This is a genomic window from Streptomyces sp. UC4497 (assembly GCF_054871485.1).
Genome location: NZ_JBTYHB010000005.1, coordinates 56,449 through 113,153, shown reverse-complemented (window position 1 = coordinate 113,153; position 56,705 = coordinate 56,449). Strand labels below are relative to the sequence as shown.

At 70.3% G+C, this 56,705-nt stretch carries 48 protein-coding genes (2 of these 48 only partly in view); 28 read left to right on the top strand and 20 right to left on the bottom strand.

What is annotated here, in order from left to right; translation table 11 throughout:
• Together ACYSUO_RS09370 and ACYSUO_RS09365 are read right to left on the bottom strand one after the other, a co-directional pair.
• A protein-coding gene (locus ACYSUO_RS09370) for a right-handed parallel beta-helix repeat-containing protein (protein ID WP_461775592.1) crosses the window boundary here: on the bottom strand, positions 1–158 show its start. 2,899 nt of this gene lie to the left of the window's left edge; 158 of the gene's 3,057 nt are visible here — the first part of the coding sequence; its start codon is at positions 156–158; its stop codon lies off the left edge, out of view.
• A 242-nt stretch (positions 159–400) separates the two neighbouring features.
• A complete protein-coding gene (locus tag ACYSUO_RS09365; RefSeq protein WP_461775591.1) occupies positions 401–1,336 on the bottom strand; it encodes a LysR family transcriptional regulator in 936 nt (311 codons plus the stop codon).
• Between the two features lie 57 nt (positions 1,337–1,393).
• On the opposite strand from ACYSUO_RS09365, the gene ACYSUO_RS09360 reads away from it, so the two are divergent.
• Positions 1,394–2,365, top strand: coding sequence for a DMT family transporter (locus ACYSUO_RS09360; RefSeq protein ID WP_461775590.1), 972 nt, complete (start codon positions 1,394–1,396; stop codon positions 2,363–2,365).
• A gap of 198 nt (positions 2,366–2,563) precedes the next feature.
• Here the strand turns inward: ACYSUO_RS09360 and ACYSUO_RS09355 are convergent, their stop codons facing one another.
• Positions 2,564–2,920, bottom strand: coding sequence for a hypothetical protein (locus ACYSUO_RS09355; protein WP_461775589.1), 357 nt, complete (start codon positions 2,918–2,920; stop codon positions 2,564–2,566).
• A 1,426-nt stretch (positions 2,921–4,346) separates the two neighbouring features.
• Between ACYSUO_RS09355 and ACYSUO_RS09350 the strand changes: the two genes are divergently transcribed.
• The 3 genes from ACYSUO_RS09350 (at position 4,347) to ACYSUO_RS09340 (ending at position 6,490) form a co-directional block, all read left to right on the top strand.
• Positions 4,347–5,273, top strand: coding sequence for a TIGR03619 family F420-dependent LLM class oxidoreductase (locus tag ACYSUO_RS09350; protein ID WP_461775588.1), 927 nt, complete (start codon positions 4,347–4,349; stop codon positions 5,271–5,273).
• Between the two features lie 78 nt (positions 5,274–5,351).
• Positions 5,352–5,954, top strand: a complete 603-nt coding sequence (locus ACYSUO_RS09345) for a hypothetical protein (RefSeq protein WP_461775587.1) — start codon at positions 5,352–5,354, stop codon at positions 5,952–5,954.
• A gap of 233 nt (positions 5,955–6,187) precedes the next feature.
• Positions 6,188–6,490 (top strand): hypothetical protein, encoded by a 303-nt coding sequence (locus tag ACYSUO_RS09340; RefSeq protein WP_461775586.1) that lies wholly within the window; start codon positions 6,188–6,190, stop codon positions 6,488–6,490.
• Between the two features lie 3 nt (positions 6,491–6,493).
• Here the strand turns inward: ACYSUO_RS09340 and ACYSUO_RS09335 are convergent, their stop codons facing one another.
• Complete coding sequence (locus ACYSUO_RS09335) at positions 6,494–7,138, bottom strand: class I SAM-dependent methyltransferase (RefSeq protein ID WP_461775585.1); 645 nt, start codon at positions 7,136–7,138, stop codon at positions 6,494–6,496.
• Between the two features lie 61 nt (positions 7,139–7,199).
• On the opposite strand from ACYSUO_RS09335, the gene ACYSUO_RS09330 reads away from it, so the two are divergent.
• Positions 7,200–7,910, top strand: coding sequence for a TetR/AcrR family transcriptional regulator (locus ACYSUO_RS09330; protein WP_461775584.1), 711 nt, complete (start codon positions 7,200–7,202; stop codon positions 7,908–7,910).
• 46 nt (positions 7,911–7,956) lie between these two features.
• Here ACYSUO_RS09330 and ACYSUO_RS09325 read toward each other — a convergent pair whose 3' ends face one another.
• Positions 7,957–8,943: a helix-turn-helix transcriptional regulator gene (locus ACYSUO_RS09325; protein ID WP_461775583.1), complete on the bottom strand. Its 987-nt coding sequence runs from the start codon at positions 8,941–8,943 to the stop codon at positions 7,957–7,959.
• A gap of 252 nt (positions 8,944–9,195) precedes the next feature.
• Here ACYSUO_RS09325 and ACYSUO_RS09320 point away from each other — a divergent pair, with 252 nt between their 5' ends.
• Both ACYSUO_RS09320 and ACYSUO_RS09315 read left to right on the top strand, forming a co-directional pair.
• Positions 9,196–10,620, top strand: coding sequence for an aminopeptidase P family protein (locus ACYSUO_RS09320; protein WP_461775582.1), 1,425 nt, complete (start codon positions 9,196–9,198; stop codon positions 10,618–10,620).
• Between the two features lie 128 nt (positions 10,621–10,748).
• A complete protein-coding gene (locus ACYSUO_RS09315) occupies positions 10,749–11,030 on the top strand; it encodes a DUF6332 family protein (protein ID WP_461775581.1) in 282 nt (93 codons plus the stop codon).
• Between the two features lie 320 nt (positions 11,031–11,350).
• On the opposite strand, the gene ACYSUO_RS09310 is transcribed toward ACYSUO_RS09315, so the two are convergent.
• Complete coding sequence (locus ACYSUO_RS09310; protein ID WP_461775580.1) at positions 11,351–11,842, bottom strand: MarR family winged helix-turn-helix transcriptional regulator; 492 nt, start codon at positions 11,840–11,842, stop codon at positions 11,351–11,353.
• A gap of 119 nt (positions 11,843–11,961) precedes the next feature.
• Here ACYSUO_RS09310 and ACYSUO_RS09305 point away from each other — a divergent pair, with 119 nt between their 5' ends.
• Positions 11,962–13,446: an MFS transporter gene (locus tag ACYSUO_RS09305; protein WP_461775579.1), complete on the top strand. Its 1,485-nt coding sequence runs from the start codon at positions 11,962–11,964 to the stop codon at positions 13,444–13,446.
• Between the two features lie 111 nt (positions 13,447–13,557).
• Here ACYSUO_RS09305 and ACYSUO_RS09300 read toward each other — a convergent pair whose 3' ends face one another.
• From ACYSUO_RS09300 to ACYSUO_RS09290, 3 genes are all read right to left on the bottom strand, one after another.
• On the bottom strand, positions 13,558–15,207 hold the full coding sequence (locus ACYSUO_RS09300) for an AMP-binding protein (protein ID WP_461775578.1): 1,650 nt from the start codon (positions 15,205–15,207) through the stop codon (positions 13,558–13,560).
• Between the two features lie 277 nt (positions 15,208–15,484).
• Entirely contained in the window at positions 15,485–16,705 is a 1,221-nt protein-coding gene (locus ACYSUO_RS09295) for a metallophosphoesterase (protein WP_461775577.1), read from the bottom strand.
• A gap of 171 nt (positions 16,706–16,876) precedes the next feature.
• The gene (locus ACYSUO_RS09290) at positions 16,877–18,106 is read right to left on the bottom strand and encodes a helix-turn-helix domain-containing protein (protein WP_461775576.1); all 1,230 of its coding nucleotides are present in this window, start codon (positions 18,104–18,106) and stop codon (positions 16,877–16,879) included.
• 296 nt (positions 18,107–18,402) lie between these two features.
• Here ACYSUO_RS09290 and ACYSUO_RS09285 point away from each other — a divergent pair, with 296 nt between their 5' ends.
• Together ACYSUO_RS09285 and ACYSUO_RS09280 are read left to right on the top strand one after the other, a co-directional pair.
• Positions 18,403–19,524 (top strand): serine hydrolase domain-containing protein, encoded by a 1,122-nt coding sequence (locus ACYSUO_RS09285; protein WP_461775575.1) that lies wholly within the window; start codon positions 18,403–18,405, stop codon positions 19,522–19,524.
• A gap of 110 nt (positions 19,525–19,634) precedes the next feature.
• Positions 19,635–20,960: a deoxyguanosinetriphosphate triphosphohydrolase family protein gene (locus ACYSUO_RS09280; RefSeq protein ID WP_461775574.1), complete on the top strand. Its 1,326-nt coding sequence runs from the start codon at positions 19,635–19,637 to the stop codon at positions 20,958–20,960.
• Positions 20,961–21,009: 49 nt separating this feature from the next.
• Here ACYSUO_RS09280 and ACYSUO_RS09275 read toward each other — a convergent pair whose 3' ends face one another.
• Positions 21,010–21,636 carry a TetR/AcrR family transcriptional regulator gene (locus ACYSUO_RS09275; RefSeq protein ID WP_461775573.1) on the bottom strand — a complete coding sequence of 209 codons (627 nt, stop codon included), beginning with the start codon at positions 21,634–21,636 and terminating at the stop codon, positions 21,010–21,012.
• A 135-nt stretch (positions 21,637–21,771) separates the two neighbouring features.
• Between ACYSUO_RS09275 and ACYSUO_RS09270 the strand changes: the two genes are divergently transcribed.
• The 5 genes from ACYSUO_RS09270 to ACYSUO_RS09250 all read left to right on the top strand — a co-directional run bounded on the left by ACYSUO_RS09270 (position 21,772) and on the right by ACYSUO_RS09250 (position 26,585).
• Complete coding sequence (locus ACYSUO_RS09270; protein WP_461775572.1) at positions 21,772–22,314, top strand: MaoC family dehydratase; 543 nt, start codon at positions 21,772–21,774, stop codon at positions 22,312–22,314.
• Positions 22,315–22,383: 69 nt separating this feature from the next.
• Entirely contained in the window at positions 22,384–22,638 is a 255-nt protein-coding gene (locus ACYSUO_RS09265) for a hypothetical protein (protein WP_461775571.1), read from the top strand.
• A complete protein-coding gene (locus tag ACYSUO_RS09260; protein ID WP_461775570.1) occupies positions 22,635–23,492 on the top strand; it encodes an alpha/beta fold hydrolase in 858 nt (285 codons plus the stop codon). Before ACYSUO_RS09265 ends, ACYSUO_RS09260 begins: the two co-directional genes overlap by 4 nt.
• A 76-nt stretch (positions 23,493–23,568) precedes the next feature.
• On the top strand, positions 23,569–25,236 hold the full coding sequence (locus tag ACYSUO_RS09255) for an AMP-binding protein (protein ID WP_461775569.1): 1,668 nt from the start codon (positions 23,569–23,571) through the stop codon (positions 25,234–25,236).
• A complete protein-coding gene (locus tag ACYSUO_RS09250; protein WP_461775568.1) occupies positions 25,233–26,585 on the top strand; it encodes an MFS transporter in 1,353 nt (450 codons plus the stop codon). The genes ACYSUO_RS09255 and ACYSUO_RS09250 overlap by 4 nt, the downstream gene beginning before the upstream one ends.
• 73 nt (positions 26,586–26,658) lie before the next feature.
• Here the strand turns inward: ACYSUO_RS09250 and ACYSUO_RS09245 are convergent, their stop codons facing one another.
• Complete coding sequence (locus ACYSUO_RS09245) at positions 26,659–27,492, bottom strand: PIG-L family deacetylase (RefSeq protein WP_461775567.1); 834 nt, start codon at positions 27,490–27,492, stop codon at positions 26,659–26,661.
• A 687-nt stretch (positions 27,493–28,179) separates the two neighbouring features.
• The gene (gene aac(6') / locus ACYSUO_RS09240; RefSeq protein WP_461775566.1) at positions 28,180–28,653 is read right to left on the bottom strand and encodes an aminoglycoside 6'-N-acetyltransferase; all 474 of its coding nucleotides are present in this window, start codon (positions 28,651–28,653) and stop codon (positions 28,180–28,182) included.
• Between the two features lie 57 nt (positions 28,654–28,710).
• Between aac(6') and ACYSUO_RS09235 the strand changes: the two genes are divergently transcribed.
• Complete coding sequence (locus ACYSUO_RS09235) at positions 28,711–29,934, top strand: macrolide family glycosyltransferase (protein WP_461775565.1); 1,224 nt, start codon at positions 28,711–28,713, stop codon at positions 29,932–29,934.
• Positions 29,935–29,951: 17 nt separating this feature from the next.
• Here the strand turns inward: ACYSUO_RS09235 and ACYSUO_RS09230 are convergent, their stop codons facing one another.
• From ACYSUO_RS09230 to ACYSUO_RS09220, 3 genes are all read right to left on the bottom strand, one after another.
• Positions 29,952–31,097 carry an Ig-like domain-containing protein gene (locus ACYSUO_RS09230; RefSeq protein ID WP_461775564.1) on the bottom strand — a complete coding sequence of 382 codons (1,146 nt, stop codon included), beginning with the start codon at positions 31,095–31,097 and terminating at the stop codon, positions 29,952–29,954.
• 27 nt (positions 31,098–31,124) lie between these two features.
• A complete protein-coding gene (locus tag ACYSUO_RS09225) occupies positions 31,125–34,793 on the bottom strand; it encodes a bifunctional glycosyltransferase/CDP-glycerol:glycerophosphate glycerophosphotransferase (RefSeq protein WP_461775563.1) in 3,669 nt (1,222 codons plus the stop codon).
• 171 nt (positions 34,794–34,964) lie between these two features.
• Positions 34,965–35,702 (bottom strand): response regulator transcription factor, encoded by a 738-nt coding sequence (locus ACYSUO_RS09220; RefSeq protein WP_461775562.1) that lies wholly within the window; start codon positions 35,700–35,702, stop codon positions 34,965–34,967.
• A gap of 188 nt (positions 35,703–35,890) precedes the next feature.
• Between ACYSUO_RS09220 and ACYSUO_RS09215 the strand changes: the two genes are divergently transcribed.
• Positions 35,891–36,148, top strand: a complete 258-nt coding sequence (locus tag ACYSUO_RS09215) for a hypothetical protein (RefSeq protein ID WP_461775561.1) — start codon at positions 35,891–35,893, stop codon at positions 36,146–36,148.
• Positions 36,135–37,361, top strand: a complete 1,227-nt coding sequence (locus ACYSUO_RS09210) for a glycosyltransferase family 2 protein (RefSeq protein ID WP_461775560.1) — start codon at positions 36,135–36,137, stop codon at positions 37,359–37,361. Before ACYSUO_RS09215 ends, ACYSUO_RS09210 begins: the two co-directional genes overlap by 14 nt.
• A 33-nt stretch (positions 37,362–37,394) precedes the next feature.
• Here the strand turns inward: ACYSUO_RS09210 and ACYSUO_RS09205 are convergent, their stop codons facing one another.
• Positions 37,395–39,704, bottom strand: coding sequence for a penicillin acylase family protein (locus ACYSUO_RS09205; RefSeq protein ID WP_461775559.1), 2,310 nt, complete (start codon positions 39,702–39,704; stop codon positions 37,395–37,397).
• A 239-nt stretch (positions 39,705–39,943) separates the two neighbouring features.
• Here ACYSUO_RS09205 and ACYSUO_RS09200 point away from each other — a divergent pair, with 239 nt between their 5' ends.
• The 3 genes from ACYSUO_RS09200 to ACYSUO_RS09190 all read left to right on the top strand — a co-directional run bounded on the left by ACYSUO_RS09200 (position 39,944) and on the right by ACYSUO_RS09190 (position 41,494).
• Positions 39,944–40,258, top strand: coding sequence for an STAS domain-containing protein (locus tag ACYSUO_RS09200; protein ID WP_461775558.1), 315 nt, complete (start codon positions 39,944–39,946; stop codon positions 40,256–40,258).
• A gap of 100 nt (positions 40,259–40,358) precedes the next feature.
• The gene (locus tag ACYSUO_RS09195) at positions 40,359–41,042 is read left to right on the top strand and encodes a hypothetical protein (RefSeq protein ID WP_461775557.1); all 684 of its coding nucleotides are present in this window, start codon (positions 40,359–40,361) and stop codon (positions 41,040–41,042) included.
• Positions 41,039–41,494, top strand: coding sequence for an RDD family protein (locus ACYSUO_RS09190; RefSeq protein WP_461775556.1), 456 nt, complete (start codon positions 41,039–41,041; stop codon positions 41,492–41,494). The genes ACYSUO_RS09195 and ACYSUO_RS09190 overlap by 4 nt, the downstream gene beginning before the upstream one ends.
• Here ACYSUO_RS09190 and ACYSUO_RS09185 read toward each other — a convergent pair.
• Complete coding sequence (locus tag ACYSUO_RS09185; RefSeq protein ID WP_461775792.1) at positions 41,485–42,855, bottom strand: MFS transporter; 1,371 nt, start codon at positions 42,853–42,855, stop codon at positions 41,485–41,487. The two genes, ACYSUO_RS09190 and ACYSUO_RS09185, sit on opposite strands and share 10 nt — an antisense overlap.
• Before the next feature lie 250 nt (positions 42,856–43,105).
• On the opposite strand from ACYSUO_RS09185, the gene ACYSUO_RS09180 reads away from it, so the two are divergent.
• The 4 genes from ACYSUO_RS09180 to ACYSUO_RS09165 are packed head-to-tail and all read left to right on the top strand — an operon-like array spanning position 43,106 to position 48,977.
• Positions 43,106–43,525, top strand: a complete 420-nt coding sequence (locus tag ACYSUO_RS09180; protein WP_327654669.1) for a DUF7144 family membrane protein — start codon at positions 43,106–43,108, stop codon at positions 43,523–43,525.
• Between the two features lie 46 nt (positions 43,526–43,571).
• Complete coding sequence (locus ACYSUO_RS09175) at positions 43,572–44,543, top strand: polyphosphate kinase 2 family protein (RefSeq protein ID WP_461775555.1); 972 nt, start codon at positions 43,572–43,574, stop codon at positions 44,541–44,543.
• A 38-nt stretch (positions 44,544–44,581) separates the two neighbouring features.
• On the top strand, positions 44,582–47,242 hold the full coding sequence (locus ACYSUO_RS09170; protein ID WP_461775791.1) for a cation-translocating P-type ATPase: 2,661 nt from the start codon (positions 44,582–44,584) through the stop codon (positions 47,240–47,242).
• 25 nt (positions 47,243–47,267) lie between these two features.
• The gene (locus tag ACYSUO_RS09165) at positions 47,268–48,977 is read left to right on the top strand and encodes a SulP family inorganic anion transporter (protein WP_461775790.1); all 1,710 of its coding nucleotides are present in this window, start codon (positions 47,268–47,270) and stop codon (positions 48,975–48,977) included.
• A 62-nt stretch (positions 48,978–49,039) separates the two neighbouring features.
• Here the strand turns inward: ACYSUO_RS09165 and ACYSUO_RS09160 are convergent, their stop codons facing one another.
• Genes ACYSUO_RS09160 through ACYSUO_RS09150 form a run of 3 tightly spaced genes read right to left on the bottom strand, consistent with a single transcriptional unit; the run spans position 49,040 to position 54,681 of the window.
• Complete coding sequence (locus ACYSUO_RS09160) at positions 49,040–50,515, bottom strand: alpha-amylase (protein WP_461775554.1); 1,476 nt, start codon at positions 50,513–50,515, stop codon at positions 49,040–49,042.
• Positions 50,516–50,520: 5 nt separating this feature from the next.
• Positions 50,521–53,202 (bottom strand): MGH1-like glycoside hydrolase domain-containing protein, encoded by a 2,682-nt coding sequence (locus ACYSUO_RS09155; RefSeq protein WP_461775553.1) that lies wholly within the window; start codon positions 53,200–53,202, stop codon positions 50,521–50,523.
• A gap of 24 nt (positions 53,203–53,226) precedes the next feature.
• Positions 53,227–54,681 (bottom strand): hypothetical protein, encoded by a 1,455-nt coding sequence (locus ACYSUO_RS09150; protein ID WP_461775552.1) that lies wholly within the window; start codon positions 54,679–54,681, stop codon positions 53,227–53,229.
• A gap of 132 nt (positions 54,682–54,813) precedes the next feature.
• On the opposite strand from ACYSUO_RS09150, the gene ACYSUO_RS09145 reads away from it, so the two are divergent.
• The 3 genes from ACYSUO_RS09145 to ACYSUO_RS09135 all read left to right on the top strand — a co-directional run.
• Complete coding sequence (locus ACYSUO_RS09145) at positions 54,814–55,368, top strand: DUF1269 domain-containing protein (RefSeq protein ID WP_461775551.1); 555 nt, start codon at positions 54,814–54,816, stop codon at positions 55,366–55,368.
• The gene (locus ACYSUO_RS09140) at positions 55,368–55,853 is read left to right on the top strand and encodes a DUF1269 domain-containing protein (RefSeq protein ID WP_461775550.1); all 486 of its coding nucleotides are present in this window, start codon (positions 55,368–55,370) and stop codon (positions 55,851–55,853) included. Before ACYSUO_RS09145 ends, ACYSUO_RS09140 begins: the two co-directional genes overlap by 1 nt.
• Before the next feature lie 161 nt (positions 55,854–56,014).
• On the top strand, positions 56,015–56,705 hold the start of the coding sequence (locus tag ACYSUO_RS09135; protein ID WP_461775549.1) for a LuxR C-terminal-related transcriptional regulator. It continues 1,592 nt past the right edge of the window; only the first 691 of its 2,283 coding nucleotides appear in the window; it begins with the start codon at positions 56,015–56,017; its stop codon lies off the right edge, out of view.

Here is a 56,705-nt window from a genome sequence, read left to right as displayed (position 1 = left end):
GCGTTGAGTGCGGCCTGGAGCGTGAGCAGCCCGGAGTCGGCCGGCCGCGCGTCGGGCGTCCCCACCCACGCCATGCGCACGGTGTCGGCGTTGTCCACCACCGCCACGGCGGAGGCCCGCCCGGCGGCGAGCGGCGAGGCGGGCCACGCCGTCCCCATCGAGCACACGATGCCTGCGACGACCAGGGCAGCCGCCCCTCGCGCCCGTCGGCCCCGCCTTCCCGCTCGCCTCTCGCCGCCCACGATGGTCCCCATCCTGCCCTCGCACGTCCACGGGCACGGATGCCCTCACCATGAAGCGGCGGCGCACGTTCCCGCCCTTCCCATGGGCGTAGCTTTGTCGTAATTTCAGACAAAATGCGGCTGCCACGCCGCATGGGGCCCGGTATCAGCGGGAGGGCTCACGCCGATGTGTCGAGGGGCCTGGATGCCGCGTCGGCCAGGAGGTCGAGGACGGAGCGAATGTCGGGACGGCTCCCCGTCCCCGTGCGGTAGACGGCCTGGACGCTGCGATGGACCGGGCTCGTCAGACGGAAGACGCTGAGGTCCTGCGTGGGTGAGGGCAGGGCCATGCGGGGGATGAGGGCGACTCCGGCGCGGCGGGCGGCCAGGGCGGTCAGGACGGCGAAGTCGCCCGCCAGGGCCACGGCCCGGGGGACGAAGCCCGCGGCACCGCAGGCCCGCTGCGTCATTTCGTGGCAGGCGGTCTCCGGCCCCGGCATCAGCCAGGAGGCGTCGGCGAGGCGGCGCAGATCCGCTTTCGAGCCGGGCAGCAGACCGTGCGCCGCGGCGTCGTCGGGGTGGAGGACGAGATGGACCGGCTCGTCGAGCAGGTGCCGCTGTTCGCAGCCCGGTGGCAGGGGGCGGGGAAACAGGCTGTAGGAGTGGGTGACGGCGATGTCGGCCCGGTGCCGGCGCAACGCGGTCTCGGCGGCCTCGGGTTCGGCCTCCTCCAGGTGGAGCGCTGGGCCGTCGGCGTGCGGGGCGGGCCAGAGCCCGGCGACGAGGGTGCGGGCGGCGGTGGGGAAGGCCGCGATGCGTACCGTTCCGTGGGCGCCCTGCCGTAGCGAAGCGAGATCCGCCTCGGCCGCCGCGAGATCGCCGAGCAGGACACGGGCGTGGTCGACGAGCCGCTGCCCCGCGCTCGTGAGGTGCAGCGTGCGCCCCCGCTTCTCCAGCAGGCGCACCCCGGCCTCCTTCTCCAGCGCGGCCAGTTGCTGGGAGACCGCGGGGCCTGTCAGGTGGAGCGCCTCAGCGGTGGCGGCCACGGTGCCCTGGTCGGCGAACTCGGCGAGCAGGCGCAGCCGACGCACATCCAACACAAAGTCACCCTTCATGATTGCGAAAGAAACAGTAAATGGACCTTATGTATCTTAGCGGGCAGAGTCTGTGGGGTGAGACCCGATAAAACCCTTCTTGCCCTGGCGGCGACCGTGCTGCTGTGGGCCTCCGCGTTCCCCGCCATACGTGTCGCCCTCGACGGCTACAGCCCCGCGGCCCTGTCCTTCCTGCGGCTGGCGGCGGCTTCGGCCGCCCTCGCGGCCGTGGCCCCGCTGCTCAAAGTGCGCCTCCCCGCCGTCCGCGACCTCCCGCGCATCCTGGTGGTCGGAGCAGCCGGAATGAGCAGTTATCAGCTCCTGCTGAACTGGGGAGAGGTCCATGTACCGGCAGGCACGGCCGCGCTGATCGTTGCCGTGGTCCCTGCCATCAGCACCCTCCTGGCCGCCCTCTTCCTCGGTGAGCGCCTCGGGCTCTTCCGGATTCTCGGCTCGCTCGTCGCCCTCGCGGGCACGGCCCTCATCGCCGTCGCCGGGGGAGAGTTGGGCTACACCGCGGCAGCCTGGGCCGTCTTCGCCGCGGCCGTGGCCCAGGCCCTCTACCACTTCGCCATCAAACCGCTGCTCCGCCACTACACCGGGCTCGAAGTCGCCTCGTACGCCATGTGGGCCGGAACCTTCCTGCTCCTCCCGCTCGCCCCCACCGCCGCCCGCGCCGTCGTGCACGCCCCCGCGGAAGCCACCGTGGCCGCGCTGCTGCTGGGCCTGCTGCCCTCGGCCGCGGGATTCGTCCTGTGGGGCTACGCCGTCGCCAGGCTCACCGTCACCGCTGCCACCGCCAGCCTCTACCTCGTCTCTCCTGTCACCCTCGCCGTCGCGTACGTCTGGCTCGGTGAAAGGCCACATCCGATCGAGTTGCTGGGCGGAGCCGTCACGCTGGCCGGCGTTGCGCTGCTGGGCCGGAAGGACGCTCAACCGGGGCGAGTTGAGGTCGCGTCACCAGTGCTGCGTGTCGACCCCGCGACGAAGGCGGCACACGCATACCCCACCTACCGGCCGGAAGCGGCCGGTAGGGCCTGGAGGCGTTGACACGCCGAGGTGCGTGATTTGAACCCGCGACCTCTTCGTCCCGAAGCAACTCGGATGAGGCCCCGCGCTGGTGTTGGGGAACCTCTCACCTGCGTTGATGGTCCACTGGCGTCCGTGCTCGTCCGCTGTTGTTCGTCGGCGTTGTCACGCAGTTAGACACTCAGCCGGGCCCGCGGCTGACCACCCTTGCGTCATCGGTCAACTCGCCTCGGTGGGCGATGACATCCAGGCGAAGGCGTCTGCTGTTCGGGGAGCCAGCGACCCGATCTGCCAAGAATCGGTGATGTCGGTCCAGCCTTCGAGGTAGGCGCTGCGCGCGCCGTGCTCTGCTGCCTGGTCATAGTAGAGAGTGAACCTGTAGACCCTGCGGTCTGCGGCGATGACTTGTCCGTCCTCGTGATCGGGACCCTCCTGCAAGAGGTCCACGACGATTGTCCGGTCCGGATCGAGTCCCTGGTCCTTCAGGAGCACCCGCAACCGGCTCCACAGGTCGTAGTCGCTGGTCCGCAGGAGATCGGTGTACTGAACGACAATGCTTGACACCATGAACCCCATGATCGGTCCTGCACGGGGCCCAGGGAAGAAGCAATCAGCAACGATGTAGAAGGACGTTGCCGGTAACCGGCTGACGCTCCCATTCAGTTGGAATGCGAGCCCTCAGCTTGGGAAGCTCGGGTGATCTAGGGGGAGTTGGGCCCCTGGCCTGCGAGGGAGTGCCTTAACGCCCTCTCGATGCGGCCGACTTCATACCTGCCGTTCCCCGTGGTTCCCCGGCGACCTGGCACGGATGTGGCACGAGCTCCGTAGCCACTGTGGGTTCAGCGGTCGTGATCAAGCCTGCTGAATGCTGGGTTCCCCCTGTACACATGCACTGCGGTGCAGCTCATGCTTCGTACATTACCTCCGCAGTGCAGGCGGCATTGCGGATCTACTGGCGAGTTGGACGTGCTGGCGTCCATACACAGGGGGACTTTCATGCGTATTCGTACGGCCGTAGCCTCTGCTGCTCTGGTCCTGTGTGCTGTGCTGGGCGCGACAGCCTGCTCGGCTTCCTCCGACAGCACCCCATCGTCGGGAAGCTCGACGTCGACCGAGAAGAAGTCGAGTCAACACCAGTCAGGCAAGGCCAAGGCAGAGAAGGCTGACCCTTCCCGGTGCGCTACCTCCGCCGACAAGATGCCCAAGGGGTGCGAGGTCGACGTTGATGTCTCGGAGATCTCTGAGGCCACGCCTGCTACGGAGGCACCGTCGACCAAGTGACCGGCCGTGAGTGGCCCGACGTGACGTTCGCGCCCGCTCAGCCCACCACCCAACCCCAGCTCCCATCCCGTCCGCCGTCGACCCACACGCCATGAACCACGTCTGCTCGGCTTTGCCTGGGTCGACGGTGGACGGGATGGGAGCTCCTCGCAACCACCCGCGGACCCGCACTCGGCAGCGCTACCCCCGGCCCCCGGTGCCGGCCGACCCCCCGCCGGAGGCATCGTCTTTGACCATGGCTGGAGTGGATCGGTGCTCAATTCATGATCCCGGGCTAACCACTTGTGGGCGCGCGTCGGCGCAGCGCCCGTAGCGCGGGCCGCAGGCATGAGCGCGAAGGGCAGCGGAGCCGGGAAGCGCGTCCGGCGGAGCGGAGCGCAGTTGGGGCTTGATGAGGTAGAGAAACCTGTAACAGCCCCGGTCGTGCACAGTTCGCGGCTACGCTGACAGTTGTCTTAACGGAGTTTCGCGGACACGAACGTCGACAACCCCAACCGAAAGGTCCGGTTGAGCTTCTTTGGTGGGTGAGTTCGCGGGTCACGGGCGCGGGCAGTTCGCGGCCTTGTGGCTCTGACGAACTCGTGCTGACCGAGGCGCTGCTCCCCGGCCCCCGCTTCGTGGCGCACCTCGGCTGGTGGTTAGCCTGGCGTTTCCGACCAGCAGTTACGGCGTGCGCTCGCCACCCGGCGATGCCGTGCGCCCGTCGAGAGGAGATCCGTCGGTGAAGTTCGGGATCAATGTGCTCAATTACGGGCCGGGCACCACCCCCGCGTCCATGGAGGACTGGGTTCTCCGCGCCGAGGGGTTGGGGTTCCACCTGGCGATGATCTCGGACCACGTGACGCTCCCACAGGAGGCGCTGCCGGTCTTCCCGCCGCCGTTCTACGACCCGTTCACCACCCTCGCCTACCTGGCCGGCCGCACCACGACCATCGAGCTGGGCACCACGGTCATCGTCCTCCCGTACCGGCACCCGCTGCAGACGGCCCGGGTCGCGGCCAACATCGACCAGATGTGCAACGGCCGGTTCGTGTTCGGCGTGGGCGTCGGCTGGTCCGAGCAGGAATTCCAGGCGCTGGGCATCGACTTCGCCGCCCGCGGCAGGATCAGCGACGAGTACCTGACGTCCATCAAGGACCACTGGACCAAGCCGCTGATCTCCTTCCATGGCGAGCACCTGGACTACACCGACATCACCACCGGCCCCGCCCCGGTCCGTGACCCGCACCCGCCGGTGTGGGTCGGCGGCCTCAACGGCCCCGCCATACGGCGGGCCGCGCGTTTCGGCGACGCGTGGCACCCCTTCGGTCTCGGCCCGGCCGAACTCCGGGAGCGGCTGCCCAAGCTCAAGGCTGCCGCCGAGGAGGCCGGGCGCCCCACGCCCGCCTTCGCGCCGCGCATCCCGCTGCACATCACTGAGCAGCCGGTTCCGGAGGAGGGGCGGCTCACCGGGCACGGCACCGTAGCTCAGGTGCGGCGCGACCTGGAGGAGCTGGCCGAGCTCGAGCCCGACTGGATCGTGCTGGACACCTTCCTCACCTTCTACCTCGGCGCCGTCTCCGCGGAGGAGGTCCCCCGCCACGACCCGGCCCAGCTGGAGATCGCGGCGGCGGAGCTGCTCGACCTCAAGGGCGAGACCCTGCGCTGACGGCCCGTCACGCCCGGACCGGGCGGCGGGGCCGGCTACCGCTCCGCAGCTCAGGAGCTTGCGGGGGAGGAACCGTCCATGGAGATGACCGTGATGAAGACGGCCTATGAAGACCCGGCGACCCGGCAGGGTTGGCGCCGCACGGCCGTGTTCCGGTTGTGTGCCTTCCTGTTGTCGCTGGCGTCCTTCCCTGTCTGGCTGTTCTTGGTGATCATGACGTCAGTCTGGGCTCTGGTGGTGTTCCTCCCGGTCCTGTTGGTCCTGCTCTACGTGGCCATGCTGAACGTCGTACGACTCTGGGAGGTCATGAGTCTGCGTCGGATTCTGCGGGTCTATCCGTGGCAGTCCTGCCGTGGGGCCGCCGGCCTGGCGAACAATGGCACCACGCGGTTCTCGCTGCCCGATCCGGAGCGCCCCGCGAGGGACATCTCGGTCGGCCATGGCGACTGGCTGGGCAGCGGATTCACGTTCTGGGTGCGCGCGGTCAAGGCAGAAGCCGTGCACGAGGTGTGGTTCGCGGGTGATCCGCGTTTTCTCGGCGTCGTCGCGGTGCCCGGGCCACGGCGGCTGGTGAGGGTGGCTCAGCGAGAGGCCCTCGACGGCCGGATGTCGGCCCGCAAGCGGGGGATCAGCCCCGAGGCGCGGGAGCGGGCCAAGGCTGCGGGCGCGCGCGTCGGTTGACGATCTCACCGTCGCCATGGGAAGGGGAGGACGCGGCGCTGGTCGGCGCGGGGTCGGTAGCTTGGTGTTGTCTTAATGGAGTTTCGTGGACGCCCACGTCGACAACCCCAACCGAAAGGTCCGGTTGAGCTTCTTCGGAGGGGGAGTCGATCTGGCCGCAATGGACAGATGTAGATCGCCACCGAGGTCAAGGGCTTCAACTACGTCGAGGTCGCCCAGGAGTACGTGGACTGATGACGGACATCGACCCGCGTTCCCCGGCGCCCCGACGGCGGCGCGCCGCCACCGGACTCACCGCGCTGGCCGGGGCGCTGCTCGTCTGCGGCGCCGGGGTCCAGACAACAGGAAACCTCCTCGGCCCTCCGGAGAAGAAGAGCGGAAACACTCCACGCCCGACGACGACAGTCCAGCCGCACCCCACCCGTTCCCGCGCCCCCGAACTGCCGTCGCCGGAGCGCCCGCCCCAGACCTCACCCTCCGTTCCGCCCAGAGTCACGCCCACTGGTACCGGTGGTGGTGCGTTGAGCGGGCGGTAGCGGTCAAGGACGGGGACAACCCGCAGCCTCGTCCCGCTGCAACGTGAACCAGAACGTCGGGAACGGGTTCGTGCCCGGTGTCACGTCGGTCAGGTGCCACCCCGTGAACCTGGAACGGAGTTCGTCCGCTGTGGCCCCGGAGAACTCGTTGTCCAGCACCCCGGGGCCGTAGCCGAACATCAGCAGTCGCGCTCCCGGTGCGGCCCGTGCCGTGAGGCCGGATGCGTAGGCGTCGCGGCGGTGTGTCGGGATGCCGCAGTAGCAGCTCAGGTCGAAGAACAGGTCGTATGGGCCGGGCACGCCCACCTCGTCGAGGCGCGTGGCGTCGCCGCACAGCACCGTGACGTCCACCCCCGCCGCGGCCGCCTTCTCGCGAGCCTGCCGGACCGCGCGGTCGACCAGGTCCACGGCTGCTACCTGCCAGCCGTGCCGGGCCAGGTACACGGAGTTGGTTCCGGTGCCGCAGCCGAGTTCGAGGGCGCGGCCGGGTGGCAGCGCGGCGGGTCCCTCCATCACGTCCACCAGCTCGGGCGGTGTGACGCCGCTGTCCCACGGCGGCTTGCCGTCCCGGTAGTAGTCCTCCAACGCGCGGCGCACCGCCGCCTCTTGGTCGAGCTCCGCGGCCGTCCATGTCCTGGTCTCGCGCATCGTTGCCCCCAAGTACTTAGAGTTGAACTCTAGTGTCTGACTCTAGAGATAGACTCCGGGCATGGCGGCGGTCAAGGGATCCGGCACAGGTACCGGCAAACACATCGACAAGCGCATCGACAAGCGCATCGAGGAGCGCGTCGACAAGCGGCCGGACAAGAGGGCCGAGCGTTCGCGGCGTACCCGCGAGAAGGTCGTCGCGGCCGCGCGGGAGCTGTTCGTCGCGCAGGGGTATGGGGCGACGAGTCTCCAGGAGGTCGCGGACCGCGCGGGCGTGGCCGTGCAGACGGTGTACTTCGTGTTCCGCAACAAGCGCGCGCTGTTCAAGGACGTCGTCGACACGTCCATCGCCGGTGACGCCGAACCGGTCGCGACGATGGAGCGGGACTGGTTCCGTGACGCGTGCGCCGAGCCCACCGCGGCCGGCCAACTCCGCGCCCACGTACGGGGAGTGCGCGAGATTCTCGGCCGGGTCGCCCCGATCATGCCGCTCATCGCGGCCGCCGCAGCCACGGATCCGGAGATCGCCGCGCAGTGGCCCGCGAGTCCGGACCCGCGCTACACCGTCCAGTACGCCGCGGCCGAAGCGCTGGTCACCAAGCCCGACGCCCGCGCCGACGTCGATGTCACCCGCGCCGCCGATCTGCTCTACGGGCTGCTCAGCCCCGAGCTGTACCTGGTCTTCGTCCGTGACCGCGGCTGGTCCCCGGACGCCTGGGAGGAATGGGCCCGCGCGGCCCTGACCGCCGACCTCTGTGACGACCACGGGTAGGGCGGTTCTGCCGCCATGACCCGTCCGTCGTACGTACGCGGATCCGTCACAGCCACCCGTTGCGCTGCGCGTGCAGCGCCAGCTGGAAGCGGTTCGCGGCGCCGAGTCGGGCCATCAGGATCTGCAGGCGGCGGAAGAGGGTGCGTCGGCTGATGCCCAGTTCGCGGGCGATGGTTTCGTCGCTCGCGCCTCCCGCGAGGAGCCACAGCAGACGGCGGTCGGCGGGCGGCAGGCCGCCGGGGGACGTGGTGCGGCCGTGGAACGGCAGGGCCTGGCGCCAGCACTGCTCGAACAGGGCCACCAGCGCGGTCAGCAGCCCGCACGGCTGCACGACCAGCGTCGTGTGGTTCACGTCGGCCTCCTCGATGGCCAGCGACACCAGGGCGTACGCGTCGTCGATGATCACGAGCTTGACCGGTACCGAGGGGAGCACCCTGGCCTGCTCGCCGGCGTTGATGCACGGTTCGATGGACTCCCGCAGGCGGCCCGGATGCTCCAGTGACTCGCGCGAGTAGACGACCCGCTGGGTGACGCCGCGGACGAGTGTGGCCAGTGCGTCGTCCGTGGACTCGGGCATGGGTGTGTACGGCGGTGACTCCAGCTGGCGGATCTGCTCGCGTGCGCTCGCCCAGGCCTGCCGCGTCCGGGGGCCGACGGCGTCGCCGGTGACGACCTCGACGAGCGAGTCCCGGTGGGTGGCGAGGCGTCGGCGGCGGAACGACTCGAATGCTCCGCCGACGGCGACCCGTGACTCCTCGAGCTCCGCCGTACGGTGCCGGGCGAGCACCTCCAGCGCGGCGGCCGGGGGTACCGGCGCCACCGGATCCCCGTCCGGGCCGGTGGCCACGGCGAGACCGGCCTCGACGAGCGTGGCGTACGCCGCGGCCGGGTCGTCGGTCGGGTCCAGGCCCGCCGCCGCGGCGATCTCGCCCAGCGGAGCCGGAGCCAGGTCGAGCAGCGCCGGATAGAGCCGGGCCGCCGCGTCGTCGAGGCCGAGGAGCCGGAGGGCCGCGCCGAGTTTCGCGTTGGTCATGAAGCGCATTATCGGCTGTCTCCCGGGCCTGCGCGTGGCCGATCCGTGCCAGTGGCACTGCTGGGCACCGGACGGTCGCCGAGTGGACTACGGTGCGCGAGGATCGCGGCCGACTGGCGGCGGCACGCCGTGGCTGACCGGCGGCGGAGCGTCGTGGCCGACTGGCCGTGGAACGCCGTGGCCGACTGGCAGCGGAGCACCGCACCCAATCAGCCGCGCCCCCAGCACTCACAGGATTGGAAGGCATACCTCATGGCGGAAGGCCGCAGGAACGGGCTCTACTCCGGGATCTCCGAGGAACTGTCCGCCTTGATGCGCACGCGCTGGGCGGACACCGAGCGGCGCGACCTGACCCCCGACGAGCAGGCCCCGTACGCCGCCGCCCGGCGCACCGCGCTCTCCGCGCGCTTCCCCGGCGAGCGGCTCGTGATCCCCTCGGGGAACCTCAAGGTGCGTTCGAACGACGACACCTACCCGTTCCGGCCGTACTCGGCGTACGTCCACCTGACCGGCGACCAGGCCCGCGACGGCGCGCTCGTGCTGGAACCCCGCGCGGACGGCGGCCACGACGCGTACTGCTACCAGCTTCCGCGCGACAGCCGCGACGACGACGGGTTCTGGACCGGCGCCACCGCCGAGCTCTGGATGGGCCGCCGCCGTTCCCTCGCGGAGGCGCAGCGCGTACTCGGCCTCGAGTGCCGTGACGTGCGCACGGCCGCCGCCGACCTGGCCACCGGCGCCGCACCCACCGTCACCGCACCCACCCGTATCGTCCGCGGCGTGGACCCGGCCCTGGAGGCCGCCGTCACCACGGACGCCGACCGCGACGCCGAACTGGTGACGGCGCTCGACGACCTGCGCGTCGTCAAGGACGAGTGGGAGATCGCCGAGATCCGCGGCGCGGTCGACTCGACCGTGCGCGGATTCACCGACGTGGTGGGGGAGTTGTCGAAGGCGGTCGCCTCGTCCGAGCGGTGGATCGAGGGAACCTTCTTCCGCCGCGCGCGACTTGAGGGCAACGCCGTCGGCTACGGCAGCATCTGCGCGGCCGGCGAGCACGCCACGATCATGCACTGGACCGACAACGACGGCCCGGTGCGCCCCGGCGACCTGCTCCTTCTCGACGCCGGCGTCGAATCACGCACCCTCTACACCGCCGACGTCACCCGCACCCTGCCGATCAACGGCACCTTCACGCCCGTCCAGCGCCGGATCTACGACGCGGTGTACGAGGCCCAGGAGGCGGGCTTCGCGGCGGTGAAGCCGGGCGCCGCTTACCGGGACTTCCACGGGGCGGCGCAGCGCCATCTGGCGACCCGGCTCGTCGAGTGGGGCTTCATCGACGGCCCGGCCGAGCGCGCCTACGAACTCGGTCTCCAGCGTCGCTTCACCATGGCGGGCACCGGCCACATGCTGGGCCTCGACGTCCACGACTGCGCGCAGGCCCACACCGAGGAGTACGTCGACGGGGTCCTCGAACCGGGCATGGTGCTCACCGTCGAGCCCGGCCTGTACTTCCAGGCCGACGACCTGAGCGTGCCCGAGGAGTGGCGCGGCATCGGTGTACGGATCGAGGACGACCTGCTGGTCACCGCCGAAGGGCACGAGAACCTGTCGGCGGGCCTGCCGCGCTCGGCGGACGAGGTCGAGGCGTGGATGGCGCGGCACGCGGGCTGAGCGGGTCGTGGGATTTCGGGGACCCGGCACAAAAGCGCCACCACGTCACTCACGTCATGTATCCCGCCCATGTGCCCACTGCTGCAATACCCTTGGGCGTGACGCGCACAGGGGCGGGAGTGAACGCGATGACCACCACACGCACACGTACACGCACAGGTACACGCACACGCCGGACCCAGGCCGAACGGGACGCGATGACGACGGAGATCGTCTTCGCACTGTTCTCCTCAACCCTGTATGCCGGCGCCGCGTACCTCCTCTTCGTGCTGCCGGTGCTGTACGGCCTGGCATCCGGCGCGGCGAAGACCGGTTTCCTCACCGCGGCGGGAGTCGCGGCAGCCGTGGCGTTCGTCGCCCGGACGGTGGAGGTGCTGCGGCGGTTCGGACAGGGCGACCCTGAGGCTTAGAAGCCGGGGCGCGATGGTGTGCGCCAGCTGGAGCCGCATCGCCGACAACACGGCTCCAGCCCCTGCTCTCCACACGTGACTTGGCCGACGGGGCAACTCCCGCAGCCCTCGCCCCGCCCTCACGCCAGGAGGGCAACTCGCGCGAGGACCAAGGGGGAGCCGTGGTCCCGCGCTGTCCCGGCCGCCGCCGCAGCTGCGAAGGCGATCGGGCATCCTCCAGCCTCCCACCGCAACGACGGCGTGTCCGCCCAACCATCCGATGAGGCGTCGTGCAAAGGTGCCCCCCGTTGGGGGAGTGGGAGGGAGTTCGGCGGCGGGGCCTAACCGCGCTGCCGCGGCCGTCGCGCCGGGGACGGGGTCGGGGACGGCGTGCTCAAGTGGCCGTCCGCCAGGTGGTTCATCAGGCGCAGGAACGTCTCCCGGTCCTTCGCCGGAAACGCTCCCAGTGCCTCTTCGTGCACCCGGTCCACGATCTCCTGGCTGCGCGTGGCGACCCGCGCGCCCGCCTCGGTCACCGCGATGATCCGCGCCCGCCGGTCCGTGCTCGACGGTCGGCGCTCCGCGAGGCCCGCCTTCTCCAGGGCGTCGACGGTCACGACCATCGTCGTCTTGTCCATGTCGCCGATCTCGGCGAGCTGGTTCTGTGTGCGTTCCTCTTCGAGGGCGTGGACGAGCACGCAGTGCATACGGGCCGTGAGGCCGATCTCCGCGAGCGCCGCCGCCATCTGCGTGCGCAGCACATGGCTCGTGTGGTCCAGGAGGTACGAGAGGTCCGGCCTGGTCCGGGTGGGTGCGGGCGTCATGGCGGTCATGGTGTCCAGGATAGTCCACGACTGGTTCCGAGAAATATAGTCTGCAACGGAACTATCTGTTACGGTCGTGTTGTCGTCGCCGCCCGGGAGGGGAGGCGACTCGACCGAAGGGCATCGTCATGTCCGCATCGCCGGCCTCACCTGTCCCACCGCAGGGCTCGTCCCGCTGGGTCGCCCTCGGCGTCATCGCCACCGGAACCCTGATGATCATCCTCGACGGCTCCATCGTCACCGTGGCGCTACCGGCCATCCAGGACGACCTCAACTTCACGCCCACCGACCTGAGTTGGGTGGTCAACGCCTACCTCATCGCCTTCGGAAGTCTGCTCCTGCTCGCCGGGCGCCTCGGCGATCTCATCGGCCGCAAGCGGATGTTCCTCGCGGGCACCGCCGTCTTCACCGCGGCCTCACTGCTCGCCGGGATGGCCACGAGCCCCGAGGTCCTGCTTGCCGCCCGCTTCTTGCAGGGCGTCGGCAGCGCGATGGCCGCCGCCGTCGGCCTCGGCATTCTTGTCACGCTCTTCACCGAACCCCGTGAACGGGCCCGCGCCATCGGCGTGTTCAGCTTCACCGGTGCCGCCGGTGCCTCGATCGGGCAGGTGCTCGGGGGCATACTCACCGACGCCCTCGACTGGCACTGGATCTTCTACATCAACCTGCCCATCGGCGCCGCCGTGCTCGCCCTCGCGGTGCCCGCGCTCCCCGTCGACCGCGGCCTCGGGCTGCGCGCGGGGGCCGATGCCTGGGGTGCGCTGCTGATCACGTCCGGGCTGATGCTCGGCATCTACGGCGTCGTCAACATCGAGGCGTACGGGGTGAGTTCGTGGCGCGCGGCCGGACTGATCGTGGCCGGGGTCGTTCTCGTCGCGGCGTTCGTCGTGCGCCAGGCCCGGGCCCGTACACCGCTCATGCCGCTGCGCATCCTGCGCTCGCGCACCGTCGTCGGTGCCAACGTCACCCAGATCCTCACGCTCGCCGCGATGTTCGCCTTCCAGGTGCTCGCCGCCCTCTATATGCAGGAGGTGCTCGGATACGGGGCCCTGGGCACCGGTCTCGCGATGCTGCCGGCGGCCGTCATGATCGGCGCGGTCTCGCTGGGCGCCTCGGCCCGGCTCTCCGCGCGCTTCGGACAACGGCGGGTGCTGCTCGCCGGGTTGGTGCTCCTGGCCGGGGCGCTCGGATATCTCGCCCGCGTGCCGGTGCAGGGGGAGTACGTGCCCGATCTGCTGCCCGTGATGCTGCTCATCTCCGGCGGCGGGCTCGTGCTCCCGGCGCTCGCGGGGCTCGGGATGTCGGCGGCGCGCGAGGAGGACGCCGGGCTGGCCTCGGGTCTGTTCAACACGACGCAGCAGATCGGCATGGCGCTCGGCGTGGCAGTCCTGTCGACGCTGTCCGCGTCCCGCGCGAACTCCATTCTGGACAGCGGCAGTTCACAGGCCGCCGCACTCACCGGCGGGTACCGGCTCGCGTTCGCTGTCGGGGCCGGTCTGATCGGAGCGGCATTCGTGGTGGCGCTGGTGGTGCTCCGCCGCCCCGCGCAGACCGGGGAACGGGAGACCCCGCCGGCCCCGGGCCACGCTCCCTCCCTGTCATCGCGCGCATGATGTCTCGGTGTCGCCGCCGGCCACCCGGAGGGTGCTGAACGCGTCCCTGACCCCTGCACCGGCAGAGAGCAGGGGCAGGGAGGCGTTCAACACCCCTTATGCCAAGGGCCTTTAGACCTGGCCGGCCCGCGCCTCCGCACGCTGCCGCAGCAGCTTCTTGTCCGGCTTGCCCGCGTCCGTCAGGGGCAGCGCGTCCACGAAGTCGATGTGGGCCGGCTCGTACATCGGGCCGCGCTGCCCGCGCACCGCCGCCCGCAGTTCCTCCGCCTCCACCGCGACACCCGGCGCGGCCACGACCGCGGCGTGCACCTGCTCCATGCGGTCGGCGTCCCGGACGCCGAAGACCGCGCTCTGCAGCACCTTCGGGTGCGAGTTGAGCAGGTCCTCCAGCTCGGTGGTGTACACATGGCCGCCGACGACCACGATCATGTCCTTGAGCCGGTCCACGACGGTGATGTAGTTCTCCTCGTCGAGGAAGCCGATGTCACCGGTGTGCAGCCAGCCGTCCCGCAGTACCTCGGCGGTCAGCTCCGGCTGCTTCCAGTAGCCCGTCATCGTGCCCTCGGACCGGATGCAGATCTCGCCCAGCTCGCCGACCGGCAGGTCCTTGCCGTCGGTGTCGCGGATGGCGACCTCCACGCTCGGCAGCACCTTGCCCGCGGAGCGCATCCGCTCGGGCCGGTCCAGGTCGTGGTCGTCGGGCGTGAGCACGCTGATGCCGCCGGCCTCGTTCTGCCCGTAGAACTGCAGGAGTACGGGACCGAAGCGGCGTACGGCGTCCGCGATCCGGGCGGGCGACGCCTGGCAGCCGCCGTACGTCAGGCCGCGCAGGCTGCTCAGGTCGCGGCGCTCGGAGTCCGGGTGGTCGAGCAACTGGTAGACCAGCGGCGGCAGCAGGAACAGGTGCGTGATGCGCTCGCGCTCGATGGTGGCGAGCACCTCGCCCGCGTCGAAGTCGTCGAGCAGCACAACGCAGCCGCCGGAGTGGATGACGTTGTCCGCCAGCATGCCCGCGGCGTGTGCGAGAGTGGTGCACGCGAGCTGCCGGGGCAACTCCCGCTCCGCGGGCCGCGCCTGATCCACCATCCGACGCATCCGGTTGACCTGCTCGAAGGTGGTGACGATGCCCTTGGGGTGGCCCGTCGTACCGCCGGTGTGCCGGATGGTGCAGATGTCGTCGGGGCGGGCGCGGGACGCGAACGGCTCGTCGGGCTGCCCGGCGGCGAGCGCCAGCAGGTCCTGCCCGATCTCACGCTTGTCCTCGCCGAGCACGAGAACGTGCCGTACGGGCGCGCTTACGGTGATCTCCACGGCGCGGTCCGCGTAGTGCGGGTCGACGATCAGTACCTGGGTCTCGACGTCCTGAACGATCGCCGCCTGCACATCGGCCGACAGCTTGTTGTAGAGGTGGTTGACCCGGCAGCCCACGAGATTGGCGGCGTAGCGCGCCGCGATGGTCTCGGGCAGATTGCCGCTGAGCAGCGTGACGGTCGCCTCGCGCGAGACGCCCTGAGCGGCGATCGCGTGAGCCATGCGGTGCACCAGCGCGTGGAACTGACCTGCCGTCAGTCGGCGGTCCTCGTAGACCAGGACCTCGCGGTCCGGATGGGCCGCCAGTGCGTCGAGGTTGTCCTCGACGAAGGTGCGGAAGGATTCCGAGGTGTCGGACGCGGCGTCAGATATGACCGAGTCGTTCGAAGTACCTTCGGAATCCAGGGGTGTTGCGGGGGTGGGGGTGGGTGCGGATGCCTCTGCAGGCATGGATTGTCCTCCTGGGGCCACCGGCCCGCTGTTCTCCGTACGCGCCGGTGGTAGTGCTTTGTTGGTTGTGGGGGAGGCAGTCCGGAGCCGTCGGCGCATGACGCCGCGCCCGGCACAAGTGGCACCCGCCCGGGAACATTGGTTGCCCCGGACAACCAACCCCCAGGCTAACTCCCCGCTCCATCCACGCGTGCCTCGGGTTGGGGTGCATCCGCACGCTTGACTCCTTCTTTTCCTTTGTTCTTCCAGGATTTGACCTCTGTATCCCTCGGTATCCCTACGCCGATGCGGCCCGCTCCGGCGAGCGGAGTACGAGCAGGGTGATCTCGCTGGGGGCGAAGACGCGGAAGGGTGGGCCCCAGAAGCCCGCGCCGCGGCTGGTGTAGAGGAGGGTGCGGGCGCCGTGGTGGCTGAGGCCGGCGAGGGCCGGTTGATCGAGGCGGACCAAGTGGTGGAAGGGCCAGATCTGGCCGCCGTGGGTGTGGCCGGAGAGCTGGAGGTCGATGCCCTGGGACGCCGCGCGGTCGACGAACTTGGGCTGGTGGGCAAGGAGTAGCACCGGGAGATCGGGGTCGGCGCCGTCGAGGGCTCCGGCGAGGTGGGCGCGGTGGCCCGCCAGTCCGGAGGACTCGGCCGTGACATCGTCGACGCCGGCGACCACGAGGGTGTCACCGCCGCGTTCGAGGAGCAGATGGCGGTTGCGCAGCGGCTCCCACCCCAGCTCGTCCATCAGGTCGACCCACCCCTGGGCCTCGCTGTAGTACTCGTGGTTGCCGGTGACGTAGACGCGGGCGCGAGTCGCCTGCACGGTGCCCAAGGGTGTCGCCTGGGCGCGGCGGCGGTCGGCCGTACCGTCCGCGATGTCACCGGTGTGGCAGACCAGGTCGGCCTCCAGGCTGTTCACCGTCTCGCAGAGCCGGGCCGACCAGCGGGCACGGTCGAGCGGACCGTAGTGGGTGTCGGTGATGAGGACGACCCGGGTCCCGTCCAACCCGGCTCCCAAGCGCGGCAGTTGAACGTCGAGCCGACGCACCCGTGGCACGCGACGCGCCTCGGCGTACCCCCAGACGAGCAGCACGGCGGACACGCCGAGGACGGCCCAGGTGACGATGCGCGCCCGGCCCTCCCCGTCGCCCATGCCTGCCACGGTCAGGGCGAGCCGCAGCAGGACGCCGAGCAGAACGGACCACGTGAACAGGACCCAGATGCTGCCCAGCAGCGTGTCACCGACGATCGCGGCCCGGTCCTGTTGACGCCGGCCGTGGCCGCGCATCATCGCGAGCGGCATCCCGATCAGGCCGACGACGAACACGGCGGTGCCGATCAGGGTGACGGGGAGCGGCCAGTGCTGGCCGCCGTGCAGGAGAACCCAGCACGGCACGGCCCACAGCAGGACGGGGGCGATCATCGGGATGTAGCGCATCAGGCGCTGCAGCCGGCTCCGTGGCGCCTTTTGCGCTTCACTGGCGGCGGGTCGGGAGTTGCTGGTCTCGGTCACGCTTCCCCTCCTGAGGTGCTGGCCTCGAATTCCGAAGTGCCCTGCGGAGCTCATTGTCCGCCGTTGCGGGAGCGGGTGGCGTCCAGGTCCGGCCCGCATCCCGAGGAGGCTCCCGTGTTCGCCGCGCCGAACGCCGCGTAAGGGTCGCGTCTGTCGGGCCGTCAGAAGGCCCTAGCCCGCCAGCGTCTCCGCGACCAGGCGCCAGATCTCGGCGGCCAGGCTCATGTCGCCGCTGTGCTGCGCCTTCGCGGCCAGCTCCCGCAGCCCGGCGACGGCCGTGTCGCGTTCGCCCTCCAGCAGCAGCACTCGGTTGCGCAACACGGCCAGTCGTAGGCGGTCCTGACGTGACAGCAGGTCGTCGGCGGTTGTCGGCCCTTCCGGCACCTTCGTCCGCGTGAGCTCTTCCAATGCCTGGCGTGCCCCGGTCGGGTCCTCGGAGAGGGTGGCGATCCAGGCCCGTACGTACATCAGCTCCTGCTCGACGGCCGCCGTACCGGCGAACGGCAGGGCCGACCCGGCCTCCGTCACCCGCTGCCGGGCCGCGGCGATCCGTGGCGGCTCCGCCATCAGGTCGAGCCGGGCCGCGGCGATCCGTAGCCGCATCCAGAGGGTGGGGTCGTCCCGGCCGTCGAAGCCGGATACGGCCACGTCCAACAAGTCTGCTGCGAGGGCGAGTTCGCCTTGAAGGACGCGAATGTCGGCGGCGGTCCGGAGTGCCTCGGCCCGCTGCGTCCCGGAGGTGCCCTCGGTCATGGCCAGTAGCTCGTCGGCGTAGTGAGCGGCATCGGTGGTGTGTCCGGCCTCGGCGGTCGATGAGGTCAGGGTGAGCAGCGCCTGGATCCGTACGCGGGTGGACATATTCGGCGCCGTAGTCAACTCGTATGCCTGCGCGGCTAGTTGAATGGCCTCATCCGTCTCGCCGATGTTCCGTACGCAGCGGGAGAGTGCGGTGAGTGTCTGGGCCTGTAGTTCCGGTAGTCGGATCCGAGCGCCGAGCTCGACCATCTCCTCCAGGCGGGACCGCTGTTCGGTGAAGTCGCCGTGCTGGCCGTGCCATTCGGCCACCCGCCACAGTGCCTGCCAGCGCAGCAGCGGATCCTCGCCGCGGGCCGAGTCCAGTGCCGCGCTGAGCCTGGCGCCGGACTCGGTCAGGCCCAGACCGGTGGTGAGGGCGAGAGCTTCGGTGAGTGAGGTGGCGGCCGACTCGCTGAGCTCGGCCGAGCTGATGCCGAGCCGGCCGGCCAGGTGCGCGACGGCCCGCTCGGTGGGCCGGCGTGCCCCGGACTCGAGTCGGGAGAGGTAGCCCGCGGACATCCCTTCCCCCGCGAGCGCGGCCAGGGTCAGACCGCGCTCCGCCCGCAGTTGCCTGAGGCGGCGACCGAAGAGGGGTTGCTCGAGCATGGCCGGCCTCCCGCTTGGATTCTGTCGACCGGAGTGCGTTTTCCGTGTCAACAGGTCGGCAGATTGTTGCCCATGGGGATGCCGTCCCGTCACTTCTTGGGCACACATTTTTGACAATCTCTTGCCAACTCTGTTGCAAGCTCCATAACGTTACGCTCGTTCGCAGCGGGCGACACGACGAACTACCGCACCACACAGGTCAGTTGGAGTGCGATGCGATCGGCTTCGTTGGCGGTGGGCCGCGGGTTGTCGCGCGAGACGACGCCACCGCCCACACACTCGAAAGAGAGATCGCCGTGCCGGAGACCTCCACCACGCCCGAGTCCGCTGCCGCCGACCGCCCCGAACTGCGCAAGATCCTCCAGGGGATGGTCGACTCGGGGTTCCTCGGTGTCACGCTGCGGGTCAACACCGCCGAGGGTGAGTGGACCGGCGCCGCCGGTCTGGCCGAACGGGAGGGCAGTGTCCCGCCGCCGATCGACGGCCACATCCGGGTTGGCAGCAACACCAAGACGTTCACCGCCGCGCTGGCGCTGCTCCTAGTCGCGGAAGGTGTGCTGGAACTGGACGCCCCGGTGGCGAAGACCCTCACCGGCTACGAGCTGGACGAGCGGATCACCCTGCGGATGCTGCTCCAGCACACCAGTGGTGTCTTCAACTTCACCGGAGAGACCTACGAGGACGGCACCTTCGTGGCCGGCGTCCCCTTCCAGGGCAAGGAGTGGGTGGAAGGCCGGTTCACGTCCTACGCGCCGGAGGAGCTGGCGCGGCTGGCACTGTCCAAGCCCGCCCGGTTCGAGCCGGGGGCGGACTGGAGCTACGCCAACACCAACTACACCCTGGTCCGGCTGCTGATCGCGAAGGCCACCGGGCGCCCGTTCGCGGACGAGATGCGGCGGCTGGTGCTCGACCCGCTGGAGCTCACCGGCACCTCCGTCCCCGAGGGGGCGACCGATCTGCCCGAGCCGCACGCCCACGCCTACTACCGGTACGAGGACGGCGGCGAGGAGCGGATCGCCGACGTCACCCGCCAGGACCCGTCCTGGATCTCCACTGGCGGTGACATGGTCTCCACCACCGCCGACCTGCGCACCTTCATCACGGCACTGGTGACAGGACGGCTGGTGCCCGCCGAACTGCTGGCGGAGATGCTCACCACCCACCCGAAGGCGGGGTACGGGCTGGGGGTCTTCGTCCAGGAGCCCGTGCCGGGTGTGCAGGTGGTCACCCACAATGGCGGCATCGCGGGCCACGGCGCGCTGATGTTCGCCACCAAGGACGGTGCCACCGTGCTCACCGTCGGCTTCAACTACACCGACGACAAGGACCTGTCGATGAGCGGGCCCTTCCAGAAGGCCGTCGGGGACCTGCTTCCCGCGATCTTCGGCGGCGGCGAGGCCACCGAGACCCAGGCCTGAACCGTTCGGAACGCGTCCTGGCGTCCACCGCCCGCGTCCTGGAGATCGACCGAACGCGTCCTAGCGTCGGTCGAACGCCAGGACGCGTTCCCGGCCAGTACCATCTCGCCATGCGACCTGCCCACTACACCGATGATGACCTGGAGCAGCACTCCCTCCGTCGACGCGTCGCGGACGACGGACAGCGGTCGGGGTTCGAGCACGATGTGGACCGCATCCTGTACTCGACGCAGTGGCGGGCGCTCGCGGGCAAGAGCCAGGTCGTCGCCAGCAGCGAACTCGGGGCGTACCACACGCGGCTCACCCACTCGATGAAGGTCGCGCAGCTGGGGCGGCGCATGGCCGAACGTCTGGAGCGGCGCTACGGCGGACCGAACCCGGCCCTGGTCGAGGCCGCCTGCATGGCGCACGACATCGGGCACCCGCCGTTCGGCCACGCCGGAGAGACGGCGCTGCGCGCGACGATGGACGAGCTGCACGCCGGGCACGGCGTCCTCGACAGCTTCGAGGGCAACGCGCAGACCCTCCACATCCTCACCTTCCTCGCCGCGCACAAGTACGCGGGCCATCGCGGCCTGCACCTGTCCCGGGCCTGCCTGGACGCGGCCACGAAGTACCCCTGGGAGCGTGCCGCGCGCGACGTCGACCCCGCGCGGCACGCCAAATGGGGTGTCTACGCGATCGACCGGGAGGCGTTCCGGTGGGTGCGGGCGGGCCGGGACGACGACGCGGTGCCGGTCGAGGAGCAGGTGATGGACTGGGCCGACGATGTCACCTACGCCTGCCACGACGTGGAGGACTTCTATCGCGCGGGGCTGATCCCGCTGGCCTCGCTGTTCCCGGCGCCCGGGGCCGCAGGCGGCGACACCGAGCGCGAGACGCAGCGCTTCCTGGATTACGTGGCGGCCAAGCGCCACCGCGAGGGCGCCGACTTCGACCGCGACGAGGCGGTCCACATCCTGGCCGACATCGCAAAGGCGCTGTCGATCGCCAAGCCGTACGGGGGCCGCCACGAGGACGACGTCGCCCTCAACGCCCGTACCGCCAAGCTGATCGACCACTTCACCCGCGACATCGACCTGGAGGTCGGCGGCGCGGCCGCGATCCGGTACGGCGCCCGCCTCGTCGTCCCCACCGAGCGTCGGACGGCCTGCGAGCTGCTCAAGGAACTGGTCTGGTGCTACGTCATCGACCGCCCGGCCCTGGCCACCCAGCAGCACGGCAAGCGCCGCATCGTCTCCCAACTGCTGCGCTGGACCCACGAATCCCCGCACCTGCTGCCCACCGACCGCGCCGAGGAACTCGCCCTCCACGGCGACCCGCTGCGTGCCGCCGCCGACCACGTAGCGTCCTTGACGGAGGGTCAGGCCGTCGCCCTGCACCGCCGGTTGTCAGGCGTCGGCCTCGGTTCCGTGACCGACGGCGACTGGCTCTGAGCCGTAGCGCGGGTCAACTCCGTGCCGTGAGTCAGGTCCGTACCGCGGTTCAGCTGCCGCCGGCCCCGTACTCCAGGAGCGCCAAGGCGTAGCGGGCGTGCTGGTCGCACAGGTCCTGCTTGGTCAGCCGTCCCTCCGGGCGGTACCACGTGGCGATGGTGGAGCACATCGCGAGGATGCTGCGCGCCGCGTCCTGCGGATACGGGGTGGTGAAGACGCCCGACGCGGCGCCCGCGGCGACCAACTCCTCGAAGATCTCCTGGTTGCGATCGCGCTCGACGACCACCTGGGCCCGCTCCTCGCCCTCCAGGTGGCGCACCTCGCTCAGCGCGATGAGCATGGCGGTCTGGTAGTCCGCCACGAAACTGACGTAAGCCCTTACGGCCGCGCCCAGTTGGTCGGCCACATCCTTGCCCGCGGTGTCCACCGCCGATGTCACCTGCGCGGACAGCACCGCGTTGGCGCGGTTCAGGAGCTCCGCGAGAAGGCGGGCCTTGGAGGGGAAGTAGTTGTAGAGGTTGGACAGGCTGGTGCCCGAGGCGCGGGCGATGTCCCGCATCGAGGCACCGTTGAAGCCACGCTCCGCGTACAGCTGCAGGGCGGCGCGGAGGATGGCCGCCTCATTGCCCCGCCCGGAGTCGCTGATCAGGTCCAGTACGGGAGAACGATCGTTCATGCGGGGAGGCTACGGGCCCCTCCGGGAATGGTCAACGCACCTATTGACGGGTGGGCTTGAGCGCTGCTTCTCTACGCATGAACGTTCGTTCTTGCCGGCCGGATGAGGGATGGGTGAGGCTGGATGGAGTCACGCGTGGCAGCATCGCAATCGGCGGCCCGAACGCGGACGCTGTACTTCGAGGACTTCCGCCCCGGACAGCGCTGGACCAGCACCGCACGCCGGATCACCCCCGAGGACCTCGCGGCGTTCACCGAACTCAGCGGCGACCGGCACCCGTTGCACACCGACCCCGAGTGGGCGGCGCGGACCCGCTTCGAACGGCCGGTCCTGCATGGCCCGTTCGGTATCGCCGCCTTCCTGGGTTTCCTCCACGACATGGGCCTCGCGGGGGAATCCGTCATCGCCCTGCTCGACACCAACTGGCGCTACCTGAAGCCCTCGTACGTCGGTGACACCCTCCAGTGCACCCTCACCATCACGCGCTGCCGCCGCACGTCCGACCCGCACCAGGGCGTGGTCCATCGGCACGTGGTCCTCGAGAACCAGCGGGGCGAACGCGTCCAGGAGGGCACCAGCGCGGTCCTGGTGCACGCCCGCGGCACCGGGCCCGACCCGGCATCCCTCGCGCCCGGAACCGTGGAGTGGGGGAGCGCTCTCGCGGAACTCCTCGCCTAGGATGAGCAGTTCACCGCCGCGACCGCCACATGGGACGGCGCCATCGGCCTCAGGGCGGGAGACAGCGAGGTGCAGCTGCGCGTCTACCTCGGCCGCATCATCGACGTCGCCCGCCGCACCCCGCACGGGCCGACCTTCACCCTCGCCGCCGACGAGCTGACCTGGGCCGAACTGCTCACCGGAGAACGCAACGACCTGGTCGCGCGCATGATGCGCGGGCAGTTCCACGCGGCCGGCGACGCCTATGAGTACCTGCGCCTGACCAAGGTCCTGCACCTCATCACGGACGCGGCACGGACACTGGCCGAGGAGGCGCGCGCATGACCCGCATCCGGCACGAAGCCCGCTACCTGGAGATCGACGGATCGCTCGGCTACGTCGAGCAGGCGTACGCCGAGGAGGATTGCGACGAGCGGTCGGCGGATGGCGCCCCGGTGCTCTGCCTGCACACCGCCGGGCAGAGCGGTGTGCAGTGGCGCCGCACCATTGAGGAGCTCGCCGCGCTCGGCTATCGCGTGATCATCCCGGACCTGCCCGGCCACGGCCGCTCCGAGCCCGCCCCCACCGGCCCGGTCGAGGACCTGGCCCAGTACGCGCAATGGTGTCAACGGCTCATCACCGCACTTGAGTTGGAGCGTCCGTACGTCGTCGGGTGTTCCATCGGCGGCAAGATCGCCCTCGAACTGGCGGTACGTGCGGGGGACGAGCTGGCGGGTGCCGTCGCCCTGGCCGCCGAGGCCGGTCCCGGCCGCGTCAACGTGGCAGGGCTCCGCCGGGAAATGCAGGATCTGGCCGCACCCAGCCGCTCCGACCGGACCTACCTCGGCACCCTCGCCGTCGTCGGCTCCGCCGTGCCGCCCGCCACGGCCGAACTCATCGCCACCATGCACCGCCGCGAGGATCCCGCCGTCTCCAACGCCGACCTGATCGGCTGGGGCACGCACGACGTACGGGACGCACTCGCAGCCGTGGCCTGCCCGGTTCAACTGGTCGCGGGCCAGGACGACTTGTGGCTCGACCTCGAACAGGTGCGGCGGACCGCCGAGGCGCTGCCGCACGGGCAGTACGCGCTGCTCCCGGGTGTCGGCCACTACCCGATGGAGGAGATCGACGGCTTCGCGGGCCTCCTCGACGGCTGGCTGAAGCGGCTGTCCGGGGACCGCGCCGCGGTCGGCTGAGCCCTACCCCGCACCCTGCCGGACTCTTCGACCACGGGAACACCGTTTCGCCCACCCGCACGGTGAAAGGACTCCGATGACCACCCTCACCGACCTCCTGTCCGGACTCGTGGACCGCGACCCCGACGCCGTACTCGCCATCGACGCGGGGGCCGACGGCGAGCGGGCGGCCGTCACCCGCCGGGAGTTCCTGCTGAGCGCCGCCCGGCTCCGTACGGAACTCGCCGACGTCGGTGTCGGCCGGGGCGACTGCGTGGCGGTCTGGCTGCCGAACTGGTCGTCCGCACTGGCCTGGCAGTTCGCCGCAGCCAGCCTCGGAGCCCACGTCATCGGGGTCAACACCCGTTACAACGTGGACGAGTTGGTGCACGTACTGGACCGCGCCCGCCCCAAGGTGCTCGCCCTCGCGCACGACTTCCACGGCCTCGATCTGGTCGGCATCCTCCGCCGCGCCCTGCCCCGCACCACCGCGCCCACCCCCGTGGTCGCCGTCGTCCCGGGCCCGGCCATCGACCCGCCGGCCGACCCCTCCGCGTACGACATGGGAGCCGGCGCCTGGACACCCCGTGCCGCCGGAGACACCAATGCGGCGCCCACGCACACTGAAGACACCCTTGCCCACACCGGACACACCACCGCCGCGCCCGCGCACACCGGGGACGAGCTCACCGTCGCCTTCACCACCTCCGGCTCCACGGGCCGACCCAAGCTCGCCGCGCACCGCGAGTCCGCCGTCGTCGCCCACGCGGAGGCCGACGCCCGAGCCCTCGGCATCGAGGACGGCGACGTCGTCGGCTGCATCCTCCCGCTCTCCGGCACCTTCGGCTTCACCACCGCCATGGCCGCGATCGCCGGCGGCGCCGCCTGCCTCCTCGAACCGGTCTTCCAGGAGGACACGGCCCTCGCCGGTCTCGCCCGGCACGGGGTGACCCATCTCGTGGGCGGTGACGACATGGTCTCGCGGATCGTCGAGGCATGGCGTCGCGCACCGCGGGACCTGTCCACCCTGCGCTGGCTCGGCATGGCCGACTTCCTCGGTCGTACGCGTGACATCGCGGCATGGGCGCAGAAGGAGTTCGGGACGCACACCTCCGGTGTGTACGGCTCCTCGGAGGTGTTCGCCCTCGCCCTGTGCTGGCCGCCCGGCGAACCCGCGCCGCGCCGCTGGGTCGGCGGCGGCCATCCGGTGTCACCGGACATCGCCGTACGGGTCGTCGACCCGGAGACGGACGACCCCGTACGGCCGGGCGCCCAGGGCGAGTTGCAGCTGCGCGGCCCCAACGTGGTCGATGCCTACCTCGGTGACCCGGAGGCCGCCGAGCGTGCCTTCACCGCCGACGGATGGTTCCGCACCGGGGACCTGGCGACACTCGCGGAGGACGGGGCCGTCGAGTACGTGTGCCGGATGGGCGACGTGCTGCGGCTGCGCGGCTTCCTCGTCGATCCGGCGGAGATCGAGCAGCGTCTTGCCGCGCACACCGCCGTACGGACCGCGAAGGTCGTCGGCGCGCGTGGCGAGGACGGTGCCCCGCAGGCTGTCGCCTTCGTCGTTCTGGACACACCCACCGGGCCCGAGGGGCTCCGTGAGTGGTGTGCGGAGGGCCTGGCCCGCTTCAAGGTTCCGGCGGCCGTGCACGTACTGGACCGCATGCCCACCACCTCGGGCACGAACGGCACCAAGATCCGGGCCGCCGCGCTCCGCGAACAAGCCCAGCAGCTCCTGACAGGAGGCGAACAGCGGTGACCAGCAACGGAATGCGCAGACTCGCGGGCGCGGCCGTCCTCTCCACGGCGCTGGAGTGGTTCGACTTCCTCATCTATGCCACCGCAGCGGCACTCGTCCTCGGCGACCTTTTCTTCCCGTCCTTCAGCGACATCGCCGGAACCCTGGCCTCGTTCGCCACCTTCGCCGTGGGCTTCGTCGCGCGGCCGCTCGGCGGGATCGTCGCGGGCCACCTCGGCGACCGGTTCGGGCGCAAACCGCCGCTGGTGGGGGCGCTCGTGGTGATGGGTGTCGCGACGTTCGGCGTCGGGGTGCTCCCCACGTACGCCACCGTCGGCATCTGGGCACCCGTCCTGCTCGTGTTCCTCCGCCTGATCCAGGGGCTCGGCGTCGGCGCCCAGTGGGGCGGCGCCGCGCTGCTCCTCACCGAGCACGCGCCCGTGGAACGGCGCGGCTTCTACGGCAGTCTCGTCCAGACCGGCGCCATCATCGGAGCGGTCGCGGGCAACGCCGTCTTCCTTCTGCTCACGGCGACCCTGTCCGAGTCGGCGTTCACCAGCTGGGGCTGGCGGATCCCCTTCGTCACCGGCCTCGCCCTGGTCGCCGTCGGCCTCTACGTCCAGCTGAAGATCGAGGACTCGCCGGTCTTCCGGGCCATGCGCGACCGATCGGCCCAGGCCGAGCACGCCGCCGGGGCCCGGAAGTCCCCGCTGCGCCAGGCCGTACGGCACCACTGGCGGGCCATCCTCCAGGCGTCCGGCGCCTTCTTCGTCGTGAACGCCACGTTCTACATCCTGATCAGCGGCATGCTCGACTACGGCACCACCCACGCCGGGCTCTCCCGCACCACCACGCTGCTCTGCGTCCTCGGCGCGGGCGCCACGCAGATCGTCACCATCCCGTTCTTCGGGGCCCTCTCCGACCGCTGGTCCCGCCGCAAGCTCTACCTCACGGGCGCGGTGCTCATGGGCCTCTTCGCCTTCCCCCTGTTCTGGCTGATCGACACGGGATCGGCGCCGCTGACCTTCCTGTCCCTGCTGATCGGCTTCACGATCCACGCCACCATGTACGGGCCGCAGGCCGCCCTGTACGCCGAGATGTTCCCCGCGGAGGTGCGCTACTCGGGCGCGTCCCTCGGCTATCAGACCGCCTCGGTGCTCGCCGGGGGTCTCGCCCCGTTCCTGATGACCGCGATGCTGGCCGCGACGGGCTCGTCCTGGTCGGTCTCCGCGTACATCCTCCTGCTCTCCGTCCTGACCTTCATCGCGGTCTACACGATCCGGGAGTCCTTCCGCCGCGATCTGTACGCGGCGGGGACCCGCGAAGGGGCGGAGGCGTCCGGGCAGGTGGCGGAGCCGTCCGGGAGCTGAGGACGGCGGTCCGGGCGACGCCTTCGGGCTCCGCCCGGACGGGAGTGCGGCTGGGAGCCGATGACCTCGTGGCTCAGCGCAGCCCGGCGAAGAGGTCCTTCTCGGGGAGGGGCGCCCCGGTGGTGTCCTTGACGCGGACGAAGGTCTCCAGGCCCATCAGCTCGCCGAATCGCTCCTTGCCCATCTTGAGGAAGAAGATGTTCTCGCCCTGGCTGGCGTGTGCGGCCAGGGAGTCGAACTTCTGGTCGCTGAACGCGGTGGTGTCCACCCACGTCGTGATCTCGTCGTCGGGGAGGCCGATGTCGGCCAGCGCCGCGGCCTCGGCCGGGTCCGGCTCCGGCATGTCCTCGTTGAACTCGCGCATGATCTCGCCGAACCGCTGCATCCCCGAGTGGGGCATCGTCGTCCAGTACACCTTCGGTGTCAGGTCGGTCATCTCCACCGCGGCCATCGTGATGCGGTGGGCCTGAATGTGGTCGGGGTGGCCGTAGAAACCGTTCTCGTCATAGGTGACGACCACATCGGGGCGGTAGTGGCGCATGAGCTCCGCGAGACGCGCGGCGCCCTCCTCCACGGGGGTCTGCCAGAACGATCCGGGCGCGTCATTGCTCGGCCAGCCGATCATCCCGGAGTCGGCGTAGTCCAGCGTCTCCAGGTCGCTGATCTTCAGGACCTCGCAGCTCGTCTCGAGTTCCTGGCGGCGCATCTTGGCGACGGCCGCCGGATCGTGTCCGGGTTCGCCGGGCTTCACGCCTCCCGGCCCGTCACCGCAACCGCCGTCGGTACAGGTCACGAGCACCGTGCGGATGCCTTCCGCCGCATATCGCGCGAGGACCCCTCCGGTGCTGGTGGCCTCGTCGTCGGGGTGGGCGTGCACGGCCATGAGCGTCAAGGGTCGTTCGGTCATGAAAGGGGCCTCCTGCGAAAACATGTCTGGTAGGAGGGTGCGGCGGCAGTCGTGCCGCGCCCTCGGCAGATGCAACCGCCCGGGGCGGGTCGGCTGTTCCCGGCGTGACCGATTTGTCCCCGACCGGTTGTTTCATTTGTCCCTGACCGGTTGTTTCAGCTGTCCCAGCGGAGCTTTCGCCCGCGCCGTATCATCCCTCCCGTGGCAAGGGGGAAGCGGCTGATCGCCGTGGCGGTACTGGCTGCGGGTGCCGCAGTGCTGGGTGGGGTGTGGGGGCGGCGCGTGGCGCGGCACCGGCAGTTCCGGTTCCTGGACACGGGGCAGGTGCATCGGTACCTCGCTCAGGGTGATGCTGTCGCCGCTGTCCTCCGGGATCCGGTTCGCCCTGGTGGACGAGCGGGTCGCCGCGGTCCGCGTCGCCTGGACGCTTCCCTACGCCGCGCTCGCGCCGTTCTGGTGGCCGGCCGTGGCCGTCGCCCTCGCGCTGGTCCTTCTCGGTCCCAGGGGCGGCGCGGGGCCGACGACTTCTGCCTCGCCTGCGAAGCGGCCGTGGACCTCCAACTCCGCCGCCTGCACACGTGGTGGGCGTGCCCCTCCCGCACAGGCGCGTCACCGTGACCGAGGGGCGCGAGATCGACCGCATCCTGGCGAAGGGCGCGTACCTGCCGCTGCCCAGGACCGAGCCGGTCAGGTCAGCTCCTCGGCAAGAAGATCCATGAGCAGCCCGTCCTCCCAGACGCCCGTCCGATGGTTGCGCCAGTACGCCCGCATGACCCCCACGGGCTTGAAGCCGACCTTGCGGTAACTGCGGATCGCGACGGTGTTCGCCGCGGCGGGATCGATCGTCAGCCGGTGATGACCGCGCTCCCGCACCAGCCACCCGGCCAGCGTGCGCACCGCGTCGGTCCCCAGCCCCTTCCCGTGCTGCCGCGCCGTCAGAAAGACGTCGATGCCGGCGCGCCGGAACTCCGGGTCGTCCTCTTCGTCGAACTGGATCGCGCCGATGACTTCTCCCTCGTGGACGACGACGAGCATGTCCTCGTAGGCGTCCGGAGGCGACCACCACGCCGCGACCTCCGGTTCGCGCACGATCCCGGCGAGGATCTCGATCTCGTGGTCGGCCACTGATCGCAGAAGAACCTTGTCCCCGTTCAACTCCATGCCGTTCATCATCCCTTGAGGCGGGGCCGGCGGACCGCGGTGTCTATGGTCGATTCCATGACCACTCTGCTGATCGCGGGCATGCCGGCCGCGGGCCACGTCATCCCCACCCTCCCCGTCGTCACCGAACTCGTCGGCGCCGGAGTCGACGTCGTGTACCTGTGCGACGCCGAATTCGAGGACCGCATCCGGGCCACGGGCGCGGGATTCGTGCCCTACCCCGAGGGCGTGCTGACATCCCGTGACATCGCGGAGGCCACCAGGGCCGGCAGCAGTGTGGGGGTGGTGGTGAAGGTGCTGAGGGCGTGTTCGGCGCTCGTCCCGTTCGTCGTCGAACAGGCGAGAGCGCTGGGCCCGACCGCCCTGATGCACGACTCGAACGCGCTCTGGGGGCGGCTGGCCGCCACCACCCTGGGCCTGCCCACGGTGTCCTTCATGACGACGTTCCTCGTCGGGGCCGGCGCGGTGAAGGCCCTCACCGTCCGGGAGAACGTGACGGCCATCGGTCCGACCCTGCGCGACATGCCCGCCGCGCTGCGGGCCCGGCGCGCGCTGGTCAAGGAGTTCGGAACGGCCGCCGTCCCGCCCTCGCCGATGCTGCCGCTGCGCGGCGACCTCACGCTCTTCCCGATCCCCGAGGAACTCCAGTCACCCGACCCGCGCCTGGACTCCAGCTGCCGCTTCACCGGCCCGACCACCACCCCGGACGCCGTATCCACACCACTGGACCCCGAACTCTCCGCCCATCTCTCGGGCGGGCAGCCGGTCGTCCTGGTATCGCTGGGAACGCTGCACGACGGCGGCGCGTCCTTCTTCCGCACCTGCTGCGCCGCGCTCGGAGACCTCCCGGTCCGCGTGGTCCTCGCCACCGGCAGCGCGGTCGACCCAGCCGACCTGGGAACCACACCGCCGAACACCCTCGCCCGCCGTACGGTCCCTCAACTCGCGGTCCTGCGCGAGGCGTCGGTGTTCGTCACCCACGGCGGCATGAACAGCGCGCTCGAGTCCCTCCACTGCGGGGTGCCTCTGGTGGTCGTCCCGCAACAGGTGGAGCAACTGCTGATCGCACGGGCGGTGGCGGAGCGCGGCGCGGCGGTGGTCCTCCGCCAGAGCCTCTCCCACCGCCCCGTACCGACCGCCGCGCTGCGGGCGTCGGTGGAGCGGGTGTTGGGGGACGCGGGGATGGCGGGGGCGGCGGCCGGGATGGGGCGGCGGTTCCATGCGGAGGGAGGGGCGGGGAGGGCGGCGGAGTTGATCCAAGGGGTGGTGGACGGTGGCTGAGGTAGGCGGTCGCCGCGTCACACGTGGGCGTCCACGGCCTCAGTGGTGAAGGTGACCGTGGTGCGTTCGGATTCGACGCCGTGGGCGTTCGTCGCGAAGGTCCTCAGCGTGTGCCGGCCCGTGGGCCAGGCGGTGTCGCGCTTCCATGCCCAGGTGCCGTCGGCGCCGACGCCGGTCTTGCCTACGTAGCGGCCGTTTTCCCAGAACTGCACCGTGACGGCCTCGCGGGCCGTGCCCATGAAGTTCACGGTCTCGCCGGACGCGAGAGTCGTCACCACCGGCGGAGACACCCAGGTGCCGGGAGCGGCGGTGGCTTCGAGGTGGGCGTCGAGGGCTGTGCGGTCGGCCGCGGGGTCCTCGTATCCGTTGCGTACGAAGCCGATGCGCGGGGCGATGCCGTCGATGAGGAGGTTGAGGATGCCGATGATGACGGGGACGTTGCGGCCGGCGACTCGCGTGTGGTCGGGCACGAAGGGCGAGTCCGTGAAGATGAAGTTGAAGTTGTCGTAGCCGTCGAAATGCAGCAGATGGGGCCTGATCTGGGAGGCGTACTGCGCATCGGCGGGGGAGGACAGCAGATAGATGTTCGCGCCGCGATGGAGCTCCGCTCCGACCAGATCCGGCAGGCGCGCGTCGAGCTCCCGCACGTCGCCCTCGCCGAAGTCGTCGCCCATCATGGCGCGGGCGGTGCGGGGGTGCACCTCCCGTACGTACGTCCCGATCGAGAACTGCGGCGCGGCGGCCACGATGTTCTTGAAGCCGTACGCCAACCCGTAGTGGAGCGCCGCGCTCGCGCCCTTTGAACTGCCCAGTAGCGTGCAGCCGTCGCGGGTGAGCCCCAAGGCGTCGAGGAAGCGGTCGACGGTGGCGAGGACGGAACGTTCGACGGCGAAGTCTCCGTTCCCGCACAGGTAGTAGCTGTTGTGGCCGTCGAAGCGGTCGCGGATCCACAGGACATTGGCGCGCAGGTTGTCCAGGACACCGTTGGACCAGCCGTAGTCCTGCGGGGCGTCGAAGTTGGCGAAGACGACGACGAGGTGCCGGTTGCCGTTTCGAGCCGGACGGAACCGGTACTCGACGGGGAGTTCCCCCGAGGTGTCGGTGCCGGTGAACAGGCGGCGGCCCTGGGAGGTCATGGACGTCATCGGGGGCGTGGTGGCCATCGTGCGGGGCCTTTCTTGCGGGGCGGCTCAGGCCGCGAGTGAGCGGTCGGTGGCCTGCGGTGCGATGTGGTGCCGTCGGGCCGGCTCCTGGTGGTCCGGCGCGGCCTCTCCGAGCAGGTGATCGACCACTCGGCGTGCCGCGTGACCGTCTTCCAGGTCGCAGAACTGCTGCTGGAACCGGCGGTATTGGAAGGTGTGCCGACGGTGCAGCCGGTCGACGTCGCGGATGGACTCGATCAGTTCCTGCGAGGTGGAGAGCAGCGGACCCGGAGCGTTTTCCTCGAAGTCGAAGTAGAACCCGCGCAGGGTGTCGCGGTAGTGGTCGAGGTCGTAGGTGAAGAACAGCATCGGGCGGCCGGTGTTCGCGAAGTCGAACATCAGCGAGGAGTAGTCCGTGACCATCACATCGGTGATGAGCATGAGGTCGGCCATGTCGGAGTAGGCGGTCACGTCCCAGACGAAGCCGTCGCCGGCGCCGGGCACCGGGTCGACCACGTTGGGATGCCTGCGGACCAACAGGACGTGATCGTCGCCGAGTTGGCGTCGTGCCTCGTCGGGGTCGATGCGGTAGTCGAACTTGTACTTTCCGGGAGCGTAGTAGAGATGGTCGCGCCAGGTCGGGGCGTAGAGCACGACGCGCTTGCCTTCCGGCAGGCCGAGGCGGCGCCGCACCTCGGCGGCCCGCTCGGCCCGGTCGGGACCGTGGTGGACGTCGTTGCGGGGGTAGCCGGTCTCCAGCATCTCGCCCTCGAACCCGAAGGCGCGGCGCAGGATCGGAGTGGAGAACCTGTTCGGTGAGATCAGCATCGACCACTGTCCGGCCTCGGTCGGCAGGCGTTCGAGGTAGTCGTGGTCGGCGAAGTGCAGCGAGTCGATGTCGTGCCCGATCTTCTTCAGCGGGGTGCCGTGCCATGTCTGCACGACGACCTGGTCGTCGCGACGGCGGAACCATCGGGGGAAGTGGTTGTTGAAGACGAGGTAACGGCTGCGAGCCAGAGCCTCGTACCACTCCGGGGACCACATGAGCACGGCCCGGGCGTTCGGCGGGGCCTGGACCTGGTCGTCGCGCACGACCCAGAGCAGTTCCAGATCGGTGCCGCGGCGGGTGAGTTCGTCGAAGATGGCCCGCGGGCTGTCGGAGATCTGGGTGCCACGGAAACTGTCGAACAACACCGCTTCACGCAGGGGGAGTCGGCGACTTTCGGGGTAGTGCCGGGTGCGGAGCAGCTTCTGGCGATAAGGGCCACGGCCCTCCACGGGCATCGTGGAGTGCGCCATCAAGGTGAACCGGTCGTGCCACTGCGTCTGGACCGAGTAATCGCGGCCACGCGATGTGCCCTTCACGGGCATTGCGTCGATCAGGTCGCGGTGAACCTTCATCGCGACGTCGTGCGGGGGTGCGTCGGCGGGCTGCACAAGCCGGAAGTCGAAGTCCCAACGGCCGGAGGCGAGGGGTGCCGCACCATTGAGGGTCTCGACATGCGCCGGGTCGAGCGCAACTCGAAAACGTCCGCCGGAGCAGCGGACGTGGAAGCGCTGCTCCTCGCGCTTGGCCCGCGAACGGACCACGAGACACAGGTGCTCACGCTGCTGCTCGGTCAGGTTCTCGTAGCCGGGGAAGTCGCCCTCGACGGTGAGGTTCCCGGCCTCGTCCCAGAAACATGTGTCGGCGACGGGGGCGGCGGTGCGCTCGAAGAATACGAGGAATCCCTGGGCGTTGCTGTGCACCACCACTTCACGGCCGGCGGCGATCCCGCCGGGCAGGTCCGGAGCGGGGTACACACCCGTGGGGGTGTCGCGCGCCACGACGGGATACAGCGGACGCTTGCGGCCCGGTATGTGCAAGGTGCTCTTCCAGCCATTGGCTCCCGTGCCCCACGACTTGGGAACATTGTCCGCGGTGCCGCGGCGGGACTGCGGGACGAGCTCGGCCAGTGGGACACGGGTGCGGAACGTGCTCCAGCCCCGGCCGCCCGGAGTGAAGGAGACCTCGGCGTCGCACTGGGCCGCGCCGGTGAGGGCACGCAGACGCAGCGTCCCCGTTGCCGGGGTGTCGTCGGCGAGCAGCACGCCGCGTAGTTCCAGGTGCTCGCCGCGCAAGGTGTGAGCGGTGATGCGGCAACGGACGCGCTCGACCCGGATCTTGAGCGAGCCGTCGACGAACAGCGGCACCACGCGGGTGTTCTTCTCCACGTAGAACGGTGCCGGGTGCGAGGCCGTGTTCGAGTCACCGGCAATGACACTCTTGTACCGGAACAGGCCGCGGCTGAGTGCGCCCACAGCCACGTCCCACGTGCCCTCGACCCACTTGCCCTTGCGCTTGAGGCGCTCCGGGTCGATGGTCGTCTCGAACCCCGACCAGTCGTAGCTGTAGCGGTTCTGGCCCGAGTACTCGGTTGCCTCCGGGGTGTATGTCGTCCTGGCCCGCAGCACCGTGGGGCGCCGGGACAGCTTGGTGTTCCGCAGCGCGAGCGCCTTGATGGTGTGGTGGCGCTTGTGGATGTTGAGGTTGCGGATGTACGCGCGTCCGGTGAGTTTCAGTTTGCCGTCCTCCCACTGGGCGGAGGCGAGAGAACCTCGCATCGTGAACTCGGACCCCAGGCGGTAGGCGCGCTTGGGGACCCCCACCGAACGGTCCCCGAGATACGGGTAGTCGAGGTGTCGGCGCAGGCGGCGGCGCACCGGGATCGGGCCGCCGCGTCGCTCGAAGGCCAGCACCTCGAGCAGCTCGTCCAACTTGTGCGCTCGGACCAGGTGCCACTTGACCCGGTCGGCCGCGGGGAGGCTGTCGATGATGTCGGGAGCGGCGGCGTCCAGGAAGGCGCCCGCATGCTCCAGGAAGTAGGCGCGGCAGGCTTCATCGGCGTCAGGCAGCGCGTTCAGGTGGATCATCAGGTCGGACTTCAGCACCGCCTCGTCGTATCGCCGTTTGTGCGCGGCGAACCCGGCATCCGGGCGTTCCCCGAGGTACCGGCTGACGCTTCCCACTGCCGCGATGCGGTCGCGTACGTTGTCGAGCTCGTGGTTGCGTTGGGTGATGGAGGGCGCGGCGCCTCCGTCGCGTCGGCGCCAGAAGTAGACGGGGGTGCTGACCACGTCGACGGACTTGGCGCTGTAGTGCGCGTAGAGGTTGACCCAGACGTCCTCGTAGAGGACACCTTCGGGGTACGAGATCCGGGCCCCGTCCCAGAACGAGCGGCGGAAGACCTTGTTCCACACGGTCCGGTCGTAGATGAGGTCGTGTCGGCGCGTGATGTGCGTACGTCGCCGGTCACGGCGCAGCAATGCGTGGTGGAGGCTCGAGGGCCACGAAGTCCGTGAGTTCATCATGCGGACGTTGCCGGAGACGAAGTCGGAGCCGCTCTCTTCAAGGGTGCCGATCAGCAGCTCGTGCGCGTAGTCCGGTATGACGTCGTCACCGTCGACGAAGGCGAGGAACTCGGCGTCAGGGTCGATCGCTCGGATCGCCGTGTTTCGGGCGTGCCCCGGCCCGTGGGCTTCCTGTTGGATGAGCCGGAAGCGGGGGTCCTTGCGGCAGTATTCGGAGGCCAGGGCCGTCGAGCCGTCGGTGGAGCCGTCGTCGACGAGGATCGCCTCGAAGTCCTCGAAAGTCTGCAGCGCGATGGACTGCAGGCACTCCTCCAGATACTGCTCGACGTTCTGGAACGGTACGACGATGCTGAGCCGCGGCGACATGGAAGGGGCCTCCCTCGGGGCTTCTGCGAAAGCGCATACGGCGAGCCCAGTTTTCGGCGACCCGCGATGTCCTCGACTCTGGGCGCGCCGGGGAGCAGCGAGGTCGTAGGAAGGTTGCGCGACGGTTGCAGCGGCTCCGGGGGGAGCAGGAAGGGACTTTCGGCCCGGGGCCTACGCCGGGTGCGAGCCGGGCAGAACGTACCGGTAGCCGACTCCGCGCACGGTTTCGATGGGCGCCTCGTCCCCGGTGGCGCGCTCGATGCCGCGCCGCAGGCGCAGGACGGCGTACTTGACCTTGTGGGCGTCGCCCCCGGGGCGGCCGCGCCAGGCGAGGCGCAGCAGCTGCTCCGGGGAGAGGACCTGTCCGGGGTTGCCGGCGAAGACGTGCAGCAGGTCGAATTCCAGCGGGGTCAGTGGCACGTAGTGGCCCCTCATGGTGACCTCGCGGGCGGCGAGGTCGAGCCGGAGGCAGCCGTCCTCCAGGAGCTGCTCGGGCGGCGACTCGGGTGTCGCACGGCGCAGCCGGGCCATGACCAGGGCCTTGGCGAGGCCCTCGGGCATGTCGCGCCAGAGCACGTCGTCGGCCCCGGCCTCGAGGGCACGCAGGGCGTCCGCCCGGTCGAAGCGCCGGGCGGTCACCATGACGCGGAGATCCTCGGTCATGTCCCGGACCCGCTGGAGCACCTCCCAGGGCCCCGGATCCCGCACATGAAGCCCGATGAGGAGCAGGTCGGGCTGGTAGCGGTACAGGTCACGCAGGGCGTCGTGGCCGGTGCGCGCGAGGTGGTAGGAGAAGCGGGGGTCGTCCAGCTCGTCCAGCCACTCCAGGGGCGCGTCGGGCGCCGCCGCCACCAGGAGCAGCGGGAGCGCCCGTCCGCGCGTGCCGCGCCGGGGTGCGGATGCCTGCATAACCCACATGGTCGGGCTGCGGGAAGCGTGTGTCGAACGGACCGGTCCGGAGGGCGGTGGGCCATGGAGGTGGCCGGCGCAGGCGTGACGGTGAACGAGGGGGAGTCCGCGCGTGTCACGCCCGCCCGGCATCGCGTGAGCTGTTGTCATCCGCGGAGACTTGTTTGTGAGTGGGAAGCGGGTGTGGCATGGAGGCGCGCAGGGCCAGGTCAGGAGTGCGGTTCCAGCCGAACAGGCCCGCCTCTCGTGGGCGCCGGGCCTTCGCCTTCCTGCTCGGTGCGGTGGTGTGGATCGCTGCGGCATGGATCGGCCTGGCGCTCCTGGGACACACCTACATCCTGTGGCACCTCGCTCTCGTGACCGCGGTGTCCTGCGTGGTGTTCGCGCTCGCACTGGCCTGGGCCATCGCCGTCCGACGACGGGAGGAACGCCGTGTCCCCGATTGACCTGCTCCTGACCTTCCTCGCCTTCTATCCGGTGGTCACCGGAGCCGCATGGATGGTCGGTGGAGTGATCTTCCGGCTCGGGCAGGAGAAGCCGTCCCTGGTCACTCCGACCGGAGGCTGGCCGGGTGTGACGGTCCTCGTACCGGCGTACAACGAGGAGAAGGTCATCGGCGGCTGCGTCGCGGCCCTGCGCGACGTGGACTACCCCGACCTCGAGATCCTGATTCTCAACGACGGCTCCAAGGATGCGACGGTCGCCGCCGCCCGCGCGGCCGCCGCCGGCGACGCCCGGATCACCGTGCATGACGACGGCACCAACCTCGGCAAGGCGGACCGTCTCAACGACGGCTTCCGTATGGCCGGCAACGAGCTGGTCCTGGTCACCGACGCCGACACCCATCTGCACCCGGACGCCGTCCGCCATCTCGTCGCCCGGATGCAGCGCTCCCCGCGCTATGCGGCCATCGCGGGCAGTCCGCGCGTCACCAACCGGCGCGGGGTGATCACGGTCATGCAGATGCTGGAGACGGCGTCGCTGATCGGTCTGATGCGCCGCACCCATGCCCTGGCCGGGCGGGTCGGGACGGTGGCCGGCGTTCTGGGCCTGTTCCGCCGCGACGTCGTCCTGGCGGCGGGCGGCTACGACCCCAAGATGGCCACCGAGGACATCGAGCTCACCTGGCGGCTGCTGAAGGCCGGACATCTGACAGGGTTCGAGCCGAACGCCCTGGTGGGCATGGAGGTGCCCCAGTCGGTGCGCTCCATCTGGGCCCAGCGCACCCGCTGGTCCCGGGGCCAGGGCGAGGTGCTCCGCACCCACCTGCGATGGGTGTGGCGGCCGGGCCACTGGCCGCTGTGGCCCATCGCCGCCGAGGCCCTCCTGTCGTACGTGTGGGTGGTGATGCTGCTCATCGCCACGGTGTACGGCCTGGTCCACGTGATCCTGCACCCGGACGACGCCGCCGGGTTCCGGTGGATGCTCGCCTGGGGAGTGGGCATCGCCGTCATCGCCATGGTTCAGATCATCGTGGCCACCGTGATCGATCTGCGTCTCGACCCGAAGCTCCCCTACGCCTGCCTGCTGCTGCCGATCTATCCCCTGGCGTACTGGACGATCAATGCGCTGGCCGCGATCGTCGCCCAGACCCAGGGGCTGGTCCGCGGCCCCCGCAAGAAGCGCGTCGTCTGGGATCTGGAACGCAGCGACGGCTGATGGCGGGGGCGGTGCCGTAGTGGGCGGGGCCCGTCACATCCCCGGCCGGTACCTCCGCTCCACATGCCCCTCCAGCTCCTCCGGGTAGAAGTACACCGGCCGCAGGTCCCCGCTCGCGTAGCGTTTGACCTGGTCGCCGAAGTGCGGGGAGTCCGGGTGGCCGCTGGCGCCGCCGGCCGTGACCGCCCACGCGCGGACCTTCGGGCCGAATTCGACGACCGCCACGAAGCTGTTGCCGCTCGTGCCGTAGTAGCGCTTGGTGCCGGGGTAGCGCTTCGCGCCGAAGGAGGCGAGGGAGCCCCATTGGGCGGAGGTGAAGGGGACCGGGTAGCTCGGCTTGGTGTCGTCGAAGGTCTGGGTGATCGCGCCGTCGTTGCGCTGGTAGCGGTTGATCTCGGACCACGGGACCTGCCAGCTGCCGAAGTCCTGCGTCAGGCGGTCGACCGCCGATTCGAGGGCCGTGAGGCGTTGGGTGTCCGTGGCGCGGTCCGCCATGTAGTCCCAGACGGAGAGGCCCGCGTCCGCTGCCGCCTTGGAGACCAGGGCCCAGAGCGCCTCGCCCCAGAAGACGGCCAGCGAGGTGGCCGTGGACTTTCCGGACCATTGGTGGTCCCAGGTGCGGAGCAGGTCCGTCGGGGCGTCGAGTTTCTTCTTCTGGGCGTTGCCGGCGGGAAGTTGGTCCCAGGCCTTGATCAGGCCCGGCAGGAGGCGGGCGAATGCTGTCAGGTAGGGGTCGAAGGCGCCCTCGATGAGGGATTGGGGTGTGAAGTTCCGGCTGGATGTGAGGACGCGGGTCGCGTGCGGGCCGCGGGGGTTCTCGCCCGCCTTGTCGAAGTAACGGGGGTAGTCCGACGCGTGCGGGCTGTCCGCGCCGGCCGCCGTCCAGGGCCAGTTGTTGCTGTTGAACGCCCAGCCGCTCTTCGGGTTCACCGCCTGCGGCATGCTGTCGAGGGTGTGCAGGCCGTGCCAGTCGGTGGCCGGGTCGCTGCCGTCGACCGGCTTCATGTAGTCGAAGCGGTCGTCGCGGACCGGCATGAACTGCGGCATCAGGAAGGCGATGTCACCCTTCGAGTCCGCGAAGAGGGTGTTGTTGGAGCTGTTGGCCTTGAGCTCCGCCACCTTCATGTACTCGGTGTAGTCGCGGGTCGTCGTGCGCAAGTAGCTCTGTTTCAGGGCTTCCAGGGGCTTGTTCATGAGGGCGCATGCGATCCACTTGCCGTCCGCCTCGCGGACGATCGGGCCGTGGTGGGTCGCGTACGTCGTGAAGGTGTGCCGCTCCGTGTCGCCGTTCTCCGTGCGGGAGGTGAGGGTGATGTCCTTTGTCGTTACGGGGCGGTGGTCCTTGTCGTAGCGGTAGGTGTACGTGCCGTCCGACGCGCGGTCGACCGTCTCCGCGAACTCGTCGATGTTGTCGACGCCGCTCGACGTGTGCATCCAGCCGGTGTTCTCGTTGAAGCCCTGGTAGATGAAGAACTGGCCCCACGTCGCGGCGCCGTAGACGTCGAGGCCCTCCTCGCTCGTCACGTGCTGTTCCGCGCGGAAGAAGAAGCTGGTGTGGGGGTTGATCAGGAGGAGGGCGTTGCCGTCGCGGGTGTTGCCCGGGGCGATCGACATGCCGTTGGAGCCGGACGGTTCGCGGAACTTCAGGCCGCGTTCCTCGTCCGTCAGGGGCACTTCGCGTTGTGCGTAGAACGCCTCCAGTTGGCTGAGCGCCACCGATTCGATGTCGCCTCCGATGCTGCCCTCGGAGAAGCTCAGCGGCATCCACGGCTCGAAGCGGGTGAGTACCCGGGGGTGTACGTCGGGGTGGGTCGCCAAGTAGTAGTTCAGACCGTCGGCCCAGGCGCGCATCAGGGCGCGAAGCCACGACGGGCACTTCGCGTACTCCTTCTTCAGCGCCTCCGGGTCGATGAACAGGCGTTGGCGCAGGTCCTGCCAGAGCGCGCTCTCGCCCTCGGACTCGGCGAGGCGGCCGAGGCTGACGAGGTAGTTGCGCTCGATGCGGTTGAAGTCGTCCTCGGCCTGCGTGTACATCATCCCGAACACCGCGTCGGCGTCCGTCCTGCCCACCACGTGCGGGATGCCCCAGTCGTCGCGGGTGATCGTCACCCGGGCCGCTTGTCTTTTCCAGCGGGCGAGGTCGGAGGGGGAGGACCGGTCCGCGGCGGCGGACGCGATGCCGGTGGGCAACGTTGTCGCGGCGACGGCCAGCGTGGCCGCGCCGCCGATCACTCGGCGGCGGCTCGGTCCGGTGTGCTGTGCCTGCTGGGAGTGCTGTATCTGCTGAGGCTGCTGTGCCTGCTGGGGCTGCAGTGTCTGCCGTGCCTGATCTGCGTGGCTCATGCGGTGTTCCACCTTCGTCAGGGGCGTGCGGGGCGTGGGAACGTATCCACGTGCGACGGGGTCGAGACTAAGAACCTCCCGGGCGATGATCAACAGTGCGGACGGGACCCGTCCTTGCCGATCCCGTCGAACCCGCTCACCCTCGCGGAGCGATGCCGCCGCCGTCCGGCGTGACGATGCTGTTCTCCCAAGTCCGGCGCACTCGGGGGGACTTATTCATGGCATGGAACGTTCCGCTCGTGGCTCGCAAACCGAAGCTCGTGGCACCACGTTCCGACGTCTCGCCCGTTGTGCTGCGGCGCGTCGCGAACTGTGTGGTGATCGAGGTGCACGAGGCGATAGGGCCCGCCGCCGAGGCCCGTATCGGGCAGCTGTTGCACGCGGCCATCCGGTCGGGTGGCGCGGGCGTCGTGGTCGACCTGCGGCACGCGCGCGACCTGGGCGTCAGCGGGCTCAGTGTGTTGCGGCTCGCCCGGCTGCTGGCCGCGCAGCGCGGCGTGGCGTTCGGCTTCGCGGGGGACCTCCGTCCGGTGCCCGAACTGCCGCCGGGATGACTGCTGTTGGCCTACGTCCACGGGGTGCGGGTCCGCGGGTCCGTGTCACTCACCCGTCGCGGAGGATGCCGGGTGCGCGGCCAACTGCTTCGGTCGCGGCATGGTCGAGGTGAGTGCGGACGGCGCGGTGGCGGTGGCGGGTCGGATGGCGCGGGGGGTGTTCGGTGTGCTCGGTGTGCTGGGGAAGGTGCCGCGGGTCGTGGTCCGGCGGTCGGTCGGGGTGGTGCTCGACTGCCTCGACCTGGACGAGCTGGTCGACCGCGTGGACGTGAACCGGATCGCCGAACGGCTCGACCTGGCGGCGGTCGTCGGCCGGGTGGACGTCAATGCGGTCGCCGCCCGGGTGGACGTGGCGGCGGTCGCCGCGCGCGTCGACGTCAACGCCATCGCGGACCGCGTCGATGTGGAGCGGGTTGCCCGCCGCGTCGACGTGGACGGGGTGGCCGACCGCGTCGATGTGGACCGCGTCGCCGGGCGCGTGGACGTGGACCGGATCGCGGCGCGCGTCGACGTCGACCGCATCGTCGCCCGCGTGGACGTCGACCACATCGCCGCCAGACTCGACGTCGACGCCGTGCTCGCCCGGTTCGACCTGGTGGGGATCACCCGTGGGGTGCTGCGGGAGATCGATCTCGGGCGGATCGTGCGGGACACCGGGGGCGGGCTCACCGTCGAGGCGGCCGAGGCGGTGCGGCTGCTCGGGCAGCGCGGGGACCGGAGCGTCAACCGGTTCGCCGACCGGATGCTGCGGCGTGCCGCGCCGTCGGATGAGCGCTCCCCGTGACCGCGGCCGACAGCAGACCCGCTCTCCGCTCCCGACCCGCCGGAATCGTCTCGCGTGGCCTCGCCGCCGTGGTCGACGCGCTCGTGCTCGCCCTCATCGGTCTGACCGTCCAACTCGGCGCCGGCTGTGCGCGGTTGATGGTCGTCGGGCCGCCGTTCCAGGTGCCGGACGTGCCCAACTGGGTGTCCGGGCCGATCGGTTGGGCCCTGGCCGTCTGCTATCTCGGCGGCTCGTGGGCGGTGGTCGGGGCCACGCCCGGGGACCGGCTGCTGGGCGTGTGCGTGACGGACCGGGCGGGGCGGCGGCTGCGGACGGTGCGGGCCCTCGTACGGGCCGCGGTGTCGGTGACCTTTCCCCTGGGGCTGCTCTGGATACCGTTCAGCAAGCACCGTGCGGCGCTGCAGGACCTCGTGGTGCGCAGCGCCGTGTCGTACGACCGCGACTACGGGTGAGGGGCCGGTGCCGGCGGCGCCGCCGCCGGCACCGGCGGTGTCCGTGGCAGCCGTGCCGCCGCGCCGAGACCGGCGAGACCGATCACCGCGAGCACCATCAGCGAGACGGCGTACGGGCCCGCGGACGGGTCGGCGACGAGGATCGTGCCGGCGAGCGCCGTGCCCACGGAGGAGCCGAGGTTGGACACGCTGCGGGACAGCCCCGAGATCTCACCCTGCATGTCCTCGGAGAAGCTGGACTGCACCACGTTGACCGACGGCGTGAGCATGAGGCCGACGCCCAGGCCGATCAGGAGCAGCCCCGGCGTGGAGGCCCAGGCCTTCGACGAGACGTCCGCCACGACCAGGAGCACGCCGATGCCGCACACCGTGACGGTGAAACCGGCCATGATGAGGGTGCGTTGTGCGCGGCGCTTGGCGAACCGCCCCGCGCCGAGCGAGCTGATGAGCAGGCCCACGGTCGACGCGGTGAAGATGATGCCGGTGTCGATGGCGTTGTAGCCGCGGACGACCTGGAGGTAGGCGGCGACCACGAACGACACCCCCATGAGCACCAGCCACTGGGTGTGCTGGGTGATCAGACCGAGGTTCGACGTCCGGTTGCGGAACAGCGAGGTGGCGAGGAGGGCTTGGGCGCCGACCCGTTCCCGCCTGCGGATCCAGCGGAAGAAGGCCACCAGGACCAGCGCGCCGGCCAGGAGCAGCCCGCCCATGAGCCAGAGGTTGTCGTCCGCCGCGAGGATTCCGCAGACCAGGAGGACGAGTCCGGTCGCCGACAGGATCGCGCCCACGGTGTCGAAGTCGAGGGAGTGGTCGGCCGGGAGCGGGTCCTCGAGCCCCCGGCTCAGCACGATGATGACCGCCACCACCAGCGCCTGGAACACGAACGCCGCCCGCCAGCTGATCGCCGACGTGATCAGCCCGCCGAGGAGCGGACCCATGGCGGCGCCGATGCCGGCGAAGGCCATGATCGTGCCGAACGCCTTGGCCCGGCCCGCCACGTCGGTGAAGAGGAGGGTGGTGAGGATGTAGACCGGGGGGATCAGCAGGGCGGTGCCGATGCCCTCCAGGATCGAGTTGCCCAGGATCAGCACGCCGAGGCCCGGCGACGCCGCGCTGATCAGCGCCCCGACCCCGTAGATCGAAAGCCCGATGACGAGGCAGCGTTTGCGGCCGTAGCGGTCGGCGAGGATCCCGCCGGGGATCATCAGTGCCGCCATGACCAGCAGAAAGATGGTGATCGCTGTCTGCACGCCCTGCACGGTGGTGTCCAGGTCCTTGCTGATGTCCTTGATCATCACGTTCATGTTCGACCCTGCGAAGCTGCAGATGAACTGGGCCAGTGCGAGCGGCGCGAGAATGCGGCGCTGCCGGCTCCGGTCCGGGCCGGTTTTGGCTTCTGGTACGGGCCCTCGGCCGTCGGCCGCCTCGGGAGTGCTTGCCACGCTCATCGCCTCGCTTCAGCTCGCGGGCCGGATCCCCGACAGCCTCCGCGCGGTGCTCCGCCCGGTCGTCACCCCCGGAGGGTGACGACCGCGGCTCCTCCGGGCCATGACACTCGGCGGCACAGCGGTGCAATCGGCACCCTCCTCAACCCTTGGGGGTCCTGTGATGGCCACCTCGACCACTTCGCAACACGGCATGGGCGGCGCGAGGGAAGCGGCCGCCGGCGGGCTGACCATCTTCGCGGCGGTCATGCTCTTCATCGTTGGGACCATGGGCTTCTTCCGCGGTCTGATGGCGGTTCTGGAGGACAAGGTGTTCCTCAGCACGCCCGAGTACACCTTCCAGTTCGACCTCACGACCTGGGGCTGGATCCATCTGCTCCTCGGCATCGTCGCCGTGGTCGTCAGCTTCGGCCTGTTCGTCGCGATGAAATGGGCCAGGGTGCTCGGCGTGGTCGTCGCCGTCCTGGTCATGATCGGCAACTTCCTCTCCATCCCGTACTACCCGTTCTGGTCCCTGACGCTGATCGCGATGAACGCGCTCGTGATCTGGGGCCTGTGCGTGGTGAAGCGGGACACCCTGTAGTGACGGGACCGGCTCGACCCGCGGCGGACACGGAGCGAGGTGGCTCATGAAGGACGGACGGGCGCGCACGAAAAACAAGCGGGCCGAGCGCATCGCCGAGTTCATCGCACCTCTGCGGGTCGAGCCCGGGTCGAAGGTGCACCTGTCCAAGGACTTCGATCCCGCCCGTACGTCGGGCCTGAAGAACAAGCGGCAGGGCAAGGAGCTGCTGGCAGAGGGCGTCGCCCTGCTCGCCGACCACCAGCGCAGGCTGGCCGCCGAGGGCACGCACGGCGTCCTGCTGTGTCTGCAGGCGATCGACGCCGGCGGCAAGGACGGCACGATCCGGCACGTCATGAGCGGCGTGAACCCGCAGGGCGTACGCGTGGCGGGGTTCAAGGTGCCCTCGCACGACGAGCTGAGCCACGACTATCTCTGGCGCTACTCCCGCGGCCTGCCGCGCCGCGGGGAGATCGGCATCTTCAACCGCTCGCACTACGAGGAGGTCCTCGTGGTGCGGGTGCATCCCGAACTCCTGGACCGTCAGCGGCTACCGGGGCGCAAGCAGAGCCGGAAGGCGCTGTGGCGCAGGCGCTACCGCGAGATCAACCAGTGGGAGCGGTATCTGACGGACAACGGATTCAGGCTCGTCAAGGTGTTCCTGAACCTGTCCAAGGAGGAGCAGCGGGTCCGGTTCCTCAAACGCATCGACGTACCGGAGCGGAACTGGAAGTTCTCGGCGGCGGACGCGCGTGAACGCGCCCGCTGGGACGACTACCAGGAGGCGTTCGAGGACATGCTGTCCGCCACGAGCACACGGTGGGCGCCGTGGTACGTCGTGCCCGCCGACCACAAGTGGTACGCGCGGATCTGCGCGGCGGCCGTACTCGCGGACACTCTGATGGACATCGATCCGCGGTATCCGGTGATCGATGACGCGACCCGTCAGGAACTGGAGCTGGAGAAACGGCAGTTGGAGAAGGAGGCGCCGACCGGAACCGCGGCCGACCCCTACGCGACCAGGAGGCGGGCGCGGTGACCGCGGCGGCGACCGGGCCCGGTGCCCCGCCCGCACACCTGTGGCACGCCGAGCCCGCCGACTCCGTGGCCCGCGAACTCGGTGTCGACCCGGCCGAGGGACTCGACACCGCGAGGGCAGCGGCGCGCCTCGAAAAGCACGGGCCCAACGCCCTGCCCGAGGAGAAGCCGACACCGGCGCTGCGCCGCCTCCTGGGCCAGTTCACCTCGTACATGCAGATCATCCTCGTCGTGTCCGCCGCCGTGTCCCTCGCCATCCAGGAGTGGGGCACGGCGGTGGTGCTGCTCGCCCTGTCCGTCCTGAACGCGGTCATCGGCCTGCGCCAGGAAGGCAAGGCGGACAGCGCCATGAACGCCCTGAAGGCGATGACGAAGGCCACCGCGCGGGTGCGCAGGGACGGCAGGGAGGCCCGGATCCCCGCGGAGGACGTCGTCGTCGGGGACGTGGTGCTGCTCGCCGCCGGGGACGAGGTGCCGGCGGACGGCCGGATCGTCTCGGCGACCGCGCTCCAGATCGACGAGTCGGCGCTCACCGGCGAGAGCGTGCCCGCGGCCAAGGACGCGAACCCGGTGCCCGGCGGGGAGTTGGGGCCTGCCGACCAGAGCGACATGGCGTTCATGACCACTCCGGTGACGCACGGCAGCGGAGTGCTGCTCGTGACCGCCACCGGGGCCGCCACCGAACTGGGCCGTATCTCCGGCATGTTGACGGCGACGCCGCGCGAAATGTCGCCGCTGTCCAAGGAGTTGAACCGGCTCACCCTGTGGATCGTCGGCGCGGCCGCGCTCACCATGGTCGTGATGTTCGCGCTCGGCCGCGGGCGCGGCGAGCCCTGGGACGCGCTGTTCGTCAGCGCGGTCTCCCTGGCCATCGCCGCGGTGCCCGAGGCGCTGCCGACGGTGACGCAGACCATCCTCTCGATGGGCGGGCTCGACCTGGCCAAGCGCAACGCGATCGTCAAGGACCTGCCGTCCGTGGAGACACTGGGCTTCACGTCCGCCGTGAACTCCGACAAGACCGGCACCCTGACGATGAATCAGATGACCGTCGTCGAGGTCGTCGACGCCTTCGACCGGTACACGGTCTCGGGCACCGGCTACGGCCTGGAGGGCAGGATCCACCACGCCGCGGGCAGCTCGCCCGGCATCGAGGACGCGATCCTTCCGTACCTCGTCGCCAGCGACACCTCGCTCGTCGACGGCGAAGTGGTGGGTGACCCCACCGAGGGCGCGCTGCTCGTGCTCGGACACAAGGCGGGCCTCGACGTGGCCGCCACGCGCGAGCGGCTGCCCCGCCTCGCCACCTTGCCGTTCGACCCTGCGTACAAACTGATGGCCACCTTCCACGCGGCGCACGACGGGCAGGGGCGGCCCGTCGTGCGCTGCTTCATCAAGGGCGCCGCGCCCGCCGTGCTCGCGCTCACCACCACGGCCCTGTCGGAGGGCGCGGGCATCCCCTTCGACGCGGAACTGCGCGGCCGGGCCGACGCCGAGGTCGAGCGGATGGAGCGGGCCGGCCGCCGGGTCATGGCCGCCGCGACGCGCGACCTGGACCCGGCGACGTTCAAACCTGACGGTGAACTCCTGGACCAGATACGGGAGTTGCGGATCACGAGCATCGTCGGCATGGTCGACCCGGCGCGCCCCGAGTCGAAGGCGGCCGTCGCCGCGGCCCAGGCCGCCCATATCCGCGTACGCATGGTGACGGGCGACGACGTGATCACCGGCGCGGCGATCGCCGAGCAGATCGGGATCGGCGGAGAGGCGATCCTCGGCGCCGAGTTCGCGGCGCTGCCCGAGAGCGAGCGGCTCGAACGGATCGACCGGATCGGCGTCGTCGGCAGGGTCGCGCCCGAGCACAAGGTGCTGCTCGCCGAGACATTGAAGAAGAAGGGCGACGTGGTCGCCATGACCGGCGACGGCGTCAACGACGCGCCCGCCATCAAGGCCGCCGACATCGGCGTGGCCATGGGATCGGGCACGGAGGTGGCCAAGAACGCCGGGCGGATGATTCTGTCCGACGACAACTTCGCCACGATCATTCACGCGGTGGAACAGGGCCGCAAGATCTACGACAACCTCACCAAGTACATCCGCTTCGTGCTGATCCTGCTGGTCGTGTTCGTCCTGACGTTCCTCGGCGCCTCGCTCTTCGACATCGCGGACGCCGAGCCGTTCAACCCCGCGCAGGTGCTGTGGATCCACTTCGTCGTCAACGCGGCCTTCGGCTTCTCGCTCGGCTTCGACCGGGTCGGCGCGGGGCTCATGACGCGGCGCCCGCGGCCGCGCGGCGAACCGGTGATGACTCCGGCGCTGATGCTCACGGTGGGGCTCGTGGGCGCCGGCATCGCCGTCGCGCTGCTGAGCCTGATCAAGCTCGGCGAGGCCCGCTACGACAGCGTCCGCATCGGCAACTCCATCGCGTTCGCGGCGTTCGCCCTGTGCCTGATCGTGGCCGCGGTCGAGTGCCGCAGTCAGACCGGGACCGTGCTCACCGTCGACACCTTCGACAGCAAGCAGCTCAACTGGACGATCCTGGGCGAATTCGTGCTCGCCGTGCTCGTCACACAGACCGATGTCTTCAACCGGCTGCTCGACACCGTCCCCCTGCACATCGGCCAGTTCGGCTGGGCGCTGCTGCCCGCCCTCGCGCTCCTCGCGCTGTGGGAGCTGGGCAAGCTGATCGTCCGGCGGAGGTGACCCCGCGGTGGCCAAGTCCCTGCCGATGCCGCCCGGTGTGCGGACGCTGCGCAAGTATCGGCGTTCCTGGCTGGTCAAGGATCTCGTCGCGGGCGTCGTCCTGACCACACTGCTCGTGCCGCAGGGCATGGCGTACGCCGAGCTGGCCGGGCTTCCGGCGATCACCGGGCTCTATACGTCGGTGATGTGTCTGCTCGCGTACGCCGTCGCGGGGCCGTCCCGGATCCTCGTCCTCGGCCCCGACTCCTCGCTCGGGCCGATGATCGCGGCGACGGTCCTGCCGCTGGTCGCGTCGGGCGGCGACAGTGATCGGGCGATCGCCCTCGCCTCGGTGCTCGCCCTGATGGTCGGGGGGATCACGATGCTGGCGGGCGTGGGGCGCCTGGGCTTCATCGCCGACCTCATCTCCAAGCCGACGATGATCGGCTACATGAACGGGCTCGCCCTGACCATCTTCGTCGGCCAGCTGCCGAAGCTGTTCGGGTTCTCCGTGGACGCGGACGGTCTGATCGGTGAAGTCGACGCGCTGGTACGGGGGTTGGCGGACGGGGCGGCGGTGCCGGCGGCGGTGGGCGTGGGCGTCGGCTGCATCGCGCTCGTCCTGCTGCTGCAGCGGCTGCTGCCGAAGGTGCCCGCCGTGCTCGTGATGGTGGTGCTCGCCATCGGAGCGACCGTCGTGTTCGACCTCGGGGAGCACGGGGTGAAGCTGGTCGGCCGGCTGCCGAAGGGGCTGCCGCCGTTCACCGTGCCCGACATCCGCTGGGACGACCTCGGCCCGCTGTTCGTGGGTGCCCTCGGCATCGCCCTGGTCTCCCTCGCCGACACCATCTCCAACGCCACCGCGTTCGCGAATCGCAGCGGCCAGGAGGTCCGCGGCAACGACGAGATGATCGCCATCGGTGCGGCGAACGCGGCCGCGGGTCTCTTCCAGGGCTTCCCCGTGAGCACCAGCGGATCGCGGACCGCGGTGGCCGAACGGGCCGGCGCCAAAACGCAGTTGACCGGGCTCGTGGGCGTGGCGCTGATCCTGCTCATGCTCCTCCTGCTGCCCGGCCTCTTCCGCAACCTGCCGCAGCCCGCGCTCGCCGCCGTCGTCATCACGGCGTCGCTCTCGCTGGCCGACCTGGCGGGTGCGGGGCGGCTGTGGCGGCAGCGCAAGGCCGAGTTCTGGCTGTGCATCGCCGCGTTCCTCGGCGTCGCGCTGCTCGGTGTGCTGCCGGGGATCGCGGTCGCGGTCGGCCTGTCGATCCTGAACGTCTTCCGGCGCGCGTGGTGGCCGTACAGCGCGGTGCTCGGGCGGGTGGCGGGGCTCGAGGGCTACCACGACGTGAGTTCGCATCCCGGGGCGCAGCGGCTGCCGGGGCTCGTGCTGCTGCGCTTCGACGCGCCGCTGTTCTTCGCCAACGCCAAGTCGTTCCGCGACGAGGTGCGCGGGGCGGTGCGGGCAGCGATCGAGCCGCGGTGCGTGGTGGTGGCCGCGGAGCCGGTGACCGATGTGGACACGACCGCGGCGGATGTCCTGGAGGAGCTCCACCAGGCGCTGCGCGAGCGGGGGGTGGAGCTGGTGTTCGCCGAGCTGAAGGATCCGGTGCGGCGGAAGATCGAGCGGTACGGGTTGGCCCGGACGTTCGGGCCGGAGGCGTTCTATCCCACGGTGGAGAGTGCGGTGGAGGCGTTTCGGGCCAGGGCCGGGGTGGAGTGGTCGGCGACGCCGGTCAGCCCCCGCGGCGATTGAGTGGCGGCCTCGGGGCTCCGCCCCGGACCCCGCTGCTCAATCGCCGCAGGGGCTTGAGGTGGTCACACCTCCGCCGCCAGCAGGTGCGTACCCCACGCCGGCAGGTCCACGTACAGGCCGCTCTCCAGCAGCTCCGCGCCCGCGCGCTCGAAGCGGTCCGTGCCGAGGAGGCTCGTCAACTGCCAGGTTTCTGAGCCCAGTTCGGACCACGGGAGGCGGATCCGGCCCTGTGCCGGGTGGTCGGAGAGGTTGACCACCGTCAGGAAGCGGCCCGCCGGACCCGTCCAGCACGACGCGACCAGCGCCGCGGCCGAGTCGTTGTCCGGCCAGCCCGCGCAGTCGAGGAGTCGCCAGCTCCCCGTGCGCATGCCGCTGACGTGCACGGCCGACAGCAGCCGCTCGTGGAAGGAGCGCAGCTCGTCGTCGGCCGGCTCCTCGGGGCGCCGGTCGAGGAACACCGGCAGCTGGACCCGGCGCCCCGTGAACTGGCCCTCGTGCCACAGCGTCGCGCCGGGCAGCGTGGCGATCAGCGCGGCCGCGGCCCGTTCCTTGTCCGGGGCCAGGGTGTGCGCGGCCCGCGGCTCGTCGTGGTTCTCCAGGAAGCGGACGAGCCCGCGCTGGTACGTCTCGTCGGCGTGCAGGTGGCCCCGCACCGACGCGGCGTCGTGGGCGAGGATCCGGTCGTAGAGCCGCTTGTCGTAGCAGAAGTCGAAGCCCTGCTGCTGGAGCGTCCATTCGAGGTCCCAGTACGCCTCCGCCGCGAAGATCATGTCCGGGCGCTCGCGGTGCACCGCGCCGATCACCTCGACCCAGAACTCCTCCGAGGGCCGCTTCCCGGCCCGCTCGCCCCAGGTGCGCTCGAAGACGTCGTTCGTCATCAGCATCGCCATGTCGCAGCGCACGCCGTCGCAGAACCGGCCGATGTGGTCGAGTATCTCGACGGTCGAGTGCCGCAACTCCGGTGCGAACGCGTTGAGTTGGACGACATCGGGCCACGGCGGGAAGAACGGGTCCCGGCCCCGCGCGAGCACCGCGCGCCCCGTGTCGAGGAAGCCGTCCGGGTCCCGCCGCAGGTCCTCGGCGTCGCCGCGCACGAACAACTGCGGGTACTCGCCCACCCACGGGTTGTCGGGCGCCACATGGTTGGGCACATAGTCGAGCAGCAGCCCCACGCCCCTGCGGTCGAGTTCGGCGCGCGCCGCGGTGAGGCCGACGGCCCCGCCGAGCGCGCCGTCCACCTCGTAGCGGCGGATGCAGTACGGCGAGCCGGCGATGTCCTGCTCGCCGATGCCGGGGACGGCCGCCTGGAACGCGGCCCGCAGCGAGGGGTTCTGCAGGGCGATGGCGCGGCCCTGCGGGCTGCGTTCCCACACGCCCATCAGCCAGACGACATCGACCCCGGACGGGGTGATCTCGTCCCAGATGTCCTTGGGCACGTCCGCGAGGCCGATCTCGCGGCCGAGCCTGCGTCCCGTCTCCCGCAGCCACACACGGGTGTTGACCTCATGGATCACGGGCTGTGCCGGCAAAGCGGCCATCGCTGCTACCTCCTGGTGGTGCGCGGTCGGAAGGCGTCGGGGCCGAGAGTGCCGAAGATCTTCGTCAGGGCCGCGACGAGCCCCGTCCACCCCGTCTGGTGCGAGGCGCCGATGCCGGCCCCGTTGTCGCCGTGGAAGTACTCGTAGAAGGAGATGAGGTCGCGCCAGTGCGGGTCGTCCCGGAAGAGCGCCTGTCCGCCGTACACCGGGCGGTTCCCTTCCTCGTCGCGCAGGAAGATGCGGCCGAGCCGCGTGGAGATCTCCTCCGCGACCTCGAAGAGGTTCATGCGCACCCCGGAGCCCGTCGGGCACTCGACGGTGAGCTCGTCGCCGTAGAAGCCGTACAGATGCAGCAGGGACCGGATGACGAGGGCGTTCATCGGCATCCACACCGGGCCGCGCCAGTTGGAGTTGCCGCCGAACATGCCGGTGTCGGACTCGGCGGGCAGATAGCCCACTGAGTACTCCTGGCCGTGCACCGTGAACGTGTAGGGGTTCTCCTCGTGGTACTTGGACAGCGCCCTGATCCCGTACGGGCTGAGGAACTCGTCCTCCGACAGCACCCGGGACAGGACGCGCACCAGCTTCTTCTCGTCGACGACGGAGAGGAGCCGGGGCCCGCCCGCTTTGCCGGCCTGGGCCTGCGACAGCGTCACGGACAGGGACGGGTGGCGGGAGGCGAACCGCTGCAAGCGCTCACCGAGGCCGTCGAGGCGTTCCAGTTGCTGCGGCTGGAAGACGGTGGACGCGCACAGCGGCAGCAGGCCGACCATCGAGCGGACCTTCAGGCGCACCGCCTCCCCGTCGGGCAGCCGCAGCACGTCGTAGAAGAACCCGTCCTCCTCGTCCCAGAGTTCGTCGCCGAGGTTGCCGAGCCGGTCCATGGACGCGGAGATCCACAGATAGTGCTCGACGAACTTCAGGACCAGGTCGTCGTACATCTCGTTCTGCTCGACGAGTTCGAGGGCGATCTGGAGCATCGACTGGCAGTACAGGGCCATCCACGCCGTGCCGTCGGCCTGCTCCAGGGAGCCGCCGGTGGGCAGGGGCGCGCTGCGGTCGAAGACGCCGATGTTGTCGAGGCCGAGGAAGCCGCCCTGGAAGACGTTGCGGCCGGTCGGGTCCTTGCGGTTGACCCACCACGTGAAGTTCGTCAGGAGCTTTTGGAAGGTGCGCTCCAGGAACTCGTGATCCGTGCGGCCGGTCGTCTGCTTCTCCACCGTGTACACGAAGTACGCGGCCCAGGCGTGCACCGGCGGATTGACGTCGCCGAAGCTCCACTCGTAGGCCGGGATCTGCCCGTTGGGGTGCTGGAAGGAGTCCCGCAGCAGGAGTTCGATCTGCTGCTTGGCGAAGTCGATGTCGACGACGGACAGGGCCACCGCGTGGAAGGCGAGGTCCCAGGCCGCGAACCACGGGTACTCCCACTTGTCCGGCATGGACACGATGTCGTCGCTGACCATGTGGAACCACTCGCGGTTGCGCACGCCGGGCCGCGGCATGCTCCACGGCGTCATGTTGTGCTCGGCGAGCCATGTCTCCAGGTCGAACGAGTAGTACTGCTTGGACCACAGCATCCCGGCGAGCGCCTGGCGCATCACCCGCGCCTCGTCCTCGCCCGTGTTCTTCGGCGTCAACTCCTTGTAGAACGCGTCCGCTTCGGCGATCCGGTCGCGGAACACCGCGTCGAAGCCGCGGGCCAGGCTAAGTTGGGCACCGGCGGGCCCGAGACGCAGCCGCAACGTCTCGGACCCGCCGGCGGGCACGGTGAGCATGTGGTGGGCGGCGGCCTTGGTGCCCTGGTGCGCCGGATCGACGGCCCCCTCGTCGCCCTCGATCACGTACCGGCCGATGCCGTCCTTGACGTAGGGGGAGGCGTTGGGCGAGCCGAACAGCCGCTCGCTGTTGGTCTCGTTCTCCGTGAACAGCAGCTCGGCCGCGGCATCACAGCGCAGGTCGTAGCTGCCGAGCTCCGGGTGGTCGGCGCGGATCGTGCGCGTGGAACGCGAGCCCTCGGCCGCCCGCAGCACCGGCTTCTGCGTCGTGGCGGAGTGCTCGCCCCACGACCAGGTGTTGCGGAACCACAGCGTCGGCAGCACGTGCAGCGTCGCCTCTTCAGGGCCCCGGTTGTCGACGGTGATCCGCATCAGGATGTCGTCGTGATCCGCCTTGGCGTACTCCACCGTCACGTCGAAGTACCGCTGCTCGGCGAAGATCCCGGTGTCGAGCAGCTCGTACTCGAACTCCTGCCGGGAACGCCCGCCGTTGACGGCCACGAGGTCGTTGTACGGGTACGTGGCCTGCGGATACTTGTACAGGTACTTCAGGTAGGAGTTGCTGGGCGTGGCGTCGAGGTAGAAGTAGTACTCCTTGACGTCCTCGCCGTGGTTGCCCTCCGCGTTGGTCAGGCCGAAGGCGCGCTCCTTGAGGATGGGGTCGCGGCCGTTCCACAGGGCGACCGCGAGGCACAGGCGCTGCTTGTCGTCGCAGAGCCCGCCGAGGCCGTCCTCGCCCCACCGGTAGGCGCGCGAACGGGCGTGGTCGTGCGGGAAGTACGACCACGCGTCGCCCCCCGGGCTGTAGTCCTCGCGCACCGTTCCCCACTGCCGTTCGCTCAGGTACGGGCCCCACAGGCGCGAGCGTCCGCTTCCGTCGCCGGTCGGCCCGACGCGCGATTCCTTCTTCATGTGAACCCTCCACGTGCTCATGGGTCAGCCCGGGGCGCCAGTCTCGGCAGGGGGTCGCGGGGTCGCCTCACCTTCCGGGGGTGAGCTCCCGGCTTCCGGGGGTGAGCTCCCGGCGCGGGCCGCGAGCGTGACCGCGATCTCGTACGCGGCGAGCAGCACGGCGATGACGAGCAGTGCGGTCCACGACGACAGCAGGATCGACACGATGGCCGCCACGACGGCCCCGCCGACGCGCAGTACGTCCGCGTGCCGGGCCAGCCACGGCCTCAACTGCCGGTCCTTGCCCAGGTGTTCGCCTGCCCGGGCCATCCCGTGGCCGGTGGCGCGGGCGCCCTGCGCGGTCCACCGGCGCAGCGCGGACGGCAGCCGTCCGGGACCGATCAGATAGCAGAGGACGGCGATCGCGACGCCGAGCCACAGCAGTTGATCGCCTCGTTCCCGCAGCATCGTGAAGATGGTCCACAGCGCCGATTGCAGTCCGTCGCGGTAGACACCCTCCGGCATCTGGCCCAGCAACTGATCGCGCACGCCGCGCAGTACGGCCGTCAGCACCGTGACCGACACCACCAGCCACAGGCCGAGCTGGAGCAGGGTGCGCCGGCGGTTCGGCGACACCCACAGAGAGAGGGCGAGGAGGACCGGGACGGCGATCAGCAGTCCGATGACGGCCTTCTTGAACAGCAGGACCGCGTCCTGGAGCTGACCCAGCTCGTTCCGGTTGTAGAGGCGGATCTGCGCGAAGTTCTCGGGCAGGTCCCTCCCGATCGCCTTCTCGATCCGCTGGTGCAGACCGGGCGGCAGCTCACCGGAGGACAGCGTCGGAAGGTCGATCTTCTTGCCGAAGACGGACGGCAGCTCGGTCTCCAGGGAGCCCAGCAGGTTGTTGACCACGGGCAGCAGGTTGAGCGTGACCGTGTCGCCCTTCACCTTGATGTTCTCGTTGCGTTTCTCCAGGAGGGCGACGATGCGCTCGTGAGCGAACCGGTTCGTGGTCCGCCACAGCTCCTGGAACCGCTCGGTCGCGATCAGCTCCGAGATCTTGTCGTGCATGAAGTCGTGCACGGCCCCCGTGACCGGGCCGGCAAGGAACGAGGCGCGCGGTGGCAGCGCGTCGGACAGCCGCTGCTCCACGTCGAGCTGGTCGAAGATCTCGTCCGCCAGATACTTGGAGACCGCGGCGTTCACCTTCGGGTCCTCGGGCAGCGAGCCGACCGTGGAGATCCAGCGGTCCGTGTTCAGGGTGGTCCGCGCGCCCCACCCGCCCACCACGGAGGTGACCGCGAGCACCGCGACGAGCGCGATCAGGATCGCGGCGATCGTGCGCCGCACCGCGAACGTCCGAGCGTGGCGCCTGCGCTGGCTGCCGACGCGATCACGCAGTACCTCGACCTCGGCGCGCAGCCGTTCCAGTTCCGAATCGGTGGCGGACGGTGGGCCGGACGCGGCTTCGCCGGGGCCGGGGGCCTGTTCATCGCTCATGGCGTGGCACCTCCAGCGGCCAGCGTCGCCGCGGTCCGGGTTGTGTTGCTCACCTGCGGCGGGTGACGCGTGGCGCGGGCGGCGACGGTGTGATGCCGGTGGAGATTCCGTCGACCATCGGAGGGAGACGCCATGGCCGTCATCGGACCGGTGCAACTGCTCACCATCGAGTTCGGGCCGGACGCCAAGTTCGAGGGGCGCATCATCGAGGAACTGGCGATCCTCGAGGCGAACGAACAGATCCGCGTCCTCGATGTGCTCTTCGTCAGCAAGGAGCCCAGTGGTGGCCTGTTCTCCCTCGACTTCCAGCAGGAGGGGATGGGCGCGACCGTCGCCGCCCTGCTCGGAATCTCCCGGGAGCGGATCCGCGCCGTGCAGGACGCGTATCCGAGCATGGCCGAGGGCAACGCGTTCGGGCTGAGCACCGGCGACATCAGGGAGATGGCCGAGGCCCAGGACCCGGGCACGTCGGCGGCGTACATCATGCTCGAACACGTCTGGGCGAAGCATCTGCGCAAGGCGGTCAGGGACGCGGGCGGGGTGCCCGTCGCCGAGGGCTTCCTCACGCAGGAGGCCCTGGAGCCCGTGGCCGTCGAACTCGCCGCCGCGGCCGAGCGCCTGGGCGATCCGGTCGCCCCCAAACCCACTCCCGTACCCAAACCCGGCAACCGTCCCAGGAGGACCTGATGGCCGAACTCGTCGTACTCGGATTCTCGGACAAGGAAAAGGCCGAATCGGTGCTGCGCCTGGCCGGCGAGCTGTCCCGGCAGGAGCTGCTGGAGCTCGAGGACGCCGTGGTGGCCTGGCGCACCATGGACGGGAAACTGCACGTCCACCAGACGCACAGCACCACCGGAGCGGGCGCGGCAGGCGGCGCCCTGTGGGGCGCGCTGTTCGGAATGCTCTTCCTCATGCCCGTCTTCGGCGCCGCCGTGGGCGCGGCCACCGGAGCCGCCGCGGGCAAGCTCACCGACATCGGCATCAACGACGCCTTCGTCAAGGAGACCGCGCGCGCCCTCGAACCCGGCCGCGCCGCCCTCTTCACGCTCGTCAGGCGCACCACGCCGGACCGGGTGCAGGAAGCGCTGCGGCCCTTCGCCCCCACCGTGATCCACACCTCTCTCACCAAGGACCGGGAGGAGGAGCTGGTCGAGGCTCTCCAGTCCAAGTAGTCGCCGGACGGCCCACGGGCCCCCTCGTTGTCGACGCGCCGTCTCACACCGGAACTTCACCCGGGTGAGATGGCGCTTGGCATGTGCCGGACGCAGTGCCCCCGCCCCCACACTGGCCGCAACGGGGCGGGTCCACTGCGCTGCGAGAGCGAGGGGGCACCATGGCCGAGTGGTCACACCGCACACCGGACGGCGAACACGGCGCGGAGCAGAGCGACTCCGTGCCCGCGCTGCCCGGCTGGATCGTGCCGCGCCCCCGCCTCACCGACCAACTGGCCAGGGGCGTACGGGGCCCGCTCACCGTGGTGGTCGGCCCGGTGGGCGCGGGCAAGACGGCCCTCGCCCTGGAGTGGGCGCACACCCGGCGCCCGACCTGGCCGCTCGCCTGGGTCACCTGCGACGGGCCCGCCGAGCATCCCGGAGTGTTCTGGCAGCGGGTGTTCGGCGCGCTGCGCTCCGCGGGCGTCACGGTGCCCGAACCGGCCGCCAGCGACGACGGCCCGCTGCTCGTCGCGACCCTCGCCACCTGCCTGAACAGCGAGGCGGAGCCGTCGGTCCTCGTCCTCGACGACTTCCAGCCCGCCCTCGACTCGCCGATCGCCCGCGGCGTCACGCACCTGCTGCGGCACGCCCCCGACAAGCTGCGTCTCGTGGTGCTCGCCCGCCGCGACCCGCCCCTGCACCTGTACCGCGGGCGGCTCACCAGCGAGGTCGCCGAAGTACGCACCGCGGACCTCGCCTTCGACGACCGGGAGGCGACGGCCCTCCTGGCCCAGCACGGCATCGACGTGACGAAGCAGACGGTGAGCACGCTGCGGCGGCGCGCGGACGGCTGGGCCGCGGGCCTTCGGC

What these genes read in the sequence shown, in the direction of transcription:
- ACYSUO_RS09365 (WP_461775591.1), bottom strand. Translation starts at nt 1,336, where the DNA reads ATGAAGGGTGACTTTGTGTTGGATGTGCGTCGGCTGCGCCTGCTCGCC.
- ACYSUO_RS09355 (WP_461775589.1), bottom strand. Translation starts at nt 2,920, where the DNA reads ATGGGGTTCATGGTGTCAAGCATTGTCGTTCAGTACACCGATCTCCTG.
- ACYSUO_RS09345 (WP_461775587.1), top strand. Translation starts at nt 5,352, where the DNA reads ATGGAGATGACCGTGATGAAGACGGCCTATGAAGACCCGGCGACCCGG.
- ACYSUO_RS09340 (WP_461775586.1), top strand. Translation starts at nt 6,188, where the DNA reads ATGACGGACATCGACCCGCGTTCCCCGGCGCCCCGACGGCGGCGCGCC.
- ACYSUO_RS09335 (WP_461775585.1), bottom strand. Translation starts at nt 7,138, where the DNA reads ATGCGCGAGACCAGGACATGGACGGCCGCGGAGCTCGACCAAGAGGCG.
- ACYSUO_RS09330 (WP_461775584.1), top strand. Translation starts at nt 7,200, where the DNA reads ATGGCGGCGGTCAAGGGATCCGGCACAGGTACCGGCAAACACATCGAC.
- ACYSUO_RS09325 (WP_461775583.1), bottom strand. Translation starts at nt 8,943, where the DNA reads ATGACCAACGCGAAACTCGGCGCGGCCCTCCGGCTCCTCGGCCTCGAC.
- ACYSUO_RS09320 (WP_461775582.1), top strand. Translation starts at nt 9,196, where the DNA reads ATGGCGGAAGGCCGCAGGAACGGGCTCTACTCCGGGATCTCCGAGGAA.
- ACYSUO_RS09315 (WP_461775581.1), top strand. Translation starts at nt 10,749, where the DNA reads ATGACCACCACACGCACACGTACACGCACAGGTACACGCACACGCCGG.
- ACYSUO_RS09310 (WP_461775580.1), bottom strand. Translation starts at nt 11,842, where the DNA reads ATGACCGCCATGACGCCCGCACCCACCCGGACCAGGCCGGACCTCTCG.
- ACYSUO_RS09305 (WP_461775579.1), top strand. Translation starts at nt 11,962, where the DNA reads ATGTCCGCATCGCCGGCCTCACCTGTCCCACCGCAGGGCTCGTCCCGC.
- ACYSUO_RS09300 (WP_461775578.1), bottom strand. Translation starts at nt 15,207, where the DNA reads ATGCCTGCAGAGGCATCCGCACCCACCCCCACCCCCGCAACACCCCTG.
- ACYSUO_RS09290 (WP_461775576.1), bottom strand. Translation starts at nt 18,106, where the DNA reads ATGCTCGAGCAACCCCTCTTCGGTCGCCGCCTCAGGCAACTGCGGGCG.
- ACYSUO_RS09280 (WP_461775574.1), top strand. Translation starts at nt 19,635, where the DNA reads ATGCGACCTGCCCACTACACCGATGATGACCTGGAGCAGCACTCCCTC.
- ACYSUO_RS09275 (WP_461775573.1), bottom strand. Translation starts at nt 21,636, where the DNA reads ATGAACGATCGTTCTCCCGTACTGGACCTGATCAGCGACTCCGGGCGG.
- ACYSUO_RS09260 (WP_461775570.1), top strand. Translation starts at nt 22,635, where the DNA reads ATGACCCGCATCCGGCACGAAGCCCGCTACCTGGAGATCGACGGATCG.
- ACYSUO_RS09255 (WP_461775569.1), top strand. Translation starts at nt 23,569, where the DNA reads ATGACCACCCTCACCGACCTCCTGTCCGGACTCGTGGACCGCGACCCC.
- ACYSUO_RS09245 (WP_461775567.1), bottom strand. Translation starts at nt 27,492, where the DNA reads ATGACCGAACGACCCTTGACGCTCATGGCCGTGCACGCCCACCCCGAC.
- ACYSUO_RS09235 (WP_461775565.1), top strand. Translation starts at nt 28,711, where the DNA reads ATGACCACTCTGCTGATCGCGGGCATGCCGGCCGCGGGCCACGTCATC.
- ACYSUO_RS09230 (WP_461775564.1), bottom strand. Translation starts at nt 31,097, where the DNA reads ATGGCCACCACGCCCCCGATGACGTCCATGACCTCCCAGGGCCGCCGC.
- ACYSUO_RS09225 (WP_461775563.1), bottom strand. Translation starts at nt 34,793, where the DNA reads ATGTCGCCGCGGCTCAGCATCGTCGTACCGTTCCAGAACGTCGAGCAG.
- ACYSUO_RS09220 (WP_461775562.1), bottom strand. Translation starts at nt 35,702, where the DNA reads ATGCAGGCATCCGCACCCCGGCGCGGCACGCGCGGACGGGCGCTCCCG.
- ACYSUO_RS09215 (WP_461775561.1), top strand. Translation starts at nt 35,891, where the DNA reads ATGGAGGCGCGCAGGGCCAGGTCAGGAGTGCGGTTCCAGCCGAACAGG.
- ACYSUO_RS09205 (WP_461775559.1), bottom strand. Translation starts at nt 39,704, where the DNA reads ATGAGCCACGCAGATCAGGCACGGCAGACACTGCAGCCCCAGCAGGCA.
- ACYSUO_RS09195 (WP_461775557.1), top strand. Translation starts at nt 40,359, where the DNA reads ATGGTCGAGGTGAGTGCGGACGGCGCGGTGGCGGTGGCGGGTCGGATG.
- ACYSUO_RS09180 (WP_327654669.1), top strand. Translation starts at nt 43,106, where the DNA reads ATGGCCACCTCGACCACTTCGCAACACGGCATGGGCGGCGCGAGGGAA.
- ACYSUO_RS09175 (WP_461775555.1), top strand. Translation starts at nt 43,572, where the DNA reads ATGAAGGACGGACGGGCGCGCACGAAAAACAAGCGGGCCGAGCGCATC.
- ACYSUO_RS09165 (WP_461775790.1), top strand. Translation starts at nt 47,268, where the DNA reads ATGCCGCCCGGTGTGCGGACGCTGCGCAAGTATCGGCGTTCCTGGCTG.
- ACYSUO_RS09160 (WP_461775554.1), bottom strand. Translation starts at nt 50,515, where the DNA reads ATGGCCGCTTTGCCGGCACAGCCCGTGATCCATGAGGTCAACACCCGT.
- ACYSUO_RS09155 (WP_461775553.1), bottom strand. Translation starts at nt 53,202, where the DNA reads ATGAAGAAGGAATCGCGCGTCGGGCCGACCGGCGACGGAAGCGGACGC.
- ACYSUO_RS09150 (WP_461775552.1), bottom strand. Translation starts at nt 54,681, where the DNA reads ATGAGCGATGAACAGGCCCCCGGCCCCGGCGAAGCCGCGTCCGGCCCA.
- ACYSUO_RS09145 (WP_461775551.1), top strand. Translation starts at nt 54,814, where the DNA reads ATGGCCGTCATCGGACCGGTGCAACTGCTCACCATCGAGTTCGGGCCG.
- ACYSUO_RS09140 (WP_461775550.1), top strand. Translation starts at nt 55,368, where the DNA reads ATGGCCGAACTCGTCGTACTCGGATTCTCGGACAAGGAAAAGGCCGAA.